The organism is Kluyvera huaxiensis, from assembly GCF_040149365.1.
In the GTDB taxonomy this organism is placed as follows: domain Bacteria; phylum Pseudomonadota; class Gammaproteobacteria; order Enterobacterales; family Enterobacteriaceae; genus Kluyvera; species Kluyvera intermedia_A.
The window spans coordinates 57,221-103,369 of the sequence record NZ_JBEFLV010000019.1; the positions used below are offsets into that span (position 1 = coordinate 57,221).

Here is a 46,149-nt window from a genome sequence, read left to right on the forward strand (position 1 = left end):
GCGCTTTCGTCATTTTATTCTCGCCACCGGTCTCGGCCAGCTTCCCGCGACCATCGTCTATTCATGGGTCGGCAGCATGCTGACCGGCGGCACCTTCTGGTTTGTCAGCGGGTTATTCATTCTGTTCGCGCTAACCATTGTGATTGTGGCCGCGAAGGCCTTCTACCAAGAAAGACACAAGAGGAGTTCCTGATGCGTAATCACGGTGAAACCCGTCGCCATCTACGGTTTGGTTTGCTGGGCCTGGCCATGCTGTTGCCGCTGGCCGCCCATGCCGATAGCTGGCAGCAGATCCAAAGCGACGCTAAAGGCCAGACCGTTTGGTTTAATGCCTGGGGCGGCGACGAAGCAATTAACCATTATCTCGACTGGGTGAGTGGTGAAGTGAAGCGTGATTACGCCGTCGACCTGCGCATCGTGCATATTGCCGACGCTGCCGATACGGTAAAACGCATTCAGACCGAAGCCCGCGCCGGGCGTACAACCAATGGTTCAGTTGACCTGTTATGGGTCAACGGCGAGAACTTCCGTGCGTTAAAAGAGGCCAATTTATTACGTACCAACTGGGCGGAACAGTTACCCAACTGGCGTTATGTTGATGTCAGTAAACCAGTGCGGGAAGATTTTTCCGTGCCGGTCGACGGTGCCGAATCGCCGTGGGGCAGCGCACAATTGACCTTTATCGCCCGCCAGCAGCAAACCTCGCAGCCGCCAACATCCCCACAGGCGCTGCTGGAATTTGCCACAGCGCATCCCGGCACCGTTACCTATCCGCGTCCACCGGATTTCACCGGCACCGCGCTGCTGGAGCAGCTGTTGATTAACGTCACCGCCGATCCGGACGCCTTAAAACAGCCGCCGAATGACAAAACCTTTGCTGCCGTAACCGCGCCACTGTGGGCCTATCTCGATAAACTGCATCCGCTGTTGTGGCGTCAGGGCAAAGATTTCCCCCCTTCTCCCGCACGCATGGATACCCTGTTGACTAACGGCACTCTGCGCCTGTCGCTAACCTTTAACCCGATGCACGCCCAGCAAAAAGTTGCCAAAGGTGAACTGCCAAAAGACAGTTACAGCTTTGGCTTTGCGCAGGGCATGATCGGCAACGTTCACTTTGTTACGATTCCGGCCAACGCCTCTGCCAGCGCTGGCGCGCTGGTGGTTGCCAACTTCCTGCTCTCGCCGCAAGCCCAACTGCGCAAGGCCGATCCGGCCATCTGGGGCGATCCGAGCGTGCTGGATGCCGCGAAGCTCGGCGCTGAGCAACAACAAGCGCTACAAAAACTTATTCCGAAAAATACGCCGCCGGTACTGTCCGAACCGCATTCGGCGTGGGTGAACGTGCTGGAGCAGGAATGGCTGCGCCGTTACGGTACGCATTAACCGCCCTTTGCTGGGGCCTGATGCTGTTCATCTATCTGCCCCTGCTACCGGCGGCGGAGCTTTTGCTATCCCCGGCGATGTCCGTTGCCCATTGGCGGCAGCTGTTTAATGACCCGCAGCTACCGCAGGCCATTATCAGTACGCTGGTCTCTACGCTGATTGGCGTGGGAGGCGCGCTGCTGCTGGCATTACTGGCAATTACCACGCTTTGGCCCTCTCCCCGCTGGCAGCGGCTGGCGTCCCGTTTGCCGTGGTTGCTGGCTCTGCCACATGTAGCCTTTGCCACCTGCGCCCTGCTGCTGTTTGCCGAAGGCGGTGAGCTCTATCGCCTATTTCCGATGTTGACTGCCGTTCAGGATCGCTACGGCATTGGCCTCGGGCTGGTGCTGGCGGTCAAAGAGAGCGGCTTTTTGCTGTGGGTGTGCTGGGCGCTGCTCGGCGAGCGGCTGTTGGCAGAACAAGTGGTGGTGTTTAAAAGTCTCGGCTACGGACGAGGGCAAAGCCTGATCTACGTGATTCTGCCGGCGCTGATGCCGTCGCTTAGCGTCGCGCTGTTGGCGACGACCGCCTGGACCTTGTCGGTGGTCGATGTGGCGATGATTATTGGCCCTGGCAACCCGCCAACGCTGGCGGTGCTCGCCTGGCAATGGCTCAACGCTGGCGACACCGATGAGCAGGCCAAAGGTGCCCTGGCCTGCCTTCTGTTGCTCGCGTTGCTGTTCATGCTCGCCGCACTTGCCGTTGGGCTGTGGCGAACCTGCCGTCGTCGTCACCCCCATCCAGATGGCAACCGCCAGCCTCGCTTCCCGCAGCTACCGGGAAGAGCCATAGGGCTGATGCTGCCGCTCAGCGGCGTGCTGTGCACTGCTTTTCTCGCCTGGCTGGCGCACGCCTCGCTACCCGCGATGCACACCATTAATAACAGCCTGTGGCTGGCGCTGCTCTCATCCTTGATTGGCGCCGCGGTGTGTCTGCTCTGGCTGGAATGGGGGCCATCGCGCCATCAGCGTTGGCTGGATTTGCCCTTATTACTTCCAGCGCTCCCACTGGCGGCCGGGCAGTATCAACTGGCGTTATATGGTTGGTTCGACGGATTATTGACTACCGTGCTGTGGGGACATTTGCTGTGGGTGGTACCGTGGATGCTGTTTGTCCTGCGCCCTGCCTGGCGACAGATTGATCCACGCCAGGTACTGCTAGCCAAAACGCTCGGCTGGAGGCGCGGGCGGATATTTCTCCAGCTGAAATGCCCGCTGATTATCCGTCCGTTGCTCTCCGCGCTGGCGATAGGTTTTTCCGTCAGCATCGCGCAATATCTGCCGACCCAATGGCTAGGCGGCGGACGAGTACCCACGCTAACCACTGAGGCGGTGGCCCTGAGTAGCGGCGGTGCCACGGCTACGCTTGCCGCACAGGCGCTATGGCAGCTGCTGCTACCGATGTTCTTTTTCTTGCTGACCGCGCTATTGGCGCGGCAAGTCAGCCATTTTCGCCGGGGATTACGCTAATGTTGCAGGTGCAGAATTTGACCCTTTCACTGGCCGGTCAGCCGCTACTGCGCGAGGTGAATTTTACCGTCCAGCCGGGTGAAATCGTCACTCTGATGGGCCCCTCCGGCTGCGGCAAGTCCAGCCTGTTTGCGTGGATGGTCGGTGCCCTTGACGGCGCGTTTCGCGCCCACGGTGAGCTTTGGCTGAACGGACATCGCTGCGACCCATTGCCGACCGAAAAACGGCGGATTGGCATCTTATTTCAGGATGCATTGCTGTTTGATCACCTAAGCGTCGGGCAGAATTTACGTTTAGCGCTCCCGCAAAATGTCACAGGACAACAGCGGCGGTTTGAGGTCGAGCGTGCGCTGGACCATGCCGGGCTGGCCGATTTCTACTCGCGCGACCCGGCCACGCTTTCCGGCGGACAACGCGCCCGCGTGGCGCTACTGCGCGCGCTGCTGGCACAACCTGACGCCCTGTTGCTCGATGAGCCCTTCAGCCGTCTTGACCAACAGCTGCGAGGCCACTTCCGCCAGTGGGTATTTAGTGAGTTAAAACAGCAGCATATTCCGGTCGTGCAGGTCACTCACGACCCCGATGACGTGCCCCCTGACGCGCGCTGTTTACAGCTAGCAAACTGGCGCTGAAGCGGCAAACACTGCGTTAACGCAAGGTAATTCCCTTATCAGAGGTGCAAAATAATGCTCCATTTTTCCCCGTCGGATGATTTGATGAAACGTGTTTCTCAACTGACTGCGCTGGCCCTGGCGCTTGGTCTTGCCTCTTCTGCTTTCGCCGCCGAAACAGCGAAAACGTTAACCTTCACCCATTTACTTCAGCAAAAAGGTGCCGCGATTGATACGCGCCTGAGCGCGTTTTATAACGGTTGGCCGCAGCAGGCGAACGGCACGCAGGGCCATGAGCCGGGCGCGCTGAACCTCTCCGCAAGCTGGCTTTCGGCGATGAACAACGAACAGTTAACCGCGTGGGCACAGCAGCATCAGCTACAGAAAAATAGCGATATCGCACTGTACGGCGAGAGCAAAGACAACGAGGCCGTGGCTAAACGTCTGAAGCAGGCGGGTTACACCAACATCTCGACGCTGAGCGACGCGCTGCAACAGCCTGACCGCTTGCAAAAGCTGCCGCACTTCGAACAGCTGGTGTACCCGCAGTGGCTACACGACCTGCAGCAAGGCAAGCAGGTTGCGGCGAAACCGGCGGGCGACGTGAAGGTGATTGAAGCCGCCTGGGGCGCGCCGAAACTCTATCTGGTCAGCCATATTCCGAACGCGGGCTATATCGATACCAACGAAGTGGAAAGCGAACCGCTGTGGAATAAAGTCTCTGACGCGCAGCTCAAAACCCTGCTGGCAAAACACGGTATTCGCCACGATACCACCGTGGTGCTTTACGGCCGTGACGTTTACGCCGCCGCGCGCGTGGCGCAAATCATGCTCTACGCGGGGGTGAAGGATGTGCGTATTCTCGACGGCGGCTGGAAAACCTGGTCTGATGCCGGTCTGCCGGTAGAACGCGGCTTGCCAAAAGATGTCGCTCCGGCACCTGATTTCGGCGTCACTATTCCGGCGCAGCCGCAGCTGATGCTGGATATGGAACAGGCTCGCGGTCTGCTGCACCGTAAAGACGCTTCGCTGGTGAGCATCCGTTCCTGGCCGGAATTCGTCGGTACCACCAGCGGCTATAGCTATATCAAGCCAAAAGGTGAGATTGCCGGCGCGCGCTGGGGTCATGCGGGGAGCGATTCAACGCATATGGAAGACTTCCACAACCCGGACGGCACCATGCGTAGCGCCGATGACATCGCGGCGATGTGGAAAGCATGGAATATTCTGCCTACCCAGCAGGTTTCCTTCTACTGCGGTACCGGCTGGCGCGCTTCAGAAACCTTTATGTACGCCCGCGCGATGGGCTGGCAGAACGTCAGCGTATATGACGGCGGCTGGTACGAGTGGAGTGCTAACCCGAAAAACCCGGTGGCCACCGGCGAGCGTGGCCCGGATAGCACGCTTTAATTCAATGCCTCATGACGCTGAACCTTCTTCAGCGTCATGTACCCTCCCCATATCCGGTTAAACGTCGTCAACCAGCACAACGCACCAAAAAGCCACGCCATCCAGGCAAACCACTGCGGAAACAGGCAGCCCAATACAAACAGCGCAATCGTCTCGGTGCCTTCGGTTAATCCTCCGAGGTAGTACAACGATTTATGCGCATAGCCCGGGTTATCAATCTGGTATTTTGCAGCCAGCGCAGCAAACGCCAGGAAGCTGCTGCCGGTTCCCATAAAAGCAAAAAGTAACCAGCCGCCCGCCACCGCATTCGCCGCTGGGGAGGCCAGAATAAAGCCGAACGGTACCAGCGCGTAAAACAGAAAATCGAGGGCAATATCAAGAAAACCGCCCGCATCACTCAGGCCGCGTCGACGCGCCAGCGCGCCGTCAAGCCCGTCAAACAGGCGGTTAACGACAATAGCCACCAGCGCCGCACCGTACCAGCCTAGCGCCAGAAACGGCAGCGCCAGTACGCCAATTGCAAAACCCAACAAAGTGACGCCATCAGCGCTGACGCCGGGGCGGTCAATCAAAGCGGCCGCGCGATTCAACCATGGTTTGAGCCGGGGATGAAGGTGTCTATCAAGCATCTTTTTTTGCCTCCATCGCACATAACCCCTGCGAGGGGATCTCCAGCGCCGCATTAAAGCGGGCGGATAAATTCTGGAACGCGACCAGCGCGGTCATCTCGGTGATCTGCTCATCGTTAAAGTGACAGTGTAACGCATTTTTCACTGCATCATCGACTCGCGGTGGCGTAGCAGTCATCGCATCCGCGTACTCCAGCGCCGCGCGTTCAGCCGGGGTAAACAGCGCGGAGCTTTGCCAGTCGCTTAGCGCCAGGACTTTATCCATCGCCCCGCAGCGCTGAGCCAGGCGCAGGCTATTTGCATCAATGCAAAATGCACAGTCACATTGTTGGGAAACCCGGGTCATTAACAAGGCGCGCAGCACGGGCTCCAGACGGGCTTTTTTACGCTCCAGATAACCGACAAACAGCGCCACCAGCCAGAACAGACGAGGCATACGCCCCCACCAGCGGGTCGGATTAAGCACCTCACCGTAATGTTTTTGCTGCATCGCAACGATAGGTTTCAAACTGAGGGGTAACTGACTGAGCGGCTGCACCCAGGGTTGTTGATTTTTCACCCGGAGACTCCTGCAAAACTTTGGCAAACGACAAAGCAGCGATAATATGGCATTCCACTCATCACGTCTTTGACCGCTATGCTGAAAACCATTGATGTTGTTGCCGCCATTATCGAACAAAACGGCAAAATTTTGCTCGCCCAGCGTCCTCTTCATGCCGATCAGGCCGGGCTATGGGAGTTTGCGGGCGGAAAAGTTGAAGCCGGCGAAAGCCAGCCACAGGCGCTGGTGCGCGAACTCCAGGAAGAGCTGGCGATTCACGCCTATCCCGCCAGCTATATCGCCAGTCATCAGCGCGAGGTTTCCGGGCGCATGATTCATCTGCACGCCTGGCACGTGCCGCACTATGATGGCGAGATAATCGCCCGTGAGCACAGCGCTCTGGTATGGTGTACGCCGCAGGAAGCGCTGAATTACAATCTTGCCCCTGCCGATATTCCGTTGCTGAAAGCGTTTATGGCTTTACCCGACGCCACACCAGAGGGTTCGTGCTGATCGCGCGCTCGTCACGCTGGCACTGTAACAGCACGCCTTCGGTTTTCACCACCGCACCTTCACTGTAGTTCTGATCCTGATAGATGCAGCACTGGGAGCACGGCTGCACCCGCTGAGTATTACCGTTATTGCTAAAGACTTCAGGTGGAACGTTAACTTCCACCTGTGGCCTCGCCTGCGCGGCCTGACAAAACAGCATCAGCGCGCCAGCTATCCATAACATTTTCATTTGCTATCCCCTTAAATATTCCCCTTTTATAACTATCGACCAAATTTGCCGCCAACTTAACTTTTTTCCATTATCTCTTTTAGTTATGACCTCGACTGGAGTATTAATTTTATTCGGCTTCCGGAATTTCCTTGTCATCCGCTAGCAGGGTAGTGATATAGTCGAAAAAAAGTCATTTATTAAACACAACCATAACAACTACATACATCCACAATCATAAGAGGTGCTTATACTAATGGAACAAGTTTGTTCTCTGAATCAATTCCTGGCTCATGTTCAACAACGCGACCCACACCAGACCGAGTTTGCTCAGGCTGTACGTGAAGTCATGACCACGCTCTGGCCGTTCCTCGAACAGAACCCGCGCTATCGCCAGCTTTCTCTGCTGGAGCGATTGGTTGAACCTGAGCGTGTTATTCAGTTCCGCGTCGTGTGGGTAGACGACCGCAATCAGGTACAGGTTAACCGTGCCTGGCGCGTACAGTTCAGTTCGGCTATCGGGCCGTTCAAAGGCGGGATGCGTTTCCACCCTTCCGTTAACTTATCCATTCTGAAATTCCTCGGCTTCGAACAAACCTTTAAAAACGCCCTGACCACCCTGCCTATGGGCGGCGGTAAAGGCGGTTCTGATTTCGATCCGAAAGGCAAAAGCGAAGGCGAAGTGATGCGTTTCTGCCAGTCGCTGATGACCGAACTTTATCGTCACCTGGGCGCGGACACCGACGTACCGGCCGGTGATATCGGCGTAGGCGGTCGTGAAGTCGGCTTTATGGCCGGGATGATGAAAAAACTCTCCAACAACACCGCCTGCGTATTTACCGGCAAAGGTCTCTCTTTCGGCGGTAGCCTGATTCGTCCGGAAGCAACCGGCTACGGTCTGGTGTACTTCACTGAAGCGATGCTCAAGCGTCATGGCCTCGGTTTTGAAGGTACTCGCGTGGCAGTTTCCGGTTCGGGCAACGTGGCGCAGTACGCTATCGAAAAAGCGATGGAACTTGGCGCGCGCGTGATTACCGCCTCCGACTCCAGCGGCACCGTGGTTGATGAAACCGGATTCACCAAAGAGAAACTGGCGCGTCTGTGCGAAATTAAAGCCAGCCGCGACGGTCGCGTTGCCGACTACGCGCGTGAATTTGGTCTGGTTTATCTCGAAGGCAAGCAGCCGTGGAGCGTACCGGTAGATATCGCGCTGCCGTGCGCCACCCAGAACGAACTGGATGTTGACGCGGCTCGCGTGCTGATTGCTAACGGCGTGAAAGCCGTGGCGGAAGGCGCCAACATGCCAACCACTATCGAAGCAACCGATCTGTTCCTTGAAGCTGGCGTGCTGTTTGCACCGGGTAAAGCCGCTAACGCCGGTGGCGTTGCAACTTCTGGTCTGGAAATGGCGCAGAACGCCGCGCGTATGGGCTGGAAAGCAGAGAAAGTGGATGCGCGTCTGCACCACATCATGCTGGATATTCACCACGCCTGCGTTGAGCACGGCGGTGAGGCGAAGCAGACCAACTACGTTCGCGGCGCGAACATTGCGGGCTTTGTCAAAGTGGCCGATGCGATGCTGGGCCAGGGTGTGATTTAATCTTGTCGCTAACGCGCCGACTCCGGAGATCCCGAGCGGCGCGATAGACCTTCGGGCATTTAGTCCTGCGCAGCGCTCGGTGCCCGTTTCTTCCCTTTACCTTTACTGAACGTTTTCTTCCCACCACCGCCCGGCGCCACTAATCCTCTGAACTGTCTGACAGGGGTACTCCGTGCCTGATCGATAAGCTGGAACAGCGTCCCCACTAGCGGCTGCATAAAGTCCTGATAGCGACACTGCTTTTCGCTGATTTGCGTCAGCGTCGACTCCCAGTGGGCGGTCATATCCGGGCGGGTAGCCATTTCTGGCAAAGAGTGGAACAGCGCCCGTCCTGGGTCGGTTGAGATAATATTGCGCCCTTTTTTGGTGAGAAAACCGCGCTTAAACAGCAGCTCGATAATCCCGGCACGGGTGGCTTCAGTTCCTAACCCGTCGGTAGCGCGCAGGATCTTTTTCAGATCTTTATCCTGCACAAAACGCGCAATACCGGTCATCGCCGACAACAGCGTAGCATCGGTAAAGTGGCGCGGCGGCTGCGTTTGTCGTTCAACCACTTCGCCGCTTTCACACAGCAGCTCATCGGCTTTGGCAACCACCGGCAGCGGCGTACCGTCGTTGTCCTCATCGCGTTCCTTCGCCCCCAGCAGCGTACGCCAACCGGCCTCAGCCAGGAAACGCGCCTTGGCAACAAACTTACCATTAGCGATATCGAGGTCTATCTGACATTTACGGAACACCGCATCCGGGCAGAACTGCATCAGGTACTGGCGAGCAACCAGGTTATACACCTTGGCTTCGTTATCCGTGAGATTGACGTTGCTGGCACGCGCGGTGGGAATAATCGCGTGGTGAGCATCAACTTTTTTGTCATCCCAGCAGCGGTTACGAATATCCAGATCGACCACCGGCTGCGGCAGCAGATCCGGCGCATGGACGCTAATGGCGTTGATTACCGCCTGACGCCCGGCAAAGTGCTCTTCCGGCAAGTAGCGACTATCGGAACGTGGATAGGTAACAAGCTTGTGGGTTTCATACAGCTTCTGGCAGATATCCAGCACGTTCTGGGCGCTAAAACCAAAACGTTTGGCCGCTTCAATCTGCAAGGCGGAGAGCGAAAACGGCAGCGGCGCGGCCTCCGAATCCCGTTTGTCATTATAGGCAGTCACCAGCGCGGGCTGCCCGCTAATGCGCTTCACCACATGCTCGGCCAGGGTTCGGTTGAGCAAACGGCCCTCTTCGTCCTGGTGCGGTTCGCAGGCCTCGCTCGGCTGCCAGACGGCGGTAAAGCGCTCATCCTTTGGCGTAACGATATGCGCTTTGACTTCAAAGAAGTCTTTCGAGACGAAGTTTTCAATCTCTTCATCACGACGCACCACCAGCCCCAGCACCGGCGTCTGCACGCGGCCCACGGAGAGCACGCCCTGATAGCCCGCATTACGGCCAAGAATGGTGTAAGCGCGGGTCATATTAATGCCGTATAGCCAGTCGGCGCGGGCGCGAGCCAGCGCTGAAACGCACAGCGGAATAAACTCGCTATTGGAACGCAGGCGAGAAATCGCCCGCTCCACCGCCTGCGGGTTAAGGTCGTTTATCAGGCAGCGCTGCACCTGATGACGCTTTTCCGCCGCCAGTTGTAGATAGTCCAGCACCTCATCCACCAGCAGTTGCCCTTCTCTATCCGGGTCACCGGCGTGGATAATTTCACTGGCGTCATGAAGAAAGCGCTTAATGACGTTGAGCTGTTTAGTCACCGACGCCCGGGGCTGAAGCTGCCATTTTTCCGGGACAATCGGTAGATCCTGCAGATTCCAGCGCGCATAGCGGCTGTCATAGACATCCGGTTGCGCCTGTTCCAGAAGGTGCCCAATACACCAGGTCACCACCTGGCCGTTGCCACATTCGATAAACCCGTCGCCCTTGCGGTGAGGCTTAGGCAGGACATCAGCAATGGCACGCGCCAGGCTCGGTTTTTCCGCGATAAACAGGCGCATGGATTCAGCGCAGCTCGATCATCGGACGGCCACCGCGAGCGGTCACCAGTTCGCCGATGGCGGTCAGCTTGATACCATATTCAGCGGCAGCCGCATGGACGGCGTCTTCGGCATCCGGCGTTACCGCCAGCAGCAGGCCGCCGGAGGTTTGCGGGTCGCACAGCAGTGCGCGCTGTTCGGCGGTCATTGCTCCCATCAGATGGCCATAGCTGGCAAAGTTACGTTCAGTGCCGCCGGGAACGGCGCCCTGAGCAATATACGCTTCCACGCCCGGCAGCTTCGGCACGGCGTTAAAATCAATCTGCGCCTGTACACCTGCGCCCTGACACATTTCGCTCAGGTGCCCCAGCAGCCCAAAGCCGGTGACGTCGGTCATCGCTTTCACGCCTTCAATGTTGGCAAAGGCGGAACCCACCAGGTTCATCTGGCACATCACTTCCGTCGCCAGCCCCTGATGCTCCGGTTTGAGCAACGATTTTTTCTCGGCGGTGGTCAGTACGCCAATGCCCAGCGGTTTGGTCAGGAACAGTTTACAACCGGCCTGCGCGGTGCTGTTTTTCTTCACCCGCTCAGTCGGCACAATGCCGGTGACGGCCAGACCAAAAATAGGCTCTGGGGCATCGATAGAGTGGCCACCCGCCAACGCGATACCAGCCTGTTTACACGCGAAGCGACCGCCTTCGGTTACTTCACGGGCGATTTCAGGCGCCAGTTTGCTGATAGGCCAGCCGAGGATGGCAATCGCCATAATAGGCTTACCGCCCATCGCGAAGATGTCACTGATGGCGTTGGTGGCGGCGATACGCCCAAAGTCGAACGGATTGTCGACAATCGGCATAAAGAAATCGGTGGTACTGATGACCGAGGTACCATTACCCAGGTCGTAGACAGCGGCATCATCGCGCGTTTCGTTGCCGACAAGCAGGTTCGGGTCGATAAACTTCGTCTGCTCGCTGTGCAGGATGGTCTCCAGCACCTTCGGTGAAATTTTACAACCGCAACCTGCTCCGTGGCTGTATTGCGTTAAACGAATAGCCTGCTCGCTCATGGACAACTCCTGATTGTCTAAGAAACCTATAAACCTTGATTTACCTTGGTTTTCCTAACGACTAAAACTGTAGAGATCTACAGCTTAGGGTAAAAAATCATGGCATCGGACACCACATAACAGCGCGTATCAGCTAAAGACGCTGTTCGTCAGATTCAGGTACACCATCAAAGGCGGAGAAAAACCGTAACGTCATTCCTTTACCACGCCGAAAGCGGCTAAAAATGAAGTGATGAACGAGGAACATTTTACAACGATGTCATCGCATCAGTCCAGGAAGCCCCGGTCTTTGCTTTCGCTGATAAGCAGTTGAAGGATACACAGTATGGAGAGGTTGTAGCTAAGAAAGGGTTGAAAACGAACGTTAATCGTATCAACACCCTAGTCCTCCCGGGGAAAAAGGTTATCTGCCGAACACTTTTGCATCGTTCGTTCTTACCTCCTGTTTATTCTAAAACACCCCCCTTTTATTTATTTCTAACCTGATAAATCAATATCCTTAACAGCCATTTAAATTAGTTCGCTATTCAATGCCAATATACCGTCAGTTATAAGCAAACATATACATAAAATGTATGTTAATGAATTGATTTAATGCCGGTACTATTGATTAAAGCGGGCATGCCGGGTTAAGTTACTTTCGCAGGAACGCAGAAGGTATTTTAACCTATTTTAAGATCCTCCCTTCAACAAATAGCCCGCTGGTGAAAAATACATCGCCGAGGGTCATTATGAATTGAAGGCCAAGCGTCCTGCAGTAATAAAAATTAGAATGACATTTAAAACCTGGACCATAAGAATTCAAAATAAGGTCAGGCACAGCAAACATGCACAACATAATCACAACAGGTCAATACCATGAATCTGATACCATCAGCTCTCGCGGCGCGCGCGGTAGCCCTATCGCTATGCGCCAATCTCACTGACGATTACTCATGGAGTCAACTGCCCTATGTGTAATCGCCCCATCGGCGTTCTGACAGTGAGTCATCGTGTTCTCGATTAATGAGTGAATTAATCGGAAATATCGCATTTACTCTCTGGTGTACGCTATGCCTTATTGGCTGGATTCTTTTATTATTAATCGATCTGGAATAATGATAACTATCATGACGCCATGATTTTATTTTTCGGGGATGCCAACACAGATTTATAAAGACGGTTGCAATTAATCACACTCGTCCGTTGAGACATAAATAGAAACTGCCCTCAACGTTAATGACGGCAGCGTACTGCATCGTACTTGCTATGCGTTCAATATAAGAACCAGGTAAATATGGTGTTATAAAAAATGTAATATAAAGGGTAAATAATGAAAAAGTTAATACTGGTAGCTATGGCAATATCGTTAAGCGGATGTGTTATCGCGGCACCTCATCACCGAATGGATGGGGATGATGTCGACGCATCTCAGTATGCATCGGGGGCAAATGAGTGCACGCAGAGTGAGGAAGCCGCTGGGGAATGTGTCATGCATAAGAAACATCATCATAAGAAAACCGATGATACTTATAAAAGCAGCGACGGCTATACCATGATTACAAAACATGGCGTGACCCTGCCGGATTGTGAACAAACCGGTGGCAGTCAGGCATCGCAGGGTTCCACCTGTTGGTATACAAACAGCAAATGATGTTGACTCAGCAACAAGGGCTGGCGCATCTGGAAAAGATGAACAACGATCTGGCCGTGCTTGATAAGGCCATCGAGGTACTCAGAGGGATGGAACAGGCGAAAGCCGATGTCATCAACTACCTGATCGGAGTCAGAAATCTAAAAGAGATCATGATTATTGAATTGAAAGGCGAGTTTATCGTTTGATCATCATGAAGTCCCTGCTTTTACCAACCGCAATAGGTTGCTGGAGGCAGGGACTTACTCTTAGGCTTCGCGAATGTTCAGAGATAGCGGACGAACGGTGCCGTATCCGGCGCGGCGATGGTGGTCGACGCTTTCAGCTGCGGTGTGCCCAAATAGAGGAAACCGACAATTTTATCCTGCGCTCCGCAATCAAATCCTGCGCGAACCACCGGGCTTTCCGTGAGTGCGCCGCTGCGCCAGATACCGTTGAAGCCCTGCGCTACCGCCGCCATCTGCATGGCCATCACCGCACAGCCCGCCGACATCTCCTGTTCCCACACCGGCACTTTCGGATGTTCATGGCATTTGGCGATAACCGCGATAATCAGCGGCGCACGAAACGGGGCGTTACGCGCTTTTTCAATGGCCTTTTCGTCGCCTTGCGCGGCAACCGCACCTTGCTCCAGCAGTTGGCTAAAGCGCTCACGTCCTTCGCCTTCGATGACCACAAACTGCCACGGCTGTAAGGTACCGTGGTCCGGCGCGCGCATGCCGGCGCGCAGAATATTCTGTCGCTGTTCACCGGCAGGCGCAGGCTCAGCCAGTCGGGAAGCGCTGCGGCGATTCAGTAATAATTCAAGGGCATCCATAAAACCATTCCTCTCACGTTATTTTTCATAAAATTAACATGGGCGAGGATTTTGTTACAGCGCAGAAGGCGATTCCTGCTGACAACCGGCGACGGTCTATTTAGGATAGCCACACGTTTCACCGTTTCGGTGAACCTTTTTCGTTTTTTGCAGGGAGAATACATGCGAACCGTATGGCGCTTCATTGTCGGATTCTTTAAATGGACGTGGCGATTACTCAATTTCGTCCGTGAACTGGTGCTCAACCTGTTCTTTATCTTGCTGGTACTGGTTGGCGTTGGTATCTGGATGCAGCTCAGCAGCAGTACGACCGAACATAGCAGCCGTGGGGCCCTGCTGATGAATATCAGCGGCGTGGTGGTGGATAAACCGTCCGCCAGCAGCAAACTTAGCGTGATCGGCAAGCAAATTTTCGGCGCGACCTCTGACCGTCTGCAGGAAAACTCCCTGTTCGATATTGTGCAGACCATTCGCCAGGCGAAGGATGACCGCAATATCACCGGTATTGTGCTGGATCTGAAAAACTTTGCCGGCGGCGATCAGCCGTCGATGCAGTACATCGGTAAAGCGCTGCGCGAATTCCGCGACAGCGGTAAGCCGGTTTACGCCATTGGCGACAGCTACAGCCAGGGCCAGTACTACCTTGCTAGCTTTGCCAACAAAATCTGGCTGTCACCGCAGGGCGTGGTCGATCTACACGGTTTCGCCACCAACGGACTGTATTACAAGACCCTGCTCGATAAGCTAAAAGTCTCGACTCACGTGTTCCGCGTCGGCACCTACAAGTCCGCCGTTGAGCCGTTTATCCGTGATGATATGTCTCCAGCCGCCCGCGAAGCGGACAGCCGCTGGATTGGCGAGCTGTGGCAGAACTATCTCAATACCGTGGCGGCTAACCGCCAGATTACCGCGCAGCAGGTGTTCCCTGGCGCGCAGGCCATGCTCGACGGCCTGAGCAAAGTTGACGGCGATACGGCGAAATATGCGCTGGATAACAAGCTGGTCGATACCCTCGCCTCAAGCGCGGAAATCGAAAAGGCAATGACCAAAGCGTTTGGCTGGAGTAAAGCGGACAATAACTTTAGCGCCATCAGCATGTATGACTATGCGGTGAAAACTCCGGCAGATACCGGTTCAAGCATCGCCGTAGTCTTCGCTAACGGCGCCATCATGGACGGTGAAGAAACCCCGGGTAACGTCGGCGGCGATACTACCGCGGCGCAAATCCGCGATGCGCGCCTGGATCCAAAAGTGAAGGCTATCGTCCTGCGCGTCAACAGCCCGGGCGGCAGCGTTAGCGCCTCTGAGGTGATTCGCGCAGAGCTGGCGGCAGCAAAAGCAGCGGGCAAACCGGTGGTCGTATCGATGGGTGGCATGGCGGCATCCGGCGGTTACTGGATCTCAACGCCGGCCGATTACATCATTGCCAGCCCGAGCACCCTAACCGGCTCTATCGGCATCTTCGGGGTGATCAACACCGTTGAAAATACGCTCGACTCGATTGGCGTGCACACCGACGGCGTGTCAACCTCACCGCTGGCAGATATGGCTATGACCAAAGCGCTGACGCCGGAAGTGCAGCAGATGATGCAGCTCACTATCGAGAACGGCTACAAACGCTTTATCACCCTCGTGGCACAGTCGCGTAAGAGCACGCCGGAAGCTATCGATAAAATTGCCCAGGGCCACGTGTGGACCGGTGAAGACGCGAAAGCGAATGGGCTGGTCGATAGCCTCGGTGACTTTGACGATGCGGTGGCGAAAGCCGCAGAGCTGGCGAAGGTTAAAACCTGGCACATTGACTACTATCAGAGCGAACCGACGTTCTTTGATATGGTGATGGACAATATGTCCGGTTCAGTGCGCGCAGCCCTGCCACAGGCGCTACAGGCTTACCTGCCGGCACCATTGGCCTCGGCGGCGAACGCGGTAAAAGCTGAAAGTGATAAACTGGCGGTGTTTAACGATCCGCAAAATCGCTATGCTATTTGCCTGACCTGCGCCAATATTCGCTAATCGTAATCCCCTCCGCCAAGGAGGGGATTTTCTTTAGATTATTCATTCGACGACCTCATGCAAAAAAAATCCATTTACGTCGCCTACACCGGCGGGACCATCGGGATGCAGCGTTCCGATCACGGCTACATCCCGGTTTCCGGCCATCTGCAGCGCCAGCTGGCATTGATGCCCGAGTTCCATCGTCCTGAGATGCCGGACTTCACTATCCACGAATACGATCCGCTGATGGACTCTTCCGACATGACGCCGGAAGACTGGCAGCACATCGCCGACGATATTAAAGCGCACTATGACGAGTACGACGGCTTTGTTATCCTGCACGGCACCGACACCATGGCGTTCACCGCCTCCGCGCTGTCGTTTATGCTGGAGAATCTCGGTAAACCGGTTATCGTCACCGGGTCGCAAATCCCACTGGCCGAGCTGCGCTCCGATGGGCAGATAAACCTGCTGAATGCTCTGTACGTTGCCGCCAATTACCCCATTAACGAAGTGACGTTGTTCTTCAACAATCGCCTGTATCGCGGCAACCGCACCACCAAAGCTCACGCCGATGGCTTCGATGCTTTCGCCTCGCCGAACCTCGCGCCGCTGCTGGAAGCCGGTATTCATATTCGCCGCCTCGGCACGCCGCCGGCACCGCACGGTGACGGCGAGCTGATTGTGCACCCTATCACCCCGCAGCCGATTGGCGTGGTGACGATTTATCCAGGGATTTCCGCCGATGTGGTACGTAACTTCCTGCTACAACCGGTCAAAGCGCTGATCCTGCGCTCCTACGGTGTGGGCAATGCGCCACAGAACGGTAATTTCATTAAAGAGCTGACCGAAGCCAGCAACCGCGGCATTCTGGTGATTAACCTGACCCAATGTATGTCCGGCAAGGTCAATATGGGCGGCTACGCCACCGGTAACGCGCTGGCGCAGGCGGGTGTGATTAGCGGTTCCGATATGACCGTAGAAGCGACGCTGACCAAGCTGCACTATCTGCTCAGTCAGGGACTGGATACCGAAACTATCCGCCAGGCCATGCAGCAAAACCTGCGTGGCGAGCTGACGCCAGACGAATAAGGAGAGTGTCATGACGCAACGCGCACTGTTATTGGTCGATTTGCAAAATGATTTCTGCGCCGGCGGCGCGCTCGCGGTTGCCGATGGCGATAGCACCATCGACGTGGCGAATCTGTTGATTCGCGCAGCGAAAATCCTCGGCGATACGGTGGTCGCCAGCCAGGACTGGCATCCGGCCAATCACGGCAGTTTTGCCAGTCAGCACGGCGTAGAACCGTACAGCCAGGGGATGCTTGACGGTTTGCCACAAACCTTCTGGCCGGATCATTGCGTCCAGGGCAGCGACGGCGCGGCGTTTCATCCGCTGCTGACGCAACAGGATATTGATGCCGTGTTCCGCAAGGGCGAAAGCGTCAATATCGACAGCTACAGCGCCTTTTTCGATAACGGTCATCGGCAAAAAACCGGTCTTGACGCGTGGTTACGCGAGCATGAGATTAATGAACTTATCGTACTGGGCCTTGCGACCGACTACTGCGTTAAGTTCACGGTGCTGGATGCATTAGCGCTGGGTTATACGGTGAACGTCATTACCGACGGCTGTCGCGGCGTGAATATTCAGCCGCAGGATAGCGTCAACGCCTTTATGGAGATGGCTGCCGAAGGGGCAACGCTGTATACCCTCGACGACTGGCTTGAGAATCAGGGATAGCCTGATAGCCACTTACCGCCCGGCGGTTCTGGACATTCCCGCCGCCGGGTAAACCGTGAGTGTAAGATTGAGATACCCGGGGCGACCACCGGGTTTGGCGTCCCTCCGGGAACCAAATCCCGGCGTTTCCCCTAATCGCTTTGCTTAAGTGAACGGTATTACATCCCCGGGCAGCTTCTGACGATATTCCACTAACCCTGTCATAATCCGGTTATTTTTTCCCCACCCGCCTTCTCCCACGTGAACCGCTTCGCAGATTTGTCCTTTTGGCAATGCTATGTTTAAACGGTTATTTTTTCGCCACACTTTTCCCGTGGCTGGTTTGTTTTTTTAATGTCAAAGAGGACCGTGTATGAAACTTTTGCCTTTGCTGGCAGCATTACCCCTGCTCTGCGCGTCGGTTGTTTCGGCTAATTCCCTGATGTCGGTTGGCTACTTTAACGGCGGCGGCGATGTTACTGCCGGGCCTGGCGGCGATATCAATAAACTCGATGTGCGCCAAATTACCCATCTCAACTATTCTTTTGGTCTTATCTATAACGATGAAAAAGATGAAACCAACGACGCATTAAAAGACCCGGCTAAACTGCATCAAATTTGGCTTTCGCCGAAGGTGCAATCGGATTTAGAAAAAATCCCCGTCCTGCGTAAACAGAACCCGAACCTGAAAGTGCTGCTCTCCGTCGGCGGCTGGGGCGCACGCGGCTTCTCTGGCGCGGCGGCATCGCCTGAAGCCCGCGCGGTATTTATCCGTTCCGCGCAGGAAGTCGTGGATAAATACGGCCTCGACGGCATCGATCTTGACTGGGAATACCCGGTTAACGGTGCCTGGGGACTGGTGGCCAGCCAACCGGCGGACAGAGATAACTTCACCACGCTGCTCAAAGAGCTGCGTGCAGCGTTTGGCAAACACAAGCTGGTGACTATCGCCGTAGGAGCCAACGCCGAAAGCCCGAAAAGTTGGGTCGACGTGAAGGCTATTGCCCCGCTGCTCGACTACATCAACCTGATGACCTACGACATGGCGTACGGCACCCAGTACTTCAACTCCAATTTGTATGACTCAACCCAATGGCCGACGGTTGCCGCCGCGGATAAGTACAGCGCCGACTTTGTGGTGAACAACTATATCGCCGCCGGTCTGAAGCCAAGCCAGATGAACCTCGGTATTGGTTTCTATGGCCGCGTACCAAAACGTACCGTCGAGCCGGGCATCGACTGGAGTAAGCCGGATGCGCAGAAAAAACCGGTGACTCAGCCCTATTTTGGCGACCACGAAGTAGAACTGTTTAAATCACTGGGCGTGGATTTGAGCAAGGATACCTACGTGAAATACAACGATATCGTCGCCAAACTGCTGAACGATCCGCAGAAGCGCTTTACCGAACACTGGGACGACCAGGCCAAAGTGCCGTGGCTGTCGGTACAATCCAGCGACGGCAAAGCGTTGTTTGCCCTATCTTACGAAAACCCGCGCTCGGTGAGCATTAAGGCCGACTATATCAAGAGCAAGGGGCTTGCCGGGGCGATGTTCTGGGAATACGGTGCGGACGACAATAACCAGTTGGCGAAGCAGCTGGCTGAATCGCTGGGGATTAAGCACTAGCGTCTTTCTCTAAGATCAGGTACCGAATCAGGGCTACAGTGTGCTAGCCCTGATTCGGTGCGTGGGTGAGTTGAGCTTCGTTCACTGAATCCCGGCGAATTACACCGGCGTCAAAATCCCGCTCCCGGCATGAATACGATACCCGGCCCCCGGATGCGGAGCCTGTAGACGTGCGCTGCCGCCAAAGAGTTTCTCCCGCAAAGTGCCCTGGCTGTACTCCTGCTTGTAGACGCCGCGTTTTTGCAATTCTGGGATCAATAGCTCCACCACATCGGTGAAGGTTTCGTGCGTGACGGCGTAGGCCAGATTGAAACCGTCCACATCGGTCTCCTCCACCCACGACTGCAATTCATCGGCGACGGTTTGCGCACTGCCCACAATCAGCGGGCCAAAACCACCAATCCCCACCCAATCCGCCATCGCCTTCACCGACCACTGCTTGTCGGGATCGGCGGTGGAGAACGTATCCACCACCGACTGAATGGCGTTGGTTTTCGAATAGGTAAACACCTCGTCCGGCTGGTACTGGCTGAAATCAATCCCCGTCCAGCCGGAAATCAGCGCCAGCGCGCCTTCATAGCTGGTGTAGCTTTTGTACTCCTGCCATTTGGCCTGCGCGGCTTTATCGGTTTCGCCGACAATCGCGGTTTGCATATTGAAAATCAGAATGCTGTGCGGATCGCGCCCCGCCTCCTGCGCGCGGCGGCGAATATCGGCTACCGTTTTTTTCAAAGCGCTTTTTGACGGCGAAGCAACAAATACGCACTCGGCGTGGCTGGCCGCAAACTGCTTGCCACGACTGGACGCCCCGGCCTGATAGAGCACCGGCGTACGCTGCGGTGATGGCTCGCAGAGGTGGTATCCCGGCACATCGAAGAATTTGCCGTGATGGTTAATGGCATGAATTTTACTCGGGTCGCTGAAAATTCGTCGTTCTCGGTCACGCAGTATCGCCCCCTCTTCCCAACTCCCTTCCAGCAATTTGTACACCACTTCCAGATACTCGTCGGCGTAGTCGTAGCGTGCGTCATGCGCGGTTTGCGCCTGCTGGCCAATATTACGCGCTCCGCTTTCCAGATAAGAGGTGACGATATTCCAGCCCACCCGTCCTTTGGTCAGATGATCCAGCGTCGACAGGCGACGGGCAAACGGATAGGGATGTTCAAACGATAGCGAGGCGGTAAGGCCAAAACCAAGATGCTCGGTAACGAGCGCCATCGGTGTCACCAGCGCCAGCGGATCGTTAACCGGAACCTGCGCCGCCTGGCGAATCGCCGCGTCGCCATTGCCGTTAAAGACGTCGTAAACGCCCAGCACATCGGCGATAAACAGGCCGTCAAATTTACCGCGTTCGAGCAAACGCGCCAGATCGACCCAATAGTCCAAATCCTTATACTGCCAGGAGCGGTCGCGCGGATGCGCCCACAGCCCCGGCGATTGGTGGCCGACACAGTTCATATCAAAAGCGTTCAGTCGAATTTCACGTTGCGATGCCATAACAGTCTCCCAATACACCCGGCGTTTAGCCCGGCGTCAGCAATAGTTTGGATAGGTTTACGATAAGATGAGCTGACGGCAGCCCAGGGTTTCCAGCACATTTTGCGCCACCTGCTGCGCGTGTTCGGCAACCTGCGGCAACCCCATGAGTTCGCCAAAGCGCCCGCGTGCGGCGGGGCCCGCCACCCAGAGATTCGGCGAGGCTTGCGACAACGCATTCACTTCAATTCCCATTCCTAGCGGGTCCGGATGAATCAGCCCAGCCTGGTGCAGGGCTTGCAGAAATGGCTGGCTGGCAACGAGATCCGCATGGTCGGGACCGGTGGTCAGCACCAGATAGTCAACGGTTTCCTGCTGCGACTTACCGCCGCGCAGCGTTAAATGGAGTTGGAACGTCGGGCCGGATGATTCCAGCGTTTGCAACCGTGCTGCAAGCAGGCGAAAACTACCCGCATGGCGTTTGTCCACAATCGCCTGCGCGACCTGCGGAGCGATGCGATAACGGTGCACATCCCAGAAGCGCCGCAAATGGCGTAGGAATTGACGCTTTTCCGCTTCCGTAAGCCGCTGCCAGATCTCCTGTCCCTGTTGACGCACGGCATCAAGCACCACCTGCCAGGGCAAACCCTGCGCCTGCGCGCGCTGGATGTCATCACGAATCAGGCGTAAACGCTGGCCCAGCGTGCCGTACCGGTAATCAGCCTGCCATTTCGCCAGGTTTATCGGCGAGTTTGGTCGCGAAAGTAGACCGTGGCGCGAAAAGGCCAACACATCGCCCCGATGCCCCTGCCGCTCAAGCGATGCCACTACGTCCGCCATGCTGAGCGCTGTACCCATAATCGCCACCCTCGCCGTGGAAGGAATACCGCTCAGCGCCCCGGCACTCCATGGATTGGCGATCAGCCGGGGATGCTGACTGGATGCCTGCACCGTCCGGGGTAATCGCGGCGGTGGATGACTGACTGCCAGAACGATACGGTCAGCACGCAGGCGACGGCCACCGGAGGTGATAAGGCTACCGTCCTGCCAATCGACCGCGCGTTCCCGAATATGGGCGACGCGTGAGCAGTGCTGTTGCGACGCCTGGATGAAAGCAGCCTCCACATAGCGACCAAAGGCCCCACGCTGAGGATAGACGCTGCCATCAGCCAACTGCGCCTGCGTATCCTGTGGAAAATCGCCGTAGCGGCGATACCAGCGGTCAAATGCGCCGTCGTCTTCCCCGGCCAACTGCATACGCGCGGCGGGAACGTTAATCCGATGGGCCGGATCGGTCGCTGAATAGGCCACGCCGTGGCCTAAATGTTCACGCGGTTCAATCACGCTGATACGCACAGGCCGCGTTGCTTCGCGCATCAGATGGATTGCGACAGCCGTACCGCTAAAACCGCCACCGACAATCACTACATGGGGATCGGACATCTTCATCCCCCTTCAGCTCGCGCTGACATGTTTAGCAGGACGTTTCGCCCCACCGATGGTTTCACCGAAAGGACCGGTATTGACCTGACCCTTCGCCGAACGCGGTTGCGTACTGGCCGGGAGCAGCGGCATCACCAGCTCAGCAAAGCGATGCGCCTCTTCCAGATGCGGATAGCCGGAGAAAATAAAGTTCGTGACCCCCAGCGTCTGGTACTCGCGAATGCGTTCCGCGACCTGCTGTGGATTGCCCACCAGCGCAGTGCCCGCCCCGCCGCGGACCAGGCCAACGCCCGCCCACAGATTTGGCGCGATACGCAGATTGTCGCGGCTACCGTTATGCAGCGCGCTCATGCGGGCCTGGCCGGTGGAATCCATACGGGAGAAAATCTGCTGCGCCTGGGCAATAGTGTCATCATCCAGATGGGCGATCAGTTTATCCGCCGCCGCCCAGGCCTCCTCTTCCGTTTCACGGACAATCACGTGCAAGCGGATCCCGTATTCCAGCTGGCGTCCCTTTTCTTCAGCACGGGCTTTCACCACCGCCAGTTTTTCTGCCACCTGAGCAGGAGGCTCGCCCCAGGTGAGATATGCGTCGATGTGATCGGCGGCAACGTCGATCGCCTGCTCGGAGGAGCCGCCGAAGTACAGAGGCGGCCCATTTTTTTGTACCGTCGGGAACAGCACTTCCGCCCCTTCGACCTGGAGATGTTTACCGTGATAATCGACCTTTTCTCCGGCCAGCAAACGCCTATAAACCTCAAGGAATTCGTGAGTCACCTGGTAGCGCTCACTGTGGTTGAGGAAGATCCCGTCACCTTTGTTTTCCACCGGATCGCCGCCGGTCACTACGTTTATCAACAGACGTCCCTCGGAAAGCCTGTCCAGCGTGGCGGCCATCCGCGCAGCCAGCGTTGGAGGCTGAAGACCCGGCCGTACCGCCACCAGATAGCGTAAATTACGAGTGATGGGCGCCAGCGCGGCAGCCACCAGCCAGGAATCTTCGCAACTTTTGCCGGTAGGGATCAGTACGCCGTAGTAACCCAGGCTATCCGCCGCCAGTGCAACCTGCTGCAAATAGGGCAAATCTACCGGGCGACCGCCTTCGGTGGTGCCCAGATAGCGCCCATCGCCATGGGTAGGTAAAAACCAGAAGACATTAATTTTCTCAGCGGCTTGTGCTGTCATTATCCATTTCCTTTATAACTATATTTAGTATTTATAGAAGCAGTTATTTAAGTCAGTTATAAAGAGATAAGCGAAATCTGTGCCAGCTTTTAAAAAATTAAATAACTATATTTATCATTTAGTTAACTTAAAATCGGGTAATTGAAATGTGTTGCAGATGCAACACATGGACGACCGAAACTGCCGCAATGGCAACAAAGCGCCCGCTTCCCCCTCTGGCAAATCGTGACGGCAAAAGATACCGTCCTTAAAGAAATCAGCTGGAGACTCAAGATGCTCAACGCAGAACTTACCGTAACCGGCCCGTCGCTGGTCGACCCCGCCTCACAGGCCTTTCAGAAGATACTGGTTCGCCTTGCGCCTACTGACGCGACGGTGCTAATCATCGGCGAAACCGGCACCGGTAAAGAGGTGGTGGCGCGCTATCTGCATCGTCATAGCCCGCGCGCTAATGCGCCGTTTCTGGCGGTAAACTGTGGCGCATTGACCGAGTCTTTGGCGGAGTCGGAGCTGTTCGGCCACGAGAAAGGCGCCTTCAGCGGGGCGACACATACTCATCAGGGCTGGTTCGAAGCGGCAGAAGGCGGCACGCTGCTGCTGGATGAAATCGGTGAACTGAGCCTGGCACTGCAGGTGAAGCTGCTGCGCGTGTTGCAGGAGCGCGAAATCACGCGCGTCGGTTCTCATAAGCCTATCCGCATCAATGTGCGAGTGATTGCGGCGACTCACGTCGATCTGGCGCGAGCCATTCAGGAACGGCGTTTCCGCGAGGATCTTTATTATCGCCTCAATATTGCCGCAGTAACCCTGCCGCCGCTGCGTCAGCGCCAGCAAGATATCCCGGTTCTGGCTCAGCATTTTGTTCAGCTATATGCCTCACGTTTAGGCCGCCTGGTACCACAACTGGCGCCGGAAACGCTCGATTTATTGCGCACTTATCCGTGGCCGGGCAACATCCGCGAGCTCGAAAATACGCTGCACAATGCGGTGCTGCTGAATCCAGATAGCGTACTCACGCCTGAAAATCTGCGGTTAACGTCGGCCGTAGCCGCCCAGCAATCGCCCATGGATGACGGCGATGAACTCACTCGTTTTATGCGTAATCAGCTACTCACCCACAGCGGTGCGCTGTACGACCGGCTACTGCGGGCGATGATCCAAACGGCCATGAGCCAGAGCGATAACAACCAAAGCCAGGCGGCTTCACTGTTGGGCATCAGTCGTCATACGCTGCGCACGCAGTTAGCGCACCTGGGGGTGATAAAGCAACGGCGTAAGGTAGGCGAACCGGTTGTCTCTGCGCCACGCGAGCGAGAGCTGCGTATTGGCTATCAGCGTTTTGGCAATCTCGGCGTGCTTAAAGCCCGCCAGCTACTGGAGCAATCTTTTGGCGAGCTGGGCGTGAACGTGCTGTGGAGCGAATACCCAGCAGGTCCGCAGCTACTGCAAGCGCTGAGCAACGATGAGATTGATTTTGGCACCACCGGAGAAGCACCGCCGATTTTTGCCCAGGCGAAAGACAACTCGCTGCTGTATGTTGCCTGGGAGCCGCCTGCTCCACGCAGCGTCGCCATGGTGGTTCCCAACGCCAGCGATATCCGTACGCCGCAACAGCTTCGCGGTAAACGCATCGCGCTCAACAAAGGGTCGAATGTTCACTGGCTGCTGGTGCAAATTCTGGAAGAAGCCGGGCTTGGGCTTGGCGATGTGAAAGTGGTCTATACGCCACCGAAGTATCCGTTAACCGCCAGTGACTATTTGGCCGCCGACGCCTGGATGATGTGGGACCCGGTGCTCAGCGCTGCGGAGCAAAGCAGTACGCTGCGAGTCCTCGCAACCGGCGAAGGGCGCGTCAACAACCATCAGTTTTACATCACGCGCCGCGAGTATGCGCGCCATAACGAGGAAATTATTGCCGGGATTGTGGCCGCGCTGGTAAAAACCGGGAAGTTTATTGACCGTCATCGCCATGAAGCGGCGCAACTGCTGGCCAGTGAATTAGGATTGGATGTCGGTTCGCTTACCTGTGCGCTGGCGCGCCGCAGCCATCAGACCCGAGAGATGGATATGCAGGCGGTACGGGCGCAGCAATCCATCGCCGACCGCTTCTACGCGTTAGGCCTGCTGAACAGGCCCGTCGCGGTCAGGGAAGCGATATGGTACGCCCGAGAGCGGCTGATTACGTCGTGGGCCGCCGCTTAGTGTTGCTTAAACGTCGCGATAGGCTTCGGTGAAATACCGAAGTCTTCTTTCAGTTGCTGCTTACTCTTCATCACCATCTGCCCCTGGGTATCGATGGTCATGTGCTGCGCGTCATCGTTGTGACGAGACTGCCAAAGCATCACTAATTGGAGGCTGTTTTCTTTCTGTTCGGCGGTCAGCGCCACTCCGTCCGGCCATTTTCCAAGCTCTACGGCGGTGACTAAGCGCTGGTAAATTTCCGGCGTCATATTGTCGATCATTTGCTCAATACTCATCTCCCGCTCCTTCTCCTCAGGAATAATTTGCTGAATCGTTTTTTCAACCTTTTGTTGAGGTACCGCTCTCGTCATCCGTGAAGTTCAGCGAGGCGGAGTTGACGCAAAAACGCTCACCCGTCGGCTGTGGTCCATCGGGGAAGACGTGCCCCAGATGAGCATCACAATTTCCGCAACGGATTTCAGTACGTTGCATGCCGTGGGAGTAATCATTGAGGTAACGGATAGCCGTGTCGCTCACCGGCTCGTAAAAACTCGGCCAGCCGCATCCAGAATCAAACTTACTTTGTGAATGAAATAACGGCGCATCGCACACCAGGCAGTGGTAAATCCCATCACGCTTATTGTGCAGCAAACGCCCGGTAAATGGCGGTTCCGTACCGTGTTTCTGGGTGACATAGAACTGCATTTCGCTGAGATTATTTTTTAGTTCTTCTGGGGTGGGTTTATTTACCATTTTGCTCACATCTCACAATGAAAAATACAATTACCAGATGATTCTAACAAAACATTAACAATGAAGTGTGAACTTTTGTTCTAAACTTAATCGGCGTGAAAAGGCCGAGGGTTAATTGTGATATACATCACACTTTCATCTACTGTGCCCTTTAAAAATCCCGGCTCCGCCCTCATGTGGTTTCTAGCTCATAGGAAGAGTGAGGCAGGTCAGTCGTGCAAAGCTTAGGCAGAGGATTGATTTGTCGCAATGATTGACACGATTCCGCTTGACGCTGCCTAAGGTTTTTGTAATTTTACACGCAACCTTTTATTCACTAATAAATAGCTGGTGGAATATATGACTATCAAAGTAGGTATCAACGGTTTTGGCCGTATCGGCCGTATTGTTTTCCGTGCTGCTCAGGAACGTTCTGACATCGAAATCGTTGCAATCAACGATCTGTTAGACGCTGACTACATGGCATACATGCTGAAATATGACTCCACTCACGGCCGTTTCAACGGTACCGTTGAAGTGAAAGACGGTCATCTGGTCGTTAACGGTAAAAAAATCCGTGTTACCGCTGAGCGTGATCCAGCTAACCTGAAGTGGAACGAAGTCGGTGTTGACGTAGTTGCTGAAGCAACTGGTCTGTTCCTGACTGACGAAACTGCTCGTAAGCACATCGCAGCTGGCGCTAAAAAAGTTGTTCTGACTGGTCCTTCCAAAGACAACACCCCTATGTTTGTTAAAGGCGCTAACTTTGACAAATACGAAGGCCAGGACATCGTTTCTAACGCATCCTGCACCACCAACTGCCTGGCACCACTGGCTAAAGTTATCAACGACAACTTCGGTATCGTTGAAGCGCTGATGACCACTGTCCACGCAACCACCGCTACTCAGAAAACCGTTGATGGCCCGTCTCACAAAGACTGGCGCGGCGGCCGCGGCGCATCCCAGAACATCATCCCATCCTCTACCGGTGCTGCTAAAGCAGTAGGTAAAGTACTGCCAGAACTGAATGGCAAACTGACTGGTATGGCGTTCCGCGTTCCTACCCCGAACGTATCCGTTGTTGACCTGACCGTTCGTCTGGAAAAAGCTGCTTCTTACGAAGAAATTAAGAAAGCACTGAAAGCTGCTTCCGAAGGCGCAATGAAAGGCGTTCTGGGTTACACCGAAGACGACGTTGTATCTACCGATTTCAACGGTGAAGTTTGCACTTCCGTATTCGATGCTAAAGCAGGTATCGCACTGAACGACCACTTCGTGAAACTGGTTTCCTGGTACGACAACGAAACTGGCTACTCTCACAAAGTTCTGGACCTGATCGCTCACATCTCCAAATAAGTTGAGATGAGAATCTGATCCAAAAAGGCGACCTCGGTCGCCTTTTTTTATGGCTAAGTATTTTAAACACCAAGGATTGCAGCATGATTAACAAAATTTTCGCTCTTCCGGTTCTTGAACAGCTTACCCCTGTCCTCTCCCGTCGCCAGCTTGATGAGCTGCCGCTCATCGTTGTCGACCACCCAAAAGTAAAAGCCTCCATCGCCTTCCAGGGCGCACATTTGCTCTCCTGGAAACCGGCGGGTGAAGAAGAGGTTCTGTGGCTCAGCAATAATACCCCATTCAAAAACGGCGTGGCGCTGCGCGGCGGCGTACCGATCTGCTGGCCATGGTTTGGCCCGGCAGCACAGCAAGGTTTCCCGGCTCACGGCTTCGCCCGTAACCTGCCGTGGGATCTGAAAGCGCATAACGAAGACGATAACGGCGTAGTGCTGACCTTTGAGCTGAAAAGCAGCGAGGCGACCCGTCAGTACTGGCCACACGAGTTCAGCCTACTGGCTCGCTTCAAACTGGGTAAAACCTGTGAGATGGAACTGGAAGCACACGGCGAATTCGAAACCACTACCGCCCTGCACACCTATTTCAACGTCGGCGATATCCACGCGGTGAAAGTAAGCGGTCTTGGCGATCGTTATATCGATAAAGTGCTGAACGCTGAAATCGGCCAACTCAGCGATGGCGTACAGACCTTCCCGGATCGTACCGACCGTGTTTACCTGAACCCAGAAGCCTGTAGCGTTATCCACGATAGCGCCTTAAATCGTAAAATTGACGTAGTTCACCATCACCACGTTAACGTCGTGGGCTGGAACCCAGGCCCGGCGCTTTCGGTCAGCATGGCGGATATGCCAGATGACGGTTACAAAACCTTCGTCTGCGTAGAAACCGCCTGCGCCAGCGCGACGCAGAAAGCAACGGAAGAAAAACCAGCACGTCTGAGTCAAACAATCCGCGTTGTAAAACGCTAATCCCTTCTTGCTGTCCTCGCTGGGCAATACTCCTTTGCCCAGCCTTTTCCCTTTAGCCTCCATCAAAATCATTCAATTATTCATAATAAGTTACCGGTAACATTACTTGGATCAACTTTTACCCAGAAACAAATCCGCAGAACAAACCACAGTAGTAATATTAAAAGACTAGATATAAGCACCAACTAAAAACAAATAATCAAAACCTTTCACCATACATAATTACCTCTACACCCCTCATACACTGCGTGGGTTTGCGGCCCTGCACAACTCAAATGCCGCACTTCCACGGTTGTTATCTGTTAGTACCCGTAAATTGTAGAGGACCAGTATGTCTGTTTTTCACACCCCCCTTTCCAGCGTAATACGCTTGCGCTCACTATTGGCCTGGCGCTTTGCGCCCCATTACCTTATGCCGCGCATGCTGCAGACGGTGCGGACGGCAGTGCAGCAACCTCTGATGCCAGCGCACAAGGTGGTCACGGCGGCGATATGGATCTCACCACCGGTGCTGGCGGCAACGGGGGCGCTGGAGGGAGCGGTGGTCGTGGACAGGCTAGTAGCGACGGCGAAAGCGGTAATGCAGGCAGTGCCAGTACGCCAGAAGATCACCCTGGGGTCGGTGGAAGTCATCAGGAACCCGATAGTAATGCTAACAATGGCTCCGGTGCTGCCGGCGGCGGCGGCGGTGGTGGTTCTGCTGGCATTGTGTTAGACGGTACCGGTCAAACGAATAACACCGGAGCCATTGTTGGCGGCAACGGCGGTCACGGCGGCAACGGGGGTTCAAATACGACCGATGTCACCGACGCCGGGAACGGTGGCGATGGCGGCGAAGGCGGTAATGGTGGCAGCGGCGTGCTGCTGACTTCCAGCGGCAGCTATGCGAACAGTGGCACCATTGATGGCGGTGCGGGTGGCAACGGTGGCAACACCGGTAGCGCCAGCGCCAACGCGCAAACCGATAACGGAACCACCATTCATGCAGGCAGCGGTGGCGCAGGCGGTAAAGGCGGCGACGGCGTGACGGCCACTCAGGGCGGTAACGTCACCAATACCGGTACGATTACCGGCGGTCATGGAGCCACGGGCGGCCTGGCGGCCGATGCAAATAGCACCCAAAACACCACTGTGACTGGCGTCGGTGGGACCGGCGGTAAAGCGGCCGACGGCGGGAACGGCGTCTGGTTAAGCGACACCAGTACCATTACCAACAGCAATAAAATTATTGGCGGTGCCGGCGGTGATGGCGGTAACGGCGGCGCGGTCAACTCTGGACAAGGTACCGGCGTCGTCGGCGATGGGGCAGCCGGCGGCAACGGCGGCAGCGGGATAACGGTAGTCGGCAGCGGTACCGTCACCAATGAGGTAAGCGGCAGCATCGTCGGCGGTAATGCCGGAACCGGCGGTGGCGGTAACTCCACCAGCAGCGGCCTCAATCTGAGCGGCGGTAACGGCGGCGATGGCGGTAATGGCGGTACCGGTATTTTGCTGCAAAACGGTGGGAACGTTTCCAATGCTGGCTCCGTCATCGGCGGTTCGGGAAATCGTGGCGGCGGTAGCGGGAGTCTCACCACTTCGCGCGGCGGTGATTCAGGCACTGGCGGCACAGGGATCGATATCAACCAGCAAGGCAGCGTCACCAACGAGTCAACCGGTAAGGTCCAGGGCGGTAAAGGCGGCGATGACTCTGCGGGCGGCGGTGGCGTCGGGGGCGTCGGGGGTACGGCAGTCAATATCACCGGTGCAGGCAGCGTAGAAAACCACGGCGAGTTTATCGGCGGCGACGGGGGTGCGGGGGCCAATGCCAACGGTACCGATGCCAACGGAGGCACCGGCGCACAAGGCGGTAGCGGGCTGGCCATCAACGGCTCAGGTACCGTTGTTAACTCCTCCGGTGCTTCGATTCGCGGTGGCATGGGCGGCACAGGTGGCGGTGGCAGCCAGGGCGATGGCGGCGTGGGCGGTAAAGGCGGGAACGGTGTTCTGATTGGTTCTGGCGGCACGGTTGTCAACGACGGTGACATCCTTGGCGGCACCGGGAATCGCGGCGGTGGCGGCGGTAAATCCGATGGCGGGGCCGGCGGGGATGGTGTGCATATTACGACCGGCGGCGGTACGCTCAACAACACCGGCACTATTTCCGGCGGCAGCGGCGGTAGCGCGGGTACCGCAACGGGTGACGCGGGAACCGGTGGCGTCGGCGTTTACGGCAGCGATATGACCATCATCAATAGCGGGACATTACAGGGCGGGCTGAATCAGGATGGGACGACTCGCTCGCAGGCGGTTATGTTTGTCTCTGGTACCAATTCCCTGGAGCTGCAAGCGGGATACCAGGTTTTGGGAGATGTTGTCGCCGGTAATGGCGACGATACGCTGATCCTGGGCGGTGAGAAAAATGCCGTCTTTGATGCAGCAACGATTGGCGACAGCGCCCAGTATCAAGGGTTTGATCATTTCAGCAAAACCGGCAATAGAACCTGGCTTTTGCAGAACGCCACCGACGCCGTCACGCCGTGGACAATTTACGCGGGAATATTGCAGGTCGCCGAAGATGCCAGCCTTGGCAATGCCAGCAGTACGCTAACCTTTGACGGCGGTACGCTACAGATGGTCGGCGATTTCAATTTCGACAGCTCACGTCCGATTGTTATCGATACCGCCGGCGGTACGCTGGATACGCAGGGCTATAACACCACCATTGCGCAGGGGATCACCGGCAGCGGCGACTTCACTAAACTGGGAAGCGGTGCATTAACCTTATCCGGTGACAGTACCTTTAGCGGTGAAACCACCCTTGCGCAGGGCAGTATCGACGTTACCGGGTCGTTGGCGGGTGACGTCACGGCGCGTTCAGGGACCGCTCTTTCCGGTACCGGTAGCGTTGGCAGCACCACCCTTGATGAAGGCAGCACGCTGACCGTGGGTTCTACGACTCAGGATGACACCACGCTTGCCACCTTTACCATCAACGGCTCATTGGACAATAGCGGTACGGTTAATCTCTCGCGCAGCCAGCTGCAAGCAGGTAATCAGCTGAAGGTGAATGGCGATTATAAGGGCGGCAGCGACAGCCAGATGAATCTCAGCACCGTGCTGGGAGATGACAATTCGCAAACCGACCACGTCAGTATCCAGGGCAGTACATCAGGCACCACATGGGTCAGTTTCAACAATGTAGGCGGTCTGGGCGCACAGACCAATCGTGGTATTGAGGTTATTAGCGTGGATGGTACCTCCTCCGCCGACGCCTTTAAGCAATCGGGGCGAGCCGTCGCCGGAGCCTGGGATTACAGTCTGGTGCAAAAAGGCCAGAACTGGTATCTGACATCGATGAATACCAACCCTGTCACCCCAATTCCACAGTATCGTCCGGAAGCGGGCAGCTATTTAAGCAACCTGGCGGCGGCGAATTCGCTGTTTACCCTCACGCTCGACGATCGCGAAGGCGCCACCGAATACAGTATTCAGGATACTCACCGCCCTGCCCTTGCTGGCACATTCTGGCTGCGTCAGGAAGGCGGCCAAAACCGCTTCCGGGCGGCAAATGGCCAGATGCGCACCCAGGCTAATCGCTACGTTGCGCAGATGGGTAATGAGTTTTTCCACGGTAGCCGCAACGGTGAAGATCGCTGGGGTACCGGGCTGATGGCCGGCTACGGCAACGTCAAAGGTAATACCGCCTCATCGCTCACCGGATATCGTTCCCGTAACAGTATGGACGGCTATAGCGTGGGTGCCTACGGAACCTGGTATCAGAACGCGCTCAGCCGCGAGGGCGCTTATATCGATAGCTGGGTCAACTACAACTGGTTCAAGAATCAGGTAAATGGCGAGGATTTGGCCAGCGAACATTACCGCAGCCGTGGCTTCACGGCTTCTATTGAAACGGGATACAACCTGCTAATGCGCGAAAGAGAGCGGCAGGCCATCTATCTCGAGCCGCAGGCGCAGCTCACCTGGATGGGCGTCAAAAGTCCGAGTCATACGGAAGTTAACGGCACTCAGGTTCAGGATAACGGCCACGGTAATCTGCAATCTCGCCTTGGGGTACGCCTGTACCTGCGCGGCCATCGTGCAGAGGATGAGGGTAAAAACCGTGAGTTTAAACCTTATGTTGAGGCCGACTGGTTGCACAACACCCACGCGGCTGAAATTCGGATGAACGATACCCTTATTAGTCAGGATGGTGCGCAGAACGTGGCTCAGCTGAAACTCGGCGTTCAGGGGCAACTCTCCCCGGCGCTAAATCTGTGGAGTGGGACGGCGCTGCAGGTCGGTAACGATGGCTACAGTGATGTATCGGCAATGGTGGGGATGAAGTACGCGTTTTAAGAGATAGCATCATAACGGTGCAGCGCACCGTTATGATGCCCGTCTGCAGTGCAACGACAAGCGCCTTATCGTGCTGGCACTTTGACACTGAAATCAGACGATTTTTAGAAGGTGTAGGTCACGCCGGTCGCCAGCAGTCCCGTCCAGCTTTTGTCAATCATTGGGCTGTCGGTTACCTCATCAGAGAGGTGGGTGTAACGCGCGGTACCGTAAACGCTCCAGTTACCGGCAAAGCGGTAGTTGGCGCTCATTTCCAGGTACGGGTTCCAGCTGCTGTTTGGATCGTAGCGACGAAGACCGCTACGCGCCGACTCATGACCGGAAACACCGTAATAGTACTGGTTCTGGTTTTCACTGTTCCACTGCAGACCAATGCCCGGCGATAAGGTCAAGCCGCCGTTGGTGTAGCGATAAACCCAGGCCGTATCCCAGACCATACCGTTGCTTTTATCCAGCGTATCGCCAGCAAGCGTAGTGCGCAGAGAACCGTATTGGGTATGGTGGAACCAGGAAACCCCGGCCATCATCGTTGACTGGCGACGATCCAGTTTACGCAGCTGGCTGTTGTCGCTATCGCCCGGTTTGAAGAACATTGGAGACCAGTACGCGGTCAAAGAGAGCTGGTCAGTACCATCATTCCACAGGTAATAACCGCCGCCTAAACCACGGAACCAGAAGTGATCCCCTTCGTAGTTAATAACCGGTACAGGGTAAACGTCGTGGTCATACTGTTTGTATGGATGTTCAACAATCCCCACGCCTGCACCCAACGTGAGCTTGTTTTCCGCCTGAGCAGCAGTTGCAGAGGTGGCTATCAGTATCCCTAGAGCAAGAAGTTTGATTCGATTCACAATCCGTAATTCCTTTTTATTCAGCCTATCAGCGGCGGAAGTTTACATCCCAGTGTGCGTTACCACAAATTTTTTACTCCCGAAGGCAAAATATAACTTGCAATTATCTCATCTGCTTATGACGACCTACTTGCAAATTCGTGACGGATATATGAAAGCACAAAAAAGATTAAAAGATTTAATGGCGTGTTTATTGATGAGTTATTGATATGTCATTGAAATTCGTTTTTATCGCCATGCAAGTTTTGCAAATGCCATCTACGCTTATTTTTAGAAGGTGTCATCGCCACGTACGTTCGCGTTAATTGCTCCGTCAACCTGGCACACGGGTTGCTGGATGATGCAGTGAGCGCCGTTCGGCTTACCCCTTCCGGGAGCCCACACTATTCATACCAATGGCTCTTAACCTGTGCTAAAAAAATGAAAGGACGGCATGCCATGAATATATTCGATCACTATCGCCAGCGCTATGAAGCTGCCAAGGACGAAGAGTTCACACTGCAGGAGTTTCTCGCTGTATGTAAGCAAGATCGCAGTGCCTATGCTAACGCGGCAGAACGGCTATTAGCAGCTATTGGTGAGCCCGTAATGGTTGATACGGCTCAGGAACCGCGGCTTTCCCGTCTCTTTTCGAACCGAGTCATCGGGCGCTATCCGGCGTTCGAAGAGTTCTATGGCATGGAAGAGGCCATTGAGCAGATTGTCTCCTACCTGAAACACGCCGCCCAGGGGCTCGAAGAGAAGAAACAGATCCTCTATTTACTGGGGCCCGTTGGCGGTGGTAAATCCTCGCTGGCTGAGCGCCTGAAATCACTGATGCAGCGCGTGCCTATTTATGTGCTTAGCGCCAATGGCGAGCGCAGCCCGGTCAACGACCATCCGCTGTGTCTGTTTAATCCACAGGAAGACGCGCAGATTCTGGATAAAGAGTACGGCATCCCGACGCGCTATCTCGGCACCATTATGTCGCCGTGGGCCGCCAAGCGCCTGCAGGATTTTGGCGGTGACATTACCAAGTTCCGGGTGGTGAAAGTGTGGCCGTCTATTCTGCAACAGATTGCGATTGCCAAAACCGAGCCGGGCGACGAGAACAACCAGGATATTTCCGCGCTGGTTGGTAAGGTCGATATCCGTAAACTGGAGCACTACGCGCAAAACGACCCGGATGCCTACGGCTATTCCGGCGCACTGTGCCGCGCAAACCAGGGGATTATGGAATTCGTCGAAATGTTTAAAGCGCCTATCAAGGTGCTGCATCCATTGCTGACCGCCACGCAGGAAGGTAACTACAACGGCACCGAGGGGATCTCCGCCCTGCCGTTTAACGGTATTATCCTGGCGCACTCCAACGAATCTGAGTGGGTGACTTTCCGCAACAACAAAAATAACGAGGCGTTCCTTGACCGCGTTTATATCGTCAAAGTGCCTTACTGCCTGCGGATCTCCGAAGAGATCAAGATTTACGAAAAACTGCTTAATAACAGTGAGCTGACCCATGCGCCATGTGCGCCGGGAACCCTCGAAACGCTGTCTCGCTTCTCTATTCTGTCGCGTTTGAAAGAGCCGGAAAACTCCAGCATCTACTCAAAAATGCGCGTCTACGATGGCGAGAGCCTGAAAGACACCGACCCGAAAGCCAAGTCGTATCAGGAGTATCGTGACTATGCGGGGGTTGATGAAGGTATGAACGGTCTTTCTACCCGTTTCGCCTTTAAGATCCTCTCCAGAGTCTTTAACTTCGATCACGCGGAAGTGGCGGCGAACCCGGTACATCTGTTCTACGTACTGGAACAGCAGATTGAGCGCGAACAGTTCCCGCAAGAACAGTCAGAGCGTTACCTTGAGTTCTTAAAAGGCTATCTGATCCCGAAATACGCCGAGTTTATTGGCAAAGAGATCCAGACCGCCTATCTGGAGTCTTACTCCGAGTACGGTCAGAATATTTTCGACCGCTACGTCACCTATGCGGATTTCTGGATTCAGGATCAAGAGTATCGTGACCCGGATACCGGACAGCTGTTCGACCGTGAATCGCTGAATGCCGAACTGGAAAAAATCGAGAAGCCTGCCGGGATCAGTAACCCGAAAGACTTCCGCAACGAGATTGTCAATTTTGTGCTGCGCGCCCGTGCCCACAACAATGGCCGCAACCCGAACTGGACAAGCTACGAGAAGCTGCGCACGGTTATTGAGAAGAAAATGTTCTCGAATACCGAAGAGCTGCTGCCGGTGATTTCGTTTAACGCGAAAACCTCAACCGATGAGCAGAAAAAGCATGACGACTTCGTCGATCGGATGATGGAAAAAGGCTATACCCGTAAACAGGTTCGCCTGTTATGTGAATGGTATCTGCGCGTACGTAAATCATCATAACAGCCAAAAATGGCCCGGAAGCAACGGTGTTGCTGACCGGGCCCAGGCACGGCGATACACGCATTGTTCGCGCACAATGAAGGCGGAAAGTCCGCCACGATAACGTGAAGAATGATGTGTATGAGTTGGCAAAGCAGTTCAGGAGGGGCTTATGACCTGGTTCATTGACCGGCGTCTGAACGGCAAAAACAAAAGCGCGGTTAACCGCCAGCGCTTCTTGCGCCGTTATAAAGCGCAAATTAAGCAGTCGATCTCCGAAGCCATCAATAAACGTTCGGTAACTGACGTCGACAGCGGTGAGTCCGTTTCTATTTCGACGGATGATATCAGCGAGCCGATGTTCCATCAGGGACGCGGCGGATTACGCCACCGGGTACATCCCGGGAATGACCATTTTGTCCAGAATGACCGTATCGAACGTCCTCAAGGCGGTGGAGGTGGCGGCGGTAGCGGCCAAGGACAAGCCAGCGCCGACGGTGAAGGCCAGGACGAATTCGTGTTCCAGATATCGAAAGATGAATATCTGGATCTGTTGTTTGAAGACCTGGCGCTGCCCAATCTCAAACGCAACCAGCAGCGTCAACTGACCGAGTATAAAACCCACCGTTCCGGTTATACCGCCAACGGTGTACCCGCTAATATTAGCGTGGTGCGTTCACTGCAAAACTCCCTTGCCCGCCGTACGGCGATGACGGCAGGCAAGCGCCGTGAACTGCATGCGCTGGAAGAGACGCTTGATGAAGTCGCCAAAAGCGAACCCGCGCAGCTACTCGAAGAGGAGCGCTTGCGTAAAGAGATAGCCGAGCTGCGGGCTAAAATCGACCGCGTGCCGTTTATCGATACCTTTGACCTGCGTTACCGAAACTATGAAAAACGTCCGGAACCTTCCAGCCAGGCGGTAATGTTCTGCCTGATGGACGTCTCCGGTTCAATGGATCAGTCGACCAAAGACATGGCCAAACGCTTTTATATTCTGCTCTATCTGTTCCTGAGCCGAACCTATAAAAACGTCGAAGTGGTCTATATTCGCCACCATACTCAGGCCAAAGAGGTCGATGAACACGAGTTCTTCTATTCACAGGAGACCGGCGGCACGATTGTTTCCAGCGCACTGAAGTTGATGGATGAAGTGGTGAAGGAGCGCTACGACCCCATGCAATGGAATATTTATGCGGCACAGGCTTCCGATGGCGATAACTGGGCCGATGACTCGCCGCTGTGTCATGAAATTCTGGCGAAAAAAATATTGCCGGTGGTGCGTTACTACAGCTATATCGAGATCACCCGTCGGGCGCATCAGACTCTATGGCGCGAGTACGAACATCTGCAGCAAACGTTTGATAACTTTGCGATTCAACATATTCGCGATCAAGAAGATATCTACCCGGTATTCCGCGAACTTTTCCACAAACAGGGTGCCGACAAATAACCCTCCCCAGGCTGTCTCTTCGGAGACAGCTTTATCGCCATTGTTTGCAAAACATTTCTACCGCTAATGTATGACTAGTGATAGCGCCCACCGCATGATAAAATTTCGGCTGCCACGGAAGAATAAATAATTTCATCATGAAACTGCAGAACAAAATACTACGCTTCGTCATCTCAGGTGGCGTAGTGATACTCACCTCTTCATTCCTGATCTATGAATTGATCGCCACGCATCGGGATATGTCTGATTATATGCGATATATCATAGACAAGGGAGAATCGGCCTTTCTCTATGATAAATATCAGAATCAGCTGATTATATCGCAGTTCACCAGAAAGATGGATGAACGCCCTACCGCTGAAGCGGCAGCGCGCGCTTGTGCCAGCGTGCAGCATCGCGGCAAGGTCAGCGGTCTGAACATTGATGGCCACACCTACACGCCGTTACATGGTTCCCTCACCTCCGGGAAAACACCGTGTTCACAATGGGTGAATGACCTTCCCGCTTTAGAAGCTTTTGACCAGGCCATTGCCAATAATACCGTCTGGAAACCAACGCTGCCTAACGAGCCAAAGCCAAATAAACATTTTCGTTATTATATTGACTTAATGAATCAATATATTTATTTCAATTCTCCGGTGGTTATTACCGATCCCACTCTAACCAGCTGGAATTTTATCTACGGCAAACGCCTCGGAATTTCCCCCGCTAGCCTGGAAAATTTATTTCTTGGCCGAACGGTCGTTTCCAGTATCTATGTGGATACCTTTACCCGTAAGAATATCTTAACTTTCCTGACGCCGGTTTATCAGCATGAACAACTGAAAGGCATCGTCATGGTTGACCTCTCTCGTCAGGATATGCGCGATATTTTTTATACCCACGATCGCCCGCTGGTCTGGCGCTATCTGGACATCATGTTCACAGATTCGGATACCAACGCACACATCAGGGTGCATCGCAGCGCGGCGCACCTGTTGAACTACGTTCAGTACACGCGTCCGCTGGCAGAAAACATGAGCGTGACTCTGTCGCTTGATGTGACCTATTTTCTGCTGAGTTCGTGGAAACTGTTCTTGTTCTACCTGGTGACCACCCTCGCCTTACTGCATCTGGTACGCACCCATTTCCGGCTTTATCGTACGGTGAGCAAAGAGAACATCAGCGATGCGCTAACCGGGCTGTACAACCGTAAAATTCTTTCGCAGGTGCAAAGCATGCGCCTGCAGCGCCTGACCGAACAGGGTGCCGGTATCGTGGTTATCGCGTTGGATTGCGACAAGCTCAAACAGATCAACGACACCTGGGGTCACGATGAAGGCGACCGCGCTATTATCATGCTGGCGCAGGCGATTTCGGCTTCCATTCGTAAAAGTGACTACGGTGTCCGTCTTGGTGGCGATGAATTCTGTATCATTCTGGTGGACTACGAAGAGACAGAGGCCCGGATTATCCCGCAACGCATCAAGGAACAGCTAGCGCTTATCGACCATGATAAACGCGTTAGCTTCTCGTGGGGTATGTACAAGATGTGCGCTGGCGATAGCCTCGATGAAGCAATGAAGATTGCCGATGAGCGCCTCTATCTGGACAAAAAAAGCGACACGTAGTCGAATAACCCGTTACTACTTACTGGAGCAAAATATGATCACCCCGGTATCGCCGAATATTCACCAGCAGCTTCTCGCGCTACTTGATGAACAGCACGCCCGCTATCGTGTGATGACCCATGAGGCCGTCGGTAAATGTGAAGCTGTTTCTGCGATCCGCGGCACCGCGCTGGGTCAGGGTGCCAAAGCATTGGTGTGTAAAGTCAAAGGCAATGGCGTAAACCAGCACGTGCTGGCTATCCTGCCCGCCGACCAGCAGGCTAATCTTGCCCAACTGGCACAGCATATTGGGGGACTAAAAGCCTCGCTGGCAAGCCCGGCGGAAGTCGATGCACTCACCGGCTGCGTGTTTGGTGCCATCCCGCCGTTTAGTTTCCACAGTGCGCTCCGGTTAGTCGCCGACCCGTTGCTGTTTGACCGTTTTGCCGAAATTGCCTTCAACGCCGGTAGCCTTGAGACATCGGTGATTCTTAACACTGAGGACTATCTGCGCATCGCTCAACCGGAACTGGTTGCATTTCATCGTCAGGCCTAAGCGTCTGGAGACGATTAAGCTATTTATTCGCCACGGACGCCCATTAATCACCCTGTTAGCGAAATAATCAGGCAAATGCCTGAAATCCTCTGCAAAAATTGAAAAAGACCTGCTTAGTTTCGCGCAGTTGCGTACAGTAAAGGGGATTACGCAAGCCTGCGTCCGACAGGTAAAACCGCCTGGCGACTCGCAACCGTACAATGCGTAGCAGCGTCTTTTTTTGATTTTCGCAAGGATTACCTCTGTATGCTCGATACCACCCTGATTATCCTTCTGGGCCTGGCGGCGCTCGGCTTTGTCAGCCATAACACCACCGTTGCCGTCTCTATTCTGGTTTTAATTATTATCCGCGTCACCCCGCTCAGCGTGTTTTTTCCATGGGTGGAAAAACAGGGGCTGAGCATCGGTATCATCATTCTGACCATCAGCGTAATGGCCCCCATTGCCAGCGGCGCGCTACCTGCCAGCACATTGCTGCACTCGTTCGCGAACTGGAAATCATTGGTGGCGATCGCCGTTGGGGTGTTTGTTTCGTGGCTTGGCGGGCGCGGTGTAACCCTGATGGGCAGTCAGCCGCATCTGGTTGCCGGTCTGTTGATAGGCACGGTACTCGGCGTCGCGCTATTTCGCGGCGTACCGGTGGGGCCATTGATCGCCGCAGGACTGGTGTCGCTGCTTATTGGGAAGTCGTAGTCAGCTCCGCCAGATACCGCCCCGGCGTTTGCCCCAGCCCTTTGCGGAACATGGTAATAAACGCGGTGGTGGAATCGTAGCCCAGCGACAGCGCAACCTGCTGAACGTTAAGCCCGCGTACCAGCATTTGCAGCGCGAGAATCAGCTGTAACTGATGCCGCCAGCGGCGAAAATTCAGCCCGGTCTCTTTCACCACTAGCCGGGCCAGGTTGCGCTCACTCATCGCAAAACGGCTAGCCCACTGACTCAGCGTTTGCCACTGCGCGGGTTCGGCCTCCATCATTTCCACCATCTGGCGAATTTTGGGATGAGTCGAAACAGGGAGCTGTAGCTGCTGCTCCGGCTGCTGTGGAAGCTCATCAAACAGCACCTGAATGAGACGCTGGGACGCCGGGGTCTGGCGTGTCGCCTCATCGCGCTGGGCAAGTTCCAGAATCAGCTCACGCACCAGCGGTGAGATTTTCAACGTGCAGCAATGCGCGGGCATTTTCGCGGCACCGGGCTCAATAAACAAAAAGCACAGTTTCGCCTGCGGCGTGGCACGGTTACTGTGCGGCACCCCGCCAGGGACCCACACCGCAAACTGCGGCGGCACCATCCATAACGCATGTTCCACCTCGCAGGTGATGGCGCCATGCAGGGCGAGGATCAGTTGCCCCTTCCGGTGCTGATGCTCGGGAATATACTGTTCTCCTTCCACCACCTGAATTCCAAAAGCAACGGCGGCATCCCGATGACTATCCGGGTGATAGCCGTCTAAACCAAGTCCCAGCATGTTTTTGTCCGAATTTAGCGATAATCTGTCATTTTAGCTTGATTTCAACAAAGGCTAAACCCGGTATTGTAGCCCTCCCATTTTTCTGTTGAGAAGATTATGTCTCGAACGCTTCCTTCTTCCAGCCAACGCTGGTTGCTGATTGTTGGTATTTTACTGATTGCCGCGACGCTGCGCGTGACGTTTACCGGAGCCGCTCCGCTGCTCGATGCTATTCGCGCCGACTACGGTCTGACGACGGCGCAGACCGGGCTGCTGACCACCCTGCCATTGCTGGCATTTGGCCTTGTCTCTCCTCTGGCGGCCGGGATTGCTCGCCGTTTTGGCATGGAACGTAGCCTGTTTATCGCCATGCTGCTGATTTGCGCCGGTATCGCGGTCCGTTCCCTGCCCTCTGTTTTACTGATGTTCGTGGGTACCGCGGTGATTGGCTGCGGGATTGCGCTGGGCAACGTGCTGCTGCCGGGCTTAATCAAACGCGATTTCGCGACTCAGGTGGCAAAATTTACCGGGGCCTATTCAGTGACGATGGGGGTAGCCGCCGCACTCGGCTCTGCGCTGGTGGTCCCCATCGCGTTGAGCGGTTTTGGCTGGCGCGGCGCGCTGCTGGCGCTGATGGTGTTTCCGCTGCTGGCGCTACTGTTCTGGCTGCCACAGTTGCGGACGACGCAAAGCACCACCATCTCCGGTAGCGGTGCGGCACATAATCGCGGGATCTGGCGCTCAACGCTCGCCTGGCAGGTGACGCTGTTCCTCGGGCTTAATTCGCTGGTCTATTACGTGATTATCGGCTGGCTTCCCGCCATTCTGATTAGCCAGGGTTACAGCGAAGCGCAGGCGGGCTCTCTGCACGGCCTGTTGCAGCTGGCGACGGCGGTCCCTGGTTTTGTCGTTCCGCTGATCCTGCTGCGGTTAAAAGATCAGCGGGGAATTGCCATCCTCTCCGCACTCATGTGCGCCGTCAGTATGCTGGGCTACATTCTCTTACCCGCACAGGCAGTGATCTGGACGGTAGTGTATGGTTTTGGCTCCGGCGCAACGATGATCCTTGGGCTGACCTTTATTGGGTTACGTGCCAGCTCCGCGCACCAGGCCGCTGCGCTCTCCGGCATGGCGCAAACGGTAGGATATTTACTGGCCGCATGTGGTCCGCCGCTGATGGGCAAAATGCATGATGCCAGCGGCTCATGGCATATTTCACTTTTCTGTGTGGCAGCGCTAGCGCTGGTGATGGCGGTATTTGGCGGGTTCGCGGGTCGTAACCGGGAAATTAACGGCGGGTAAGTCTCACTCAGGTAAAACTGATGGCGCGCAGCTATCGCGCCATCAGGCCATCTATCGATTACTGTGCCGCGGCATACAGGAACGCTTGTACCAACGGAGCAGGACGCCCGGCCAGCGCATTGCGCTCATGCTGGAACAGCGTCGCCACAAAGAACGGATGCGTAACCAACTCGACTGCACGGATATCACCGTTATCATCCCAGCCAGTGACTCGCAGCGGCTGCGTTTCAAGCTCAGCGGCAAAGTCAGGGGAAATACCGTAATTACAGTGATAACCCTCTTCAATGCTGTCGCGGCCGTAGGCGCGGGCAATCAGTGTGTTCGCGCGTAGTTCAATGGTGTCCGTTTTTTCCACCAGCGAACAGGTCAGCGGCGCAATCACCATCCGTCCTTCACGGTCAGTTTCAGCATGCGCGGCATCTTCCCAGCCCATCACGTTGCGCGCATATTCCACGATGGCGTGCTGAAAACCACCGCAGGTGCCAAGGAACGGCAGACTGTTTTCACGGGCGTAGCGTACCGCCGTCAATGCCCCTTCCATATTGCGATACGGGCTCGCAGGCACCAGCCAGAGCGCATGATAGTCGGCTAAATCATCGGCACTTTTAATGTCTTCGGTGGCGAGCCAAACATACTCGACGGCAAGATCCAGCACCGCCGCAGCGTCATCAATAGCCAAAGGGATCGCCTGATGTGCAATGACATCGGCATTATAGTCGCCAACCAGGGCAATACGAAGGGAGGGGGTAACAGCAGCGTTTTCCATGAGAGTCCTTATGTGCAGGCATTAATGAACAGCATAAGGAGCCTCAGACTAGCGATCTCCGCGGGCAATAGCAACACCCGGATAGCGAACCCCATCATTCTTTGTGGTATGGTCAAAAAAGGATAAAGGGAGGAAGGATATGATCCAGTGTAAACGCGTTTATGAAGACGCAGCACCTGATGATGGCTACCGCGTTTTGGTTGATAGGCTCTGGCCGCGCGGTATCAAAAAGGAGGACCTTGTCTACGATGAGTGGTGCAAAAATCTGACGCCGTCGGCCGAACTTCGCAAAGCCTACCACGGCGAAGTCATCGACTTTCCGACATTCTGCCAGCACTATCGCGAAGAACTCTCTCACCATCGCGACGACGGGCTGCGTCTGGCGGAAATTGCCGACAAACGCGGGCTGACGCTGATTTACGCCGCTACCAACACGACGCAAAATCACGCCCGCGTACTTGCCGACTGGCTGAAAAATTTATAACCCGCTCGCGACGTCTGAAGACGTCGCGTTATTATCCCACCAGCGCAGCGCGCTCTTGTGCAGGCAGCGCGTCGGGCGTTAACGGCAGCAAATACTCTGCACGAACAAACGCAAAGCCGTGTTGCCCTTCACCGGTGCTGACATCGCCGGTCACTAACCACAGCGCGCGCGGCGCGTCGGCGGCCAGTTCCGTCATCACACCGTTCACCGGGTTCAGACAGCGTTCTCCGGGGTTGATCAGTGCAAACAACTCCACGCTCTTACCAATATTGGCGCGACCAGCAGCGGTACGGGCACCAATGATAATGGCAGTGGTCCCCGGTTTTAGCGAAAACATACGTCTCTCGTTACTCAGATTTATCCTGGGACGTATTTTACTGGAAGCGTCATTGGCTGTCATTTTTTCTGCGGATGATCGCGACGCCACAGCGCCCACTCTTCGAGAGTTTCACCGTTTGGCAACTTGCAGAGGCTGTACTGCCCCTGGGCATTGACCTGCGGAATACTTTCCCCCCCTTTCTGCTGGCAGTAAACCGCAGCAGGATTTGCCATACCCACCAGCGGCGGCTTCGGCGCATCCTGGACGGCTGGTTTAGCACAACCCGCCAGGAGCAGAGGCAACAATAAACACAAACGATACGACATAACCCTTCCTTTTTTCCGCCGGAGTTTAGCTTTAAACTCCATAATTTCTTCATTTTAGCTACACTTTTGCGACGTAGAGTAGCTCTCGTTCTCAACTGACCAGAGAACAGAACATTCCATAATCAATGAGTTATTTTTGCCCCATCTCCCCCGATGGGGCTTTTTTTTAGAGTATAACACAGTGAAATAAAAGGACTTATTTCAATCAATGTCCACACATTGACCACATCCAACAAAAAGCCCCAAATATGCAGGGCTTTTTTGTATCGCGCATCTCTCGAGAAAAATTCAGTTATTCGGTCGCTGATGAGTGGCCAGGTTATTCAACAGTGACGGAGTGGCGATAATGACAACTCATTTAATTCTTATGGGGGGTCATTTGTAAGTTATATTGTAAATCACAGTCGCCGTAACGGAACCCGCCTGGACTGGCTTAGGGCTGGTACGATAATAACGCGCCGTCATGCCTATTTTAACTACACCCTCAGTCGCGTTGCCTACAGGAAATACTTCGTTTAGCTTTACAGGGTTATTATTGACAAGTAGTTGTATTCCGACACCTGAAGCAGTGGAATCGGTAGTTAAAGCAAGAACACCTTGGCCTTGTGCATCTGCATCTTCCGTACCATCAAGCAACAAATTCACAGAGACATTATTATTACATTTAAGCGTGATATCAAAGGGCGTATCTTCTGCTGTTGCCCCCTGATGAGCGAAAGCATTTACATCCGTGGGTTTTATAAGCACTCGGGAAGGGGTACTGGCATCCACATTACAGCTGGGAACAATTACCGTGCCAGTAATATGATAGGTTATCGCCGCATAACCATCGGCGGTGAACGGCGTGATAATGGTATCGATAGTTCCGGGGACCGGAGGCACTCCACCACCATATACACTCAAGGCTCCCCACATGATAATACCTTGGTCGGTTTGCGGATTCCAGCAAGTCGAATAAAAGCAAAATTTATTCCAGGTCGCATTTATAGTCACTGGTGGCGACGCATTATGTAAGCTGGTATACCAGCCATCATTCGCTTGGGTATAAAATTTGAATCCGAGTCCGCTCCACTTTCCATCCGTTAACATCGCTTTTTCAAGGTTAGTTGTACCTGGCACTGGATTAGTAATTTTTCCTACGTAAGTGAAGTAGCCGGTACATGAAAGTGCAGCGTTGGTCTGAACATTACTGGCATTACCGATATTATCTTTATACTCCGTACTGGTACTGTTGTCCGCATCCGCAGGAATACTGATGGCACCTATATCAATGTTCATCACCCCAGTAGTACCTGAACAACTGGCATGAGCGGAGCCAAGGAGAGCTGAAAGCATAACGATGACACTAAGCAGGAAAGTATTGAATATGGGTTTCATACACTCACTTATTATCTGTTATGCTTAACTATAAAGAACAGTGTAATAGCTAGCATTAATTTTCTTTGACCAGGTAGAGCAATAAACAATGATGGTAATATATATCAAATGCCACTACCATTTTGGCGCGGTGTAAAAAAAGACACATTAATAACTTGAAAAAATAAATTAAGTACTTTCTCGAAAGCTAAAGACTGTGATAGCTACGCCCCGGAATGCCATATTTTTAATATCTGTCGTATCCATTTCACCGTATTTTTCTTTCTGTTGTAATAGAGGACTTGAAAAATATCGGGCTAGCGAGACATCACCTTAGGGAAGGTGCGAATAAGCAGGTCATTTCTTCCCAAGCTGACTCGCTGATTAAAATTTCGCGGATCTGGGCCGATTTTTTTCCCGCAAACACAT

Annotated in this window: 41 protein-coding genes (1 of these 41 running past the window's edge); 24 read left to right on the forward strand and 17 right to left on the reverse strand. The window is 54.7% G+C overall.

All coding sequences use genetic code 11. The annotated features are described in order from the left end of the window. The 5 genes from ABOC97_RS18220 to ABOC97_RS18240 all read left to right on the forward strand — a co-directional run. Positions 1-193, forward strand: partial view of a TVP38/TMEM64 family protein gene (locus ABOC97_RS18220; protein ID WP_416012428.1) — the end only. 512 nt of this gene lie to the left of the window's left edge; the window shows 193 of its 705 coding nt (coding positions 513-705); its start codon lies beyond the left edge, outside the window; it ends in the stop codon at positions 191-193. Continuing rightward, positions 193-1,383 (forward strand): ABC transporter substrate-binding protein, encoded by a 1,191-nt coding sequence (locus ABOC97_RS18225; RefSeq protein WP_349600430.1) that lies wholly within the window; start codon positions 193-195, stop codon positions 1,381-1,383. Before ABOC97_RS18220 ends, ABOC97_RS18225 begins: the two co-directional genes overlap by 1 nt. Further along, positions 1,356-2,891, forward strand: coding sequence for an ABC transporter permease subunit (locus tag ABOC97_RS18230; protein ID WP_349600432.1), 1,536 nt, complete (start codon positions 1,356-1,358; stop codon positions 2,889-2,891). The genes ABOC97_RS18225 and ABOC97_RS18230 overlap by 28 nt, the downstream gene beginning before the upstream one ends. Continuing rightward, on the forward strand, positions 2,891-3,523 hold the full coding sequence (locus tag ABOC97_RS18235; protein WP_349600435.1) for an ATP-binding cassette domain-containing protein: 633 nt from the start codon (positions 2,891-2,893) through the stop codon (positions 3,521-3,523). Before ABOC97_RS18230 ends, ABOC97_RS18235 begins: the two co-directional genes overlap by 1 nt. Before the next feature lie 84 nt (positions 3,524-3,607). Beyond that, positions 3,608-4,912, forward strand: a complete 1,305-nt coding sequence (locus ABOC97_RS18240) for a rhodanese-like domain-containing protein (protein ID WP_349600438.1) — start codon at positions 3,608-3,610, stop codon at positions 4,910-4,912. Here the strand turns inward: ABOC97_RS18240 and ABOC97_RS18245 are convergent. Together ABOC97_RS18245 and ABOC97_RS18250 are read right to left on the reverse strand one after the other, a co-directional pair. Next, positions 4,909-5,541 carry a CDP-alcohol phosphatidyltransferase family protein gene (locus ABOC97_RS18245; RefSeq protein ID WP_349600441.1) on the reverse strand — a complete coding sequence of 211 codons (633 nt, stop codon included), beginning with the start codon at positions 5,539-5,541 and terminating at the stop codon, positions 4,909-4,911. The two genes, ABOC97_RS18240 and ABOC97_RS18245, sit on opposite strands and share 4 nt — an antisense overlap. After that, a complete protein-coding gene (locus tag ABOC97_RS18250) occupies positions 5,534-6,100 on the reverse strand; it encodes a carboxymuconolactone decarboxylase family protein (RefSeq protein WP_349600444.1) in 567 nt (188 codons plus the stop codon). The genes ABOC97_RS18245 and ABOC97_RS18250 overlap by 8 nt, the downstream gene beginning before the upstream one ends. 78 nt (positions 6,101-6,178) lie before the next feature. Between ABOC97_RS18250 and ABOC97_RS18255 the strand changes: the two genes are divergently transcribed. Beyond that, positions 6,179-6,595, forward strand: coding sequence for a pyrimidine (deoxy)nucleoside triphosphate diphosphatase (locus ABOC97_RS18255; protein WP_349600446.1), 417 nt, complete (start codon positions 6,179-6,181; stop codon positions 6,593-6,595). Here the strand turns inward: ABOC97_RS18255 and ABOC97_RS18260 are convergent. Further along, positions 6,555-6,824 carry a DUF1496 domain-containing protein gene (locus ABOC97_RS18260; RefSeq protein ID WP_349600449.1) on the reverse strand — a complete coding sequence of 90 codons (270 nt, stop codon included), beginning with the start codon at positions 6,822-6,824 and terminating at the stop codon, positions 6,555-6,557. The genes ABOC97_RS18255 and ABOC97_RS18260 overlap by 41 nt on opposite strands. Positions 6,825-7,059: 235 nt before the next feature. Between ABOC97_RS18260 and gdhA the strand changes: the two genes are divergently transcribed. After that, positions 7,060-8,403: an NADP-specific glutamate dehydrogenase gene (gene gdhA, locus ABOC97_RS18265; RefSeq protein WP_349600452.1), complete on the forward strand. Its 1,344-nt coding sequence runs from the start codon at positions 7,060-7,062 to the stop codon at positions 8,401-8,403. A 59-nt stretch (positions 8,404-8,462) separates the two neighbouring features. Here gdhA and ABOC97_RS18270 read toward each other — a convergent pair whose 3' ends face one another. Then, a complete protein-coding gene (locus ABOC97_RS18270; protein ID WP_349600455.1) occupies positions 8,463-10,394 on the reverse strand; it encodes a DNA topoisomerase III in 1,932 nt (643 codons plus the stop codon). A 4-nt stretch (positions 10,395-10,398) separates the two neighbouring features. After that, positions 10,399-11,442: a selenide, water dikinase SelD gene (selD, locus tag ABOC97_RS18275; protein WP_349600457.1), complete on the reverse strand. Its 1,044-nt coding sequence runs from the start codon at positions 11,440-11,442 to the stop codon at positions 10,399-10,401. Positions 11,443-12,754: 1,312 nt separating this feature from the next. Here selD and ABOC97_RS18280 point away from each other — a divergent pair. Then, on the forward strand, positions 12,755-13,075 hold the full coding sequence (locus ABOC97_RS18280; RefSeq protein WP_349600460.1) for a hypothetical protein: 321 nt from the start codon (positions 12,755-12,757) through the stop codon (positions 13,073-13,075). Next, positions 13,072-13,263, forward strand: a complete 192-nt coding sequence (locus tag ABOC97_RS18285; protein ID WP_349600463.1) for a hypothetical protein — start codon at positions 13,072-13,074, stop codon at positions 13,261-13,263. The genes ABOC97_RS18280 and ABOC97_RS18285 overlap by 4 nt, the downstream gene beginning before the upstream one ends. 77 nt (positions 13,264-13,340) lie before the next feature. Here ABOC97_RS18285 and ABOC97_RS18290 read toward each other — a convergent pair whose 3' ends face one another. Further along, positions 13,341-13,892, reverse strand: a complete 552-nt coding sequence (locus ABOC97_RS18290) for an NAD(P)H nitroreductase (protein WP_349600466.1) — start codon at positions 13,890-13,892, stop codon at positions 13,341-13,343. A 162-nt stretch (positions 13,893-14,054) separates the two neighbouring features. Here ABOC97_RS18290 and sppA point away from each other — a divergent pair, with 162 nt between their 5' ends. From sppA to chiD, 4 genes are all read left to right on the forward strand, one after another. Further along, entirely contained in the window at positions 14,055-15,908 is a 1,854-nt protein-coding gene (gene sppA, locus ABOC97_RS18295; RefSeq protein ID WP_349600469.1) for a signal peptide peptidase SppA, read from the forward strand. Between the two features lie 57 nt (positions 15,909-15,965). After that, positions 15,966-16,982, forward strand: a complete 1,017-nt coding sequence (gene ansA, locus ABOC97_RS18300; RefSeq protein ID WP_349600472.1) for an asparaginase — start codon at positions 15,966-15,968, stop codon at positions 16,980-16,982. 10 nt (positions 16,983-16,992) lie between these two features. After that, on the forward strand, positions 16,993-17,634 hold the full coding sequence (gene pncA, locus ABOC97_RS18305) for a bifunctional nicotinamidase/pyrazinamidase (protein WP_349600475.1): 642 nt from the start codon (positions 16,993-16,995) through the stop codon (positions 17,632-17,634). 352 nt (positions 17,635-17,986) lie between these two features. Beyond that, positions 17,987-19,240 (forward strand): chitinase ChiD, encoded by a 1,254-nt coding sequence (gene chiD, locus ABOC97_RS18310; RefSeq protein WP_349600478.1) that lies wholly within the window; start codon positions 17,987-17,989, stop codon positions 19,238-19,240. Positions 19,241-19,339: 99 nt separating this feature from the next. Here chiD and ABOC97_RS18315 read toward each other — a convergent pair whose 3' ends face one another. From ABOC97_RS18315 to ssuD, 3 genes are read right to left on the reverse strand one after another with little or no spacing between them, the layout of a single operon-like run. Then, positions 19,340-20,737 (reverse strand): LLM class flavin-dependent oxidoreductase, encoded by a 1,398-nt coding sequence (locus ABOC97_RS18315; RefSeq protein ID WP_349600481.1) that lies wholly within the window; start codon positions 20,735-20,737, stop codon positions 19,340-19,342. 57 nt (positions 20,738-20,794) lie between these two features. Next, positions 20,795-22,159 (reverse strand): FAD/NAD(P)-binding protein, encoded by a 1,365-nt coding sequence (locus ABOC97_RS18320; RefSeq protein WP_349600484.1) that lies wholly within the window; start codon positions 22,157-22,159, stop codon positions 20,795-20,797. Positions 22,160-22,171: 12 nt separating this feature from the next. Next, positions 22,172-23,344, reverse strand: coding sequence for an FMNH2-dependent alkanesulfonate monooxygenase (ssuD, locus tag ABOC97_RS18325; RefSeq protein WP_349600487.1), 1,173 nt, complete (start codon positions 23,342-23,344; stop codon positions 22,172-22,174). A 273-nt stretch (positions 23,345-23,617) separates the two neighbouring features. Here ssuD and ABOC97_RS18330 point away from each other — a divergent pair, with 273 nt between their 5' ends. After that, complete coding sequence (locus tag ABOC97_RS18330; protein ID WP_349600489.1) at positions 23,618-25,546, forward strand: sigma-54-dependent Fis family transcriptional regulator; 1,929 nt, start codon at positions 23,618-23,620, stop codon at positions 25,544-25,546. Here the strand turns inward: ABOC97_RS18330 and ABOC97_RS18335 are convergent. Next, positions 25,543-25,821: a YeaC family protein gene (locus tag ABOC97_RS18335; protein ID WP_234508788.1), complete on the reverse strand. Its 279-nt coding sequence runs from the start codon at positions 25,819-25,821 to the stop codon at positions 25,543-25,545. The genes ABOC97_RS18330 and ABOC97_RS18335 overlap by 4 nt on opposite strands. A gap of 43 nt (positions 25,822-25,864) precedes the next feature. Further along, positions 25,865-26,278 (reverse strand): peptide-methionine (R)-S-oxide reductase MsrB, encoded by a 414-nt coding sequence (gene msrB / locus ABOC97_RS18340; protein WP_349600492.1) that lies wholly within the window; start codon positions 26,276-26,278, stop codon positions 25,865-25,867. Between the two features lie 339 nt (positions 26,279-26,617). Between msrB and gapA the strand changes: the two genes are divergently transcribed. The 3 genes from gapA (at position 26,618) to ABOC97_RS18355 (ending at position 32,919) form a co-directional block, all read left to right on the forward strand. Continuing rightward, positions 26,618-27,613 (forward strand): glyceraldehyde-3-phosphate dehydrogenase, encoded by a 996-nt coding sequence (gene gapA / locus ABOC97_RS18345; protein WP_052281720.1) that lies wholly within the window; start codon positions 26,618-26,620, stop codon positions 27,611-27,613. An 83-nt stretch (positions 27,614-27,696) separates the two neighbouring features. Next, positions 27,697-28,581, forward strand: a complete 885-nt coding sequence (locus ABOC97_RS18350; protein WP_349600495.1) for a D-hexose-6-phosphate mutarotase — start codon at positions 27,697-27,699, stop codon at positions 28,579-28,581. A 492-nt stretch (positions 28,582-29,073) separates the two neighbouring features. Then, positions 29,074-32,919, forward strand: coding sequence for an autotransporter outer membrane beta-barrel domain-containing protein (locus ABOC97_RS18355; RefSeq protein ID WP_349600497.1), 3,846 nt, complete (start codon positions 29,074-29,076; stop codon positions 32,917-32,919). 104 nt (positions 32,920-33,023) lie between these two features. Here the strand turns inward: ABOC97_RS18355 and ABOC97_RS18360 are convergent, their stop codons facing one another. Beyond that, entirely contained in the window at positions 33,024-33,770 is a 747-nt protein-coding gene (locus tag ABOC97_RS18360; RefSeq protein WP_349600500.1) for a MipA/OmpV family protein, read from the reverse strand. Positions 33,771-34,208: 438 nt separating this feature from the next. On the opposite strand from ABOC97_RS18360, the gene yeaG reads away from it, so the two are divergent. From yeaG to ABOC97_RS18385, 5 genes are all read left to right on the forward strand, one after another. Beyond that, the gene (gene yeaG / locus ABOC97_RS18365) at positions 34,209-36,143 is read left to right on the forward strand and encodes a protein kinase YeaG (RefSeq protein ID WP_234503456.1); all 1,935 of its coding nucleotides are present in this window, start codon (positions 34,209-34,211) and stop codon (positions 36,141-36,143) included. A gap of 151 nt (positions 36,144-36,294) precedes the next feature. Continuing rightward, positions 36,295-37,572 (forward strand): YeaH/YhbH family protein, encoded by a 1,278-nt coding sequence (locus ABOC97_RS18370; RefSeq protein ID WP_349600504.1) that lies wholly within the window; start codon positions 36,295-36,297, stop codon positions 37,570-37,572. Between the two features lie 137 nt (positions 37,573-37,709). Then, a complete protein-coding gene (gene dgcJ / locus ABOC97_RS18375; protein WP_349600507.1) occupies positions 37,710-39,182 on the forward strand; it encodes a diguanylate cyclase DgcJ in 1,473 nt (490 codons plus the stop codon). Between the two features lie 34 nt (positions 39,183-39,216). After that, positions 39,217-39,717 (forward strand): YbaK/prolyl-tRNA synthetase associated domain-containing protein, encoded by a 501-nt coding sequence (locus ABOC97_RS18380; protein WP_349600510.1) that lies wholly within the window; start codon positions 39,217-39,219, stop codon positions 39,715-39,717. Positions 39,718-39,963: 246 nt separating this feature from the next. Then, the gene (locus tag ABOC97_RS18385) at positions 39,964-40,410 is read left to right on the forward strand and encodes a DUF441 domain-containing protein (protein ID WP_052281728.1); all 447 of its coding nucleotides are present in this window, start codon (positions 39,964-39,966) and stop codon (positions 40,408-40,410) included. Here the strand turns inward: ABOC97_RS18385 and ABOC97_RS18390 are convergent. Then, positions 40,394-41,185, reverse strand: a complete 792-nt coding sequence (locus tag ABOC97_RS18390; protein ID WP_349600514.1) for an AraC family transcriptional regulator — start codon at positions 41,183-41,185, stop codon at positions 40,394-40,396. The genes ABOC97_RS18385 and ABOC97_RS18390 overlap by 17 nt on opposite strands. Positions 41,186-41,284: 99 nt before the next feature. On the opposite strand from ABOC97_RS18390, the gene ABOC97_RS18395 reads away from it, so the two are divergent. Next, complete coding sequence (locus tag ABOC97_RS18395) at positions 41,285-42,469, forward strand: CynX/NimT family MFS transporter (protein WP_349600517.1); 1,185 nt, start codon at positions 41,285-41,287, stop codon at positions 42,467-42,469. 58 nt (positions 42,470-42,527) lie between these two features. Here ABOC97_RS18395 and ABOC97_RS18400 read toward each other — a convergent pair whose 3' ends face one another. Further along, positions 42,528-43,235 (reverse strand): CTP synthase C-terminal region-related (seleno)protein, encoded by a 708-nt coding sequence (locus ABOC97_RS18400; RefSeq protein ID WP_349600520.1) that lies wholly within the window; start codon positions 43,233-43,235, stop codon positions 42,528-42,530. A gap of 139 nt (positions 43,236-43,374) precedes the next feature. On the opposite strand from ABOC97_RS18400, the gene ABOC97_RS18405 reads away from it, so the two are divergent. Further along, positions 43,375-43,719 carry a DUF488 domain-containing protein gene (locus tag ABOC97_RS18405; protein ID WP_349600523.1) on the forward strand — a complete coding sequence of 115 codons (345 nt, stop codon included), beginning with the start codon at positions 43,375-43,377 and terminating at the stop codon, positions 43,717-43,719. A 31-nt stretch (positions 43,720-43,750) separates the two neighbouring features. Here the strand turns inward: ABOC97_RS18405 and ABOC97_RS18410 are convergent, their stop codons facing one another. From ABOC97_RS18410 to ABOC97_RS18420, 3 genes are all read right to left on the reverse strand, one after another. After that, positions 43,751-44,056 (reverse strand): hypothetical protein, encoded by a 306-nt coding sequence (locus ABOC97_RS18410; RefSeq protein WP_234503432.1) that lies wholly within the window; start codon positions 44,054-44,056, stop codon positions 43,751-43,753. Positions 44,057-44,115: 59 nt separating this feature from the next. Next, positions 44,116-44,364, reverse strand: a complete 249-nt coding sequence (locus tag ABOC97_RS18415; RefSeq protein WP_349600526.1) for a putative hemolysin — start codon at positions 44,362-44,364, stop codon at positions 44,116-44,118. A gap of 375 nt (positions 44,365-44,739) precedes the next feature. Then, positions 44,740-45,741: a fimbrial protein gene (locus tag ABOC97_RS18420; protein WP_349600529.1), complete on the reverse strand. Its 1,002-nt coding sequence runs from the start codon at positions 45,739-45,741 to the stop codon at positions 44,740-44,742. Positions 45,742-46,149 lie beyond the last annotated feature (408 nt).

What these genes read in the sequence shown, in the direction of transcription:
- ABOC97_RS18225 (WP_349600430.1), top strand. Translation starts at nt 193, where the DNA reads ATGCGTAATCACGGTGAAACCCGTCGCCATCTACGGTTTGGTTTGCTG.
- ABOC97_RS18230 (WP_349600432.1), top strand. Translation starts at nt 1,356, where the DNA reads ATGGCTGCGCCGTTACGGTACGCATTAACCGCCCTTTGCTGGGGCCTG.
- ABOC97_RS18235 (WP_349600435.1), top strand. Translation starts at nt 2,891, where the DNA reads ATGTTGCAGGTGCAGAATTTGACCCTTTCACTGGCCGGTCAGCCGCTA.
- ABOC97_RS18240 (WP_349600438.1), top strand. Translation starts at nt 3,608, where the DNA reads ATGAAACGTGTTTCTCAACTGACTGCGCTGGCCCTGGCGCTTGGTCTT.
- ABOC97_RS18245 (WP_349600441.1), bottom strand. Translation starts at nt 5,541, where the DNA reads ATGCTTGATAGACACCTTCATCCCCGGCTCAAACCATGGTTGAATCGC.
- ABOC97_RS18255 (WP_349600446.1), top strand. Translation starts at nt 6,179, where the DNA reads ATGCTGAAAACCATTGATGTTGTTGCCGCCATTATCGAACAAAACGGC.
- ABOC97_RS18260 (WP_349600449.1), bottom strand. Translation starts at nt 6,824, where the DNA reads ATGAAAATGTTATGGATAGCTGGCGCGCTGATGCTGTTTTGTCAGGCC.
- gdhA (WP_349600452.1), top strand. Translation starts at nt 7,060, where the DNA reads ATGGAACAAGTTTGTTCTCTGAATCAATTCCTGGCTCATGTTCAACAA.
- ABOC97_RS18270 (WP_349600455.1), bottom strand. Translation starts at nt 10,394, where the DNA reads ATGCGCCTGTTTATCGCGGAAAAACCGAGCCTGGCGCGTGCCATTGCT.
- selD (WP_349600457.1), bottom strand. Translation starts at nt 11,442, where the DNA reads ATGAGCGAGCAGGCTATTCGTTTAACGCAATACAGCCACGGAGCAGGT.
- ABOC97_RS18280 (WP_349600460.1), top strand. Translation starts at nt 12,755, where the DNA reads ATGAAAAAGTTAATACTGGTAGCTATGGCAATATCGTTAAGCGGATGT.
- ABOC97_RS18285 (WP_349600463.1), top strand. Translation starts at nt 13,072, where the DNA reads ATGATGTTGACTCAGCAACAAGGGCTGGCGCATCTGGAAAAGATGAAC.
- ABOC97_RS18290 (WP_349600466.1), bottom strand. Translation starts at nt 13,892, where the DNA reads ATGGATGCCCTTGAATTATTACTGAATCGCCGCAGCGCTTCCCGACTG.
- sppA (WP_349600469.1), top strand. Translation starts at nt 14,055, where the DNA reads ATGCGAACCGTATGGCGCTTCATTGTCGGATTCTTTAAATGGACGTGG.
- ansA (WP_349600472.1), top strand. Translation starts at nt 15,966, where the DNA reads ATGCAAAAAAAATCCATTTACGTCGCCTACACCGGCGGGACCATCGGG.
- pncA (WP_349600475.1), top strand. Translation starts at nt 16,993, where the DNA reads ATGACGCAACGCGCACTGTTATTGGTCGATTTGCAAAATGATTTCTGC.
- chiD (WP_349600478.1), top strand. Translation starts at nt 17,987, where the DNA reads ATGAAACTTTTGCCTTTGCTGGCAGCATTACCCCTGCTCTGCGCGTCG.
- ABOC97_RS18315 (WP_349600481.1), bottom strand. Translation starts at nt 20,737, where the DNA reads ATGGCATCGCAACGTGAAATTCGACTGAACGCTTTTGATATGAACTGT.
- ABOC97_RS18320 (WP_349600484.1), bottom strand. Translation starts at nt 22,159, where the DNA reads ATGTCCGATCCCCATGTAGTGATTGTCGGTGGCGGTTTTAGCGGTACG.
- ssuD (WP_349600487.1), bottom strand. Translation starts at nt 23,344, where the DNA reads ATGACAGCACAAGCCGCTGAGAAAATTAATGTCTTCTGGTTTTTACCT.
- ABOC97_RS18330 (WP_349600489.1), top strand. Translation starts at nt 23,618, where the DNA reads ATGCTCAACGCAGAACTTACCGTAACCGGCCCGTCGCTGGTCGACCCC.
- ABOC97_RS18335 (WP_234508788.1), bottom strand. Translation starts at nt 25,821, where the DNA reads ATGAGTATTGAGCAAATGATCGACAATATGACGCCGGAAATTTACCAG.
- msrB (WP_349600492.1), bottom strand. Translation starts at nt 26,278, where the DNA reads ATGGTAAATAAACCCACCCCAGAAGAACTAAAAAATAATCTCAGCGAA.
- gapA (WP_052281720.1), top strand. Translation starts at nt 26,618, where the DNA reads ATGACTATCAAAGTAGGTATCAACGGTTTTGGCCGTATCGGCCGTATT.
- ABOC97_RS18350 (WP_349600495.1), top strand. Translation starts at nt 27,697, where the DNA reads ATGATTAACAAAATTTTCGCTCTTCCGGTTCTTGAACAGCTTACCCCT.
- ABOC97_RS18355 (WP_349600497.1), top strand. Translation starts at nt 29,074, where the DNA reads ATGGATCTCACCACCGGTGCTGGCGGCAACGGGGGCGCTGGAGGGAGC.
- yeaG (WP_234503456.1), top strand. Translation starts at nt 34,209, where the DNA reads ATGAATATATTCGATCACTATCGCCAGCGCTATGAAGCTGCCAAGGAC.
- ABOC97_RS18370 (WP_349600504.1), top strand. Translation starts at nt 36,295, where the DNA reads ATGACCTGGTTCATTGACCGGCGTCTGAACGGCAAAAACAAAAGCGCG.
- dgcJ (WP_349600507.1), top strand. Translation starts at nt 37,710, where the DNA reads ATGAAACTGCAGAACAAAATACTACGCTTCGTCATCTCAGGTGGCGTA.
- ABOC97_RS18380 (WP_349600510.1), top strand. Translation starts at nt 39,217, where the DNA reads ATGATCACCCCGGTATCGCCGAATATTCACCAGCAGCTTCTCGCGCTA.
- ABOC97_RS18385 (WP_052281728.1), top strand. Translation starts at nt 39,964, where the DNA reads ATGCTCGATACCACCCTGATTATCCTTCTGGGCCTGGCGGCGCTCGGC.
- ABOC97_RS18390 (WP_349600514.1), bottom strand. Translation starts at nt 41,185, where the DNA reads ATGCTGGGACTTGGTTTAGACGGCTATCACCCGGATAGTCATCGGGAT.
- ABOC97_RS18395 (WP_349600517.1), top strand. Translation starts at nt 41,285, where the DNA reads ATGTCTCGAACGCTTCCTTCTTCCAGCCAACGCTGGTTGCTGATTGTT.
- ABOC97_RS18400 (WP_349600520.1), bottom strand. Translation starts at nt 43,235, where the DNA reads ATGGAAAACGCTGCTGTTACCCCCTCCCTTCGTATTGCCCTGGTTGGC.
- ABOC97_RS18405 (WP_349600523.1), top strand. Translation starts at nt 43,375, where the DNA reads ATGATCCAGTGTAAACGCGTTTATGAAGACGCAGCACCTGATGATGGC.
- ABOC97_RS18410 (WP_234503432.1), bottom strand. Translation starts at nt 44,056, where the DNA reads ATGTTTTCGCTAAAACCGGGGACCACTGCCATTATCATTGGTGCCCGT.
- ABOC97_RS18415 (WP_349600526.1), bottom strand. Translation starts at nt 44,364, where the DNA reads ATGTCGTATCGTTTGTGTTTATTGTTGCCTCTGCTCCTGGCGGGTTGT.
- ABOC97_RS18420 (WP_349600529.1), bottom strand. Translation starts at nt 45,741, where the DNA reads ATGAAACCCATATTCAATACTTTCCTGCTTAGTGTCATCGTTATGCTT.